The following is a 53,287-nucleotide window of genomic DNA, read 5'->3' on the forward strand; positions in this document are numbered from 1 at the left end:
CGTACCAAACCTCTCTGGTGCCATTCCTGAACTACCGAGTGGAGTTCTGAGCCCGCACGCATCCTTTATCATTCAAGCTGACCCCAAGAACTATAGCTACGATATAGGGTAACCACCAAGGCTCTTGGTTATCAGCGCAGTTATCCACATGATGTGGATAACTGCGCTGATAACCAAGAGCCTTGGTGGTTACTAAAAGGAAAATTGCTTGTAACGATTTGTCTTGCTTGGTGTTCAGCGCTGGTTGTCAGGTAGTTTGACTACTGAATAGCCGGGCCTTAACGGCTTGCTGCAGGGCTAGAGCCTTGGGTACTGCGCTCTTGCTTGCTTGCCTTTGTGTGCGCAGCCCGCTTCACTGTTGTTGGTTCAATGCTAGTTTGAGTGGTTTGGGCAGCTATCCAAGAGCGCATCACGTCTAGCGCCTTAGGCGAAAAGGTAGGTTGCTGCTCTCCATTAACTATGGCCCATTCTTCTGAAAGAGGCTGCAGCCAGTGGTTGACTCCTGCCAGCTTCTGGGTCTTTACGCTCTTGCTGTTACGCAAGCCACGCCGCAGCATAGACAGGTTGCCCGAGGCCTCCACTTGCAAATCAAGCGCACCGTTGAGTGCTAATACTGGGCATTTCACTTTGTGCAATTCACGGGCTGGCTCGAAGTCAATGAAATAACGGGACCAAGGCGACGTGAGTTGAATAGCGCGGGCCCGGGCCATATGGGGGTCGAGGTCGGTATTGCTGTTGCGCAGTGTGCCAGCCACCTTGCCGCGAGCTTGCGCGTCGTTGGGCGTTTGCCGGATTATGTCAATCATCTCCACATGCAAAGCCAACGCAGCTTTTACTTGTGCTGGGGAGGCCCCAATCAGGCGCATGATTTCCAACTGTTGCTGCACCAAAACATGACGCCCAGGCAACCCGTAGCCCGCCAGTGAAACTACAAAGGCTGGCGTTGCAGCATTTGCGTCGGCAGCAGCCAGCAGCGCTACATTGGCTCCTTCTCCATGACCGATAAAGCCTATCTCTTGCGGATTGATCAAGTCACGGGTACGTAAGAAGCTCATGGCAGCTTGCGCATCACTTACCATATCAATGGTAGTGGTGTTGAAATAGCTGCCCTGTGACTTGCCCACTCCCCGGTCATCGAAGCGCAGTACGGCCGTTCCGCGGCGGGTCAAGTAATCAGCAAGAATGCTGAACATGCGGTATTCCTGTTCGCCAGCGTCACGGTCTTGGGGGCCGGAATCAGAAAGCAGGACTACGGCCGGGAAAGGACCCGGTCCGGCTGGTACTGTCAGGGTACCTGAGAGGCGCAGCTTGGCGCTGGGGTTGGTGAAGCTTACCTCGTCTTCGCGGTAGGGTGGAGTCAGGCGAACTTTGCCTGATGCTGTGGCAGCCGAGCTGGCACGCTGCATCTCTAGCGTCCCCGAAAGACCGGGCTGTTTCCAAAAACCCGAAAGTACGGCGCCATCTTTTAGCACCTTGCCCTTAAAGCTACTGCCCGCCTGCTCGATTTGCAGGGTGAGGTCACTACCTTTCAACACTACTTCAACGGGCATCCGGTAGATGCGCTGCTGAGGTACGTCGAGAGCTGCATAGTAAGTGCCGTTTGTGAGGGGCACGATGGTAACGATAAGCTCCAATGTGCCGCCAGGTACTTTTAGAGGCCCCCGCCATTGCCCGTTCAGAGTAGGTGGGGTAGCGGCTACTGAGGAGAAGGCTGCCAGTATAAGCCAGAGGAATATAAGAATGTGTAAACTTTTCTTCATAAAGTTTTATAGAACAGAGCACAGGGGGCTATAGGGGGCTTTTTAAAGCCGAAAATTACCAAAATTACCGCAGTGTACCGTCGATTATTTGCTAGAATAGTTAAATGTTATTTGATAAGTGCAGTATACGCGTTTCGGTGAGTTTGTAAGCTGGTCTGTAGTTCATTGAAACTTAACGCTTACATTAGGAGGCGTAGTAACTTCCGCATTTATGTATGCTTAAGCGAAAATTTCTGCTGTTGAGTGCCGCCTTGCTGCTCATAGTACTTGGCTGGCGGACCTCCTATCAAACGGCTGTACCGCCTATTAACCCGGGGCAGTGGAAAGACGAGCTACGAGCATTTACGCAACAGGATAGGCTGATTAAGCCACCTGCAGCACCGCTGCTGTTTTATGGTAGCTCCTCTATTAGGATGTGGAAAACACTGGCCGCTGATTTCGCGGGTAAACCCGTTTTGAATCGGGGGTTCGGGGGGTCTCGTTTCCCCGATGCCATCTATTTCTTCGATACGCTGGTTGTGCGCTACCAGCCGCGGCAGGTAATCCTATACGAAGGCGACAACGACATTGCAGCTGGTGCCACCCCAGCACAAGTATTCGAGTCGTTTCAGCAGTTCGAGAAACTTATGCGTCAGAAGCTGCCCAATACAGAACTGCTCTTTCTGTCTATCAAGCCTAGCCTGGCCCGGTGGAAGCTAGACCCTGAAATACGCGAGGCGAACACGCTTATCCGGAAGTATATCGAGGCCCATCCGCAGCAACTGCGTTTTGTGGATGTAGGCTCTCCTATGCTGGGTTCTGATAGAAAGCCCCGCCCCGAACTGTATGTGGAGGACGGCCTGCACATGACCCATGCCGGCTACAAAATTTGGACGCGGGTGCTGGCTCCTTATTTGGCGAAATAGCAGAAAAGTAAAAGCCGAGTTAGCAAGCACGAAACGACCACCAAAGGTCCAGTGGCTGCACTCATACTCCTATATACAAGCAGGCATCAGACAGGAGGGAGGCAATGCGTGGGGTTGTGGGGGCAGAGGGCTAGGCGTGTACAGACGGCTTCGGCACGAGTTACCTTTTGTTGGTCGGTGGGGGCAGAGGCTACCCAGGCCACCCAGGCGTGTTGTGCTGACAACGGCAGCTGCTTATAGCTTTCCAGGGCGCCGGCAACCCCAGCCAAACATTCCTCGAAATCATCAGTGGATACGAGCAGAGGGGCATCTTCCTCCGCGTGGAAAAGTACGAGCCTAACTGTATCACCTGCCTGCTTGCCCAACTGGTTGCGAAGGGCGGCATTCACTGGCAAAAACAACCGTCCTTGCCCCATCGACATTAGGTGAAGGTTTTCAAGCGCGAGGTCATCGATGCTCCCACTGACCCGCATTTTGTTGAAGTACGTGTTGGGTGCGGTTACCTGTGTGGGTAGAGGAGCATAAGTCCAGCCGCCTTTGCCAGAAAACTTAGCCAGCGTCACGAGTGCGTTCAGGAGTTGAATAGGCATAATAGGGAGGTGAGCAGCCGTTGTACTGCAGACCAAAAGATAAAGAAGTTAGCAGCAGCTAACCCTATGCCGTACCTTCGCGCAGGCAAACCGCACTGCTTGGAAACCAAACCCCCGGTTGCGGCTGTTACCCCGTCTATGGCCGAAAATTCCGCTTTGCAGATGGCCGCTCCGGCGGCCGACCCGATTGATCAGCTCGATCCGCGCGAGTACATCCTCATAAAGAATGCCCGGGTTCATAATCTGAAGAACCTGAGCGTCGCGCTGCCGCGCAATAAATTTATTGTTGTCACTGGCCTGTCAGGCTCGGGCAAATCATCGTTGGCCTTCGACACGCTGTATGCCGAAGGGCAGCGGATGTACGTGGAAAGCCTGAGCAGCTACGCCCGCCAGTTCCTGGGCCGGATGGACAAACCGGATGTGGATTACATCCGGGGCATTTCGCCGGCTATTGCTATCGAGCAGAAGGTAAGCATCAAGAATAACCGCTCGACCGTTGGCACCAGCACCGAAATCTACGATTACCTGAAGCTGCTGTTTGCCCGTGTAGGCCGCACGTACTCCCCCGTCAGTGGGGAGCAGGTACGCAAAGACAACGTGGCCGATGTAGTGGATTACCTCATGCAGCTGCCCGCCGATACGCGCGTGATGCTGCTGGCACCTCTGTTCCGTTCCGAAGACAATCGGCCGATGAGCAAGGAGCTGGATCTGCTGCTGCAAAAGGGCTACAGCCGGGTGGTGGTCAACAACGAAACCGCCTTCATTGAGGAGCTCATCGCCGAAGGCCAGCCCGAGGTGAAAGGGGAGGTGTTCATTATGATAGACCGCGCCGTTATTCACCCCGGCGACGAGGACTTGACGTTCCGGCTTTCCGACTCGGTGCAAACGGCTTTCTTCGAGGGCCACGGTACGTGCATTGTGAAGCTGGACGACGAAACTCGCACCTTCTCCGACCGGTTCGAGCTGGATGGGTTGGTGTTCGAGGAGCCTAGTGTCAACTTCTTCTCCTTCAACAACCCGTACGGGGCCTGCCAGACCTGCGAGGGATTCGGCTCAGTGCTCGGTATTGATGAGGACTTGGTAATCCCCGACAAGAGCCTGACGGTGTACGAAGGAGCTATTGCGCCCTGGCGTACCGACAAGCAGAGCGAGTGGCTGAAGCCGCTGCTTAAAAATGGGATTCGATTCGATTTTCCGATCCACCGTCCTTACAATGAGCTAAGCGAAGCCGAGCGCACCTTGCTCTGGAAAGGCAACAAGTACTTCGACGGCCTCGACGACTACTTTAAGTGGGTGGCCACCCAAACACACAAAATCCAGTACCGCGTGCTGCAAAGCCGCTACCGGGGTCGCACTACCTGCCCCGATTGCCGAGGCACGCGGCTGCGCAAGGATGCGCAATACGTGAAAATCACGGGTCAAAGCATCACTGACCTAGTGTTGTTGCCCGTGAGCCGGGCGCTGGAGTTTTTCCAGAACATGAACCTGGACGAGCACGACGCCAAAGTAGCGGAGCGGCTAGCCACGGAAATCACCAACCGCTTAGAATACCTGAACCGGGTTGGGTTGGGCTACCTGACGCTAAACCGACTAAGCAGCACGCTGTCGGGTGGGGAAAGCCAGCGGATTTCGTTGGCTACCTCGCTGGGTTCGGCGCTGGTCGGCTCGATGTATATTCTCGATGAGCCCAGCATTGGCTTGCACCCCAAAGACGCCGAGCAACTGATTGGTGTACTGCGTTCCTTGCAGCAACTCGGCAACACCGTTATTGTGGTAGAGCACGAAGAGAAGATGATGGAAGTGGCCGACCAGATTCTCGATATCGGGCCGGAAGCGGGTAGCGGCGGTGGCAACCTGATGTTTCAGGGCACTTACGACGAACTGCTGGAGAACACCAACACCTATACCGGCGACTACCTGAGCGGCCGGCGCGAAGTGTCAGTGCCCACCACGCGCCGCCCCTGGCGCAATGCGCTGGAACTGACAGGCGCGCGTGAAAACAACCTAAAGAATGTGTCGGTGAAGTTTCCGCTGAACGTGATGACAGTGGTGACCGGCGTATCAGGTTCAGGTAAGTCCACGTTGATACGCCGGATTTTGGCGCCGGCACTGCTCAAGCAGTTGGGAGGCGGAGCTGGCGAGGCTACGGGCAAGTTCGACCGCCTTACTGGCGTGAACGGGCAGGTGACCCACGTGGAGTTCGTGGACCAGAACCCCATCGGCAAAAGCAGCCGCTCCAACCCGGTGACCTACGTGAAAGCCTATGACGCTATCCGGAGCCTGTTTGCCGACCAGCCGCTGGCCAAGGCGCGCGGCTTCAAACCTTCGCACTTCTCGTTCAACATCGACGGGGGCCGCTGTGAGGTGTGCCAGGGCGAAGGGCAGGTGAAGATTGAAATGCAGTTTATGGCCGACATCTACCTGACGTGCGAAGCCTGCGAGGGCCGCAAGTTCAAGCAGGATATTCTGGACGTAAAATTCCAGGAGAAGGCCATCAACGAAGTGCTGGAAATGACCATTGAGGACAGCATCACGTTCTTCAAAGGCCAGCCTAAAATAGTGGAGCGTCTGAAGCCACTCGACGACGTGGGCCTGGGCTATATCCGACTAGGACAGTCAGCTAATACCCTCTCGGGTGGGGAAGCCCAGCGCGTAAAGCTCGCCTCGTTCCTAACCAAAGGAGCCACGCTGCAAAACGATAAAATCCTGTTCATCTTCGATGAGCCGAGCACCGGCTTGCACTTCCACGACATCAACAAGCTGATGCTGGCCCTGAATGCACTGGTGGAACAAGGCAACTCGGTGCTTATCATCGAGCACAACATCGACATTATCAAGTGTGCCGATTGGGTGATTGACCTGGGCCCGGAAGGTGGTATCAATGGCGGCCACCTCCTGTTCGAGGGTACACCCGAAGACATGGTGAAGCTCAAGGATAGCAACCATACCGCCCGGTTCCTGGCCGAGAAACTGTAAGGAATGCTACGCCTCCGCTGAGCCTGTTGTCTCGGAAGCTGGTGAAAAAGCAAAAAGGCCCGAACGAGGAATCGTTCGGGCCTTTTTGCATTCGCTGAGAATCTTACTTACAAGCTAATCGGCTACTCTGTTCAGGCGGTAGCTACTGCTGCTACGGGCCGGGCTTTGCGCTTGGTCTTGTTGCGCCGGCCCCACCAAATAACGGTGCCCGTAACGGGTAAGCTAGCGGAAATCAAGCTGCCCAAGAAGGCGACAATCTTACCGCCAAACCCTAAAATCTGGCCGGTATGGAGGTCATAGTTCATGTCGGAGAACTTGGTGCCGGTACTCTTGGTGGCGTGGAAACGAGACTCCAGCAACTGGCCCGAAACAGGGTGGAAAGCATATTCGTCGCGGTGGTAGTAGTGCAGGGCTTTCTGGTAGGTCCAGCAATACGCGGGGGTCTTGCCGGTGCCAGAAGGCCCAATCAGGACCATCTCGTTTGTGGGCGACAGACGGCGCACGTTGCGGTACACAATGTCGGGGAGGGGTTGAACGGCGGCCGGTACAATTTGCAAGGTATCCAGCTTGGTTTTCATGATCTCCTGCGGAGCCGCTTTGCCACCATCCACCACGAACACAATCGACTCCAGCATCCAGGGGTAAATCATGAACAGGCCAGACAAGGCCAGCACCATGCCAATGCTGGCCGCGTAGAAGCCCAGCACGTTGTGCAAATCGTAGTTGACGCGGCGCCAGCGTGCGCCCCACTTAATGGTGAAGCGCTGCTTACGCTCTTGCTTGCGCTTTGGCCACCACAATACCAAGCCAGTGAGCAGCATCACCACAAAAATGGAAATGCTGATGCCAACCACCCAGGTAGCTACCTCTTCGGGCAGCAGCAGGTGCATATGAATCTCCTGGATGATGGTGAAAAAGTGCGTGCGTAGGTTTTGTTCGTGCAGCACCTGGCCCGTGTAGGGGTTTAGGTACACCTGAATAGGCAAGCCGGCCTGGTCTATGAAAAACACGGTGGCCGAGCGGTCGGCAGCAAAGTAAGTCACCCAGGAAGTTTCTGCTTTCACCCCCGGATGGGAAGCCAGCGCGGCGGCCTGCAAGCGTGAGGGCAACACTGGCGCTGTGGCCTGTGCTTCCACTTTGCGCCACGGCTCGGTCAGGTCCCGGATGTCATCCTGAAACGTGAAAATAGCGCCCGTGATGCTCACGATAAACACCACCAGCCCGGACGCTAGTCCGAGCCAGAGGTGCATTTTGCCGACGGCTTGCTTGAAAGTCATAGGAAACGGCGAACAGTGTAGTAAGCAGAACGTCATGCTTCGGCCCGCGCAGCATGACGTTCTCTCAAACAAAATTATCAGAACTTATAGCTCACGCTGCCGATGATGCTGCGCAGTTTCTGGGGGCTCATGGTGGTGTAGCCTACCCAGTACTGCTGGTCGGTGATGTTGTCTACTTTAGCCGACAGGCGGAACTTGGGCTGGTCGTAGAATACGCTGGCGTTGAGCACTGTGTAGCTAGGCAGGGTGAACACGCTGAGGGTCGTGTTCTGCACGCGGTTGTCGCTGGCGTAGTTGCCCCCGAAGCCCACGCCTAAGCCCTTCAGCGTGCCTGTAGGCTGGCGGTAGCTCACCCAGGCGTTGGCTAGGTAAGGCGAGGAAGCGGTGTTCGGCCGCCGGCCGTTTTCAATTTCACTGGAATTTTTCCACTCCGAGTGGTTGTAGGCAAAGCCGGCCACCACGTTCAGGCCTGTTACGGGGTTAGCCGTCAGGTTCAGTTCTACGCCACGGCTCATTTGCGTGCCGTTCTGGGTTTGTGCGTTCGGAATGCCGTCGTTGGCTCCTAGAGTACTTTCTGGTACTGGCGTAGACCGCAACAAGTCCTGCACTTGAATATCGTAGTAGCTCACTGTAGCACTTACCCGGCCGTCGGCTGCGTCAAGCTTCACGCCGCCTTCCCACTGGTTGGCTTGCTCGATTTTCGAGGTCCGAGCCTGGCGGTTCACGTCGATGTACGTACCGTCGGTGGGGTTCTTGAAGCTGTTCTGGTAGTTGGCAAACAGAGCTACCCGGTCTTTCACTGGCTGATATACCAGGCCAAACTTAGGCGACAACGACGTTTGCGAGTACGCCATGTTAGGACTGTAGGAAATACCGCCTTTGTTGTCGAAGTGGTCGAGGCGCAGAGCGGCCAGCACGCTGAGTTTGTCGGTCAGGTTGAGCACGTCCGAAACGAAGGCGCTGTAGGTGTTCGATTTGGTGGTAACCAAATAGTGAGGCGGCGGGGTGGTAGCGTAGAGCGCAGCCAAAGCCGTCCCGTTGAACGTGCGGTAGTTGTAGCCTGGCACGTTCACCACGGGCACTGCATCGAAGCCGCCGCCCAGGAAATTCACGTCCGCATCAACGCGCAGGAAGTCCAGGCCCAGCACCACGCGGTTGCGTAGGCTGCCTAGGTTGAAGTCGCCGTTGAACAACTGCTGTACTTCCCAAATCTGCCGCTTGCTGTTCTGCGTGGATTGGTCGGCGCGCGAGAGGGTTACCGCGTTGGTAGCACTATCAACCGGATTCAGATAGAAGTAGGGGCCCGCACCATCGGAGAAGCTGTGGCTGGACGTCAGGAAGGTAGTAGAAGTGAGGTTAGGCGAAATACGGTACTGCACCTGCCCGAACAGGTTAGTGCTGCGCGAGTCCTGAATCAGGCCCGGCCCCATGTACGACTGGCGGTAGTCCAGCGGCGCTTTGTCGGCCCGGTCGAAGCCCAGCGCCGACGAGGGGAAGTAGAAGAAGATAAGCTGCTTGCCTACGCCTCGGCCCTGGTACACTTCGGCATCAACGTTGACAGTCAATTTATCAGAGGGGCGCCATTGCAGGCTGGGAGCTACGGCCAGGTTCTTGTTGAAGCCGGTGTACCCTGCGTTTTGGAAGTTGTCTTCGTAGGTGTAGGCTGTGTTCAGGCGGAAGGCTAGTTTTTTAGGCTGGTCGGCGGGCGCATTAGGGTTTACTAGGTTCACGTCGGCACTTACGCGGTGGAAGCCGTAGCTGCCAGCGGCCACCGTGGCTTCGCCTCCAAAGGTATCTGAGGGCTTCTTGGTCACGCGGTTCAGCAGGCCACCATACGAGGTCAACGACGAGCCGAATAGGGTAGCCGACGGGCCTTTGATGACTTCCAGCTTCTCTAGGTTCACCGCATCAATGTCGCTAGTTACGTTGCCGGCCACGCCGTTGCGTAGCTGGCTCGACAGCACGAAGCCCCGCGAAGCGTAGAAAGCGCCGCCGTCGCCACCGCGGCCGGTGGCATCCCACATTTTCTGGAGGCCGGGCACGTTGCGCGTGGCGTCGTCCACGGTAAACACCAACTGCTCAGTCAGGAGCTCCTTGCCCACAGTAGCATATACCTGCGGGTTTTCCAGATTCTTAAGCGGCATCTTGCCCACGTATTCCGATTCCTTACGGGCAAACTTGTTGGTTTGAGTGCCTTGCACCACCACTTCCTTCAGTTGTTCGGTGCTGGCTTCCAGCTGAAAATCTTGCGCACTAACCTGACCGGCTGTTACCTGTACCTGCCGTTCCTGGGTGCTAAAGCCTACCAGCCGCACTCCGAGCGTGTAAGTGCCGGGCTGCAAGCCCGCAATGCGGTAGTTGCCGCTGTTGTCGGTGTTGGCTCCCTTGCCTGTTCCCTTGATACCAACTGAAACCCCCACAACGGACTGGCCATCTGAGGCAGTAATATGGCCTTGGATGATGCCTCTCTGTGCTTGCGCAGAAAGAGAAAGCATAGCGGACACTAAAACAAGAAGGAAAGTGAGAGACTGGCGTACTAGACCAGTGGCAAGTGGTTTCATGTGGCGTTGCAATAGTTGGATCGGCTGCAAAGCTCGGGAGTAAATTTGATTATTTAGAATGTTTACAAATAATATTTAGATGTAGTATAAACAATTAACTAGGTCCGGGAGCTTTCTGCGGAGTGCTATTCTTCTCAACTCCCTGCGCAAGAGAGCGTATTGTACCCCAGCAACGCACGTTCAATTATGGCACCTTCATTTACGCATACGCACTCTCATTCTTTCGCTGATTCTGCCCCAAGCCGCTTGTGGCGGTGGCTAGCTGCCATCAGCGTACTCGGCAATATTGCCCTCAACTACTACTCCAATGCCTTTCCGTTCAATGGGCAAAGCATGGGTACGGTGTCGGCAAAATATCCCACGCTGCTAACGCCAGCGGGCTATGCTTTCTCTATCTGGGGGCTGATTTTTCTGGCCCTGACGGTGTATGTAGTCTGGCAGCTCTTGCCGGCGCAACGTACCAGCATACTGCCCGATGCCGTAGCACAGCCGCTCACGCTGGCCAGCGTAGCTACTGCTTCATGGGTAGTGCTGTTTGCGTATGAGCAGCTGCTCCTGAGCTTGTTGGTAATGCTGCTTATTCTGGGCTCCCTTATTATAGCCTATGGCCGCGCCCGGCGGTTGGTGCTAGCCGATGCTGCTCCGCGCTGGACTAGCTTGCCCTTCGCGTTATACCTAGGCTGGATTTCGGTGGCTGCCACCATCAACAGTATTATCGGGCTCCAACGCATCGGATGGCAGCCAGCGCTCAACCTATCCATGCTGCTGGGGCTGCTGCTGCTGGCCGTGGTAGTGGGGCTGGGGCTGCTCATTAGCCGGGAGTTTCGGGAAGTGGCTTTTCCGCTGGTGGTGGCTTGGGCGTTGGTAGCCATCTGGGTAGCCCAGCGCTACGCTTATCCGGAACTGGGCTGGGCCGCTCTGATAGGCGCCGGTATTGTGGCACTAGGAGGCTTGGTACTGGCTTCTGGGCGGGGCCGAGTGGCGGAGATCTAGCGGGGCCTTGCATAAAAAGACCGGTTAGCTTGGCCAGACCAACTAACTTGCGCCCATCTTCTTCCACCTCAATTTGCTCTTCATGCGTAAGAATATCGTTGCCGGCAACTGGAAAATGAACACCACTTACCAAGATGGACTCGCCTTGGTATCGGAAATCACCAACATGGTGCAGGACGAAGTCACGGGCCCCAACGAGGTGCAAGTGGTAATATGCCCACCGTTTCCGTTTCTGGCCGCCATTGGCAAGCAACTCCCCGCAAGCAGCCGCTTCCATTTGGGCGCGCAGAATTGCAGCCAAAAGGAAAGTGGCGCCTACACCGGCGAAGTATCGGCCAAGATGCTTGAATCAGTGGGGTGCGAGTACGTGATTCTGGGTCACTCCGAGCGGCGGCAGTATTTCCGCGAAGACGACGAACTGCTAAGCCAGAAGCTAAAAGCAGTGTTGGCCGCCGGCTTGAAGCCGATTTTCTGCGTAGGCGAGTCGTTGGAGACGCGCGAGGCTGACGACACGTTCACCTTTATCGGCAAGCAACTGCAAGACGGCCTTTTTCACCTCTCCAACGAGGAATTCGAGCAGGTGGTAATAGCCTATGAGCCTATCTGGGCCATCGGGACGGGCAAAACTGCTACCAGCGCGCAGGCGCAGGAAGTCCATGCCTTCATCCGGGAGCAAATTGCCCGTGCCTACGACGCCGAAGCCGCCTCCAACACCTCTATCCTATACGGTGGCTCGGCCAATGCGCAAAACGCCCGCGAATTGTTCAGCCAGCCCGACGTAGATGGTGGCCTTATCGGCGGTGCCTCCCTCAAGTCGCGCGACTTCACCGAGATTATCAAGTCGTTCTAACCCTGTTGTTTCAAGCAGTACGAATTCTTGTTTGTGTTCACGCAACGGACCCAACTATTCTTCGCTTTGCTTGGGACGGTTACGAACCAAAACCGGCCGGATAATTGTCCGGTAGCCAGCACTGTCTCTTCTGATTTTATATGCTCGCTGAACTCCTTGTATCTGGCTTGCTGGCGCTCAACCCGTTTGCAACTCCCGCGCCTCGCGTACCCTTTGTGGCAGCACCACTAACTTCTTTGGAGCCGTGCCGCATCTACGGTACCATCTATTTGGAGCGCGACCCCCGCCGCCGGGGTTTCTGCTTCGGGGTTATATACGAGGAGCCGGAAGAAGGCTTCGCAGACGTAATGGTGTTTGCGGAAGATAACAAGCTGTTTGCCGACAAACCCGGCCTCTGGTATTTCACGGAAGCCCGCGACTTTGCCGACTACGTGCTGTTCGTAAGCAACCAGCGCGGCATGGCTGATTTCAGCGTCCATTACACCAAAGTGCGCTCCTTCGCTGGCTGTCGAAAGCAGTAACATACTCTGTTGCCATTGAAAAGCCCCACTACATCACGTAGTGGGGCTTTTTTGATGCGGTTAGCCTAAAGTAGTGCTAGACTCTACGCCTTAGGATTGTTTTTCCTCAGGGCGTACCAGAAAACGATGATGCAAACAGCCAGTCAAGTAGTGTCCTTGTTGCTGAGTAGCGCAAAGGGTAGTAGGCTTTTGCTACCCGTATCGGTTTGGCTGGCTTTTCCTGCGAACTTTGTGGCCCGGCACGCTGGACTCACTTGCGTTTCCCCTCTGTTTATTGACTATGGATTTTGTAGAAGTGCGCGTAGTCGCGCCGCGCGAATTGGCCGACATACTAGTAGCCGAGTTGGCCGAAGTAGGGTATAATACCTTCGAGGACAACGACGAAGGCTTTTGCGCCTATATCGACGAAGATCAATTTGCTGCCGATGCTGTGGCCGAAATCATGAGCCGCTACGAAGGGCTTGGTGAGGTAGGGTACGAACACCGCGTCATTACGCGCCAAAACTGGAACGCCGAGTGGGAGAAGAACTTCGAGCCCCTGGTAATTGCCGACAAGGTATCGGTGCGGGCGCCTTTCCACGCCGCCCGGCCCGATTTGGAATACGAAATCGTAATCATGCCGCGCATGTCGTTCGGTACGGGCCACCACGACACTACCGCCCTCATGATTACCAACCAGCTTGACATCGACCACCAAAACAAGCGGGTGCTGGACATGGGCTGCGGTACCGGCATCTTGGCCATTATGGCGGTGCATCTCGGGGCCAGCTACGTGCTAGCCGTGGACGTAGAGCCCTGGACCGCTGAAAATGCCGCCGATAATGCGCAGGAAAACAATGTGCAAGACAAGGTAGAGGCCCGGCTCGGTGATATTAGCGCCTTGGAAGGGGAGGAGCCTTTTGATATCATCTTAGCCAACATCAACCGCAACGTGTTGCTGGAAGACATGGCAGCGTATGGGCAGTACCTGAAGCCCAACAGCCCCATCCTGTTTTCTGGGTTCTACGAGGAAGACTTGCCCCTGATTCGGGAGGCAGCCGAACAGCATGGCTTACGGTATGAAAGCCACCGCGTACAGAACCATTGGGTTTCGGCAATATGTAGAAAATAGATTGCCGAGCGGTGGAAAGACGAGCTAGAAGGGTTTGCCGAACTATAGTTGGCAATTTTTCTAGCTCTTATTTTATAAACACAGCGCCAGCCATTCTTCATCGGACAGGCCGTAGTCTATGGGGTTTTCATGCACCAACGACCGGCTGCTCAATTGGGGCAGTACGTTTTGAGGGGCAACCAAATAGTGACTAGCCAGACGGTCGAGGGCGGCTCGGCCGCGGCGCACTATAATAGTACCGCACTCTGGTCGTTCCTGTATAACAGGGTCAACGAGTAACAGCAAGTCGCGCCATTCGGCTACGGTAGCCGAAGACTTTCCTAAGCGTTGCGTGATGTCGTCACGTAGATTTTGTACCACGCGCAGCAGCGCGTTCGGGGCAAGGGCGGATAGCCGGGAAGCAGCGGTATGCATAGCAGTTGGAAAGGTGAGTACTCGTAAAGAATACGAAGTTGACGTTTGGAAAGATACCTTTTCAAAACGCTACCTCCCAGAGGTAGTAAATAAATAATGTGCAGGTAGCTGAGCTTTTTCCTAAAACGGCTTGTTGCCTCGGTTTGCAGAGTGAAATGCTGAACAATTTTGCGGCGTCTGCCAGATTAGTAGGACGGTAGCCGACAGGAATAGTGCAAAACCATAAAAATCAATGCTGTCTGCAACCTAGGTCCAATAGTGTGGCGACTATTACCGAAATTGTAGACGACTAATCAGGTTCCGACGGAATTATCTATGAAGCAAGCTATTCTCCAATGGCTTTGCTTGGTGCTGTTAGGGGTGAGTGCCCCGGTCCTGGCCCAGCAAAATAAGCCCCAACCAACTAAAGCGCAGCCCGCCAATCCGGCTGCGGCTGCGGCTACGGCTGCACCCAAATTCTCGGGCAAACTTGCCTCTGACCCTGCTCAGTTCATGCAGGACGTACAATTGATGATGGCCACCACCAAAAATGCGGCCGCCATCAGTTCCGGTGTTCGGCTGCAACAGCTGTGGGCTAGCAACAAGCTGACGGCAACACAGCAAGGCAAAGTCGTGGCTTTGTCGCAGCAGATGCTGGCGCTGGGTTTCAGGCCGCGGCCTCACTTCGAGTCGATGTTCTCGGGGCTGGTGGCTGGTGCTACAGTGCAAAATATGTCGGATCAGCAGATGGACGGTTTGCTGGATGTGCTGAGCAAAACGGTGCGCAATATTCCTGGTCCGGAAGCCGCTAAGTTCATAACGGTTACCACGCAGTTCCTAGAAAACAAGGTGCTCTACAGCTCCCGCTACAACAAGCTGCGGGTATCGGGTGGTACCTTCTCGTTTGCTTACAACGAGCAGGATATGCCGAGCTTGGCTCCCGCTGCCGCGCCGGTAGTGGCGCCCACCCCCGAGCCGGTTGCTGCTCCTGCAGCAACCAAGCCCGGCGCTAAGCCAGCAGCTAAACCCAAAGCCGCGGCTAAGAAGAAGAGCAGCGACGGCTGGGACACCGCCGACCTTTGGAGCGGCGGCAGCGGCTGGGGCGACAGCAACGATGGTTGGAGCACACCGGTCAAGAAAGCGCCTGCCAAAGCTGCTCCCGCCAACGGTGCTGCTCAACCAGAACCAGAGCCTGCGGCCGTCTACACACCGGCTCCTTACTACGATAGCTATATGGCGCCCCCAACGCGTGGGCCCGTACTTGTGCTCAAGGACGCTGACTTAACTATTTCGGCCAATTCCGATTCCGTCACTATTCGGAAAACTAGCGGCGCCGTAGTGCCTCTTACCAACAAGTTTGTGGGATACGGAGGGCAGTACGTGTGGCAAGTGAATGCCTCACCTGCCACTGCCGACCTGAATAGCTATGATTTCGACCTCAACAAGGCGGAGTTTACGGCTGAGCCTGTAATGCTTACCTATCCGGCTGTGCTGGAAGCTCCCATCAAAGGGGCGTTGGCGTATAAAAGCATAAAGAAGAAGCCAGGCTCTACAGATTCAGGCTATCCGCGCTTTATCTCGCTCACTAATGATGCGCGCATAAAAAACATCGGCGACAATATTCGCTACTACGGAGGCTTTTCGTTGGCAGGCTCCAAGATGTTGTCTGCTTCGCTCGACGGATCGTTGTCGCGCATTTACGTGGACATGGATGGGAAACCTAAGTTTCGCGCTTCCAGCCGCGCCTACGTACTCGGCGATTCGCTGATTACTGCCGAGCGAGCCGCTATTACCATCTTCGAAGACAAGGTGGATTCGCTCACGCATCCTGGCGTAAGACTGAAGTTTTCCAAGAAGCGCCAAATCCTGCAGCTAGCTCGTGAAAACGGCCTCTATAAAACTACGCCTTACTTCGACTCTTATCACCAAATGGAAATCACGTCGGAACTGCTGACGTGGCCCATCAGCACCCCTACCATCGACTTTGCTATTCTCACGGCCAAGAACCAGGTAACCGCAGGCTTTGAAAGCAAAGAGTTTTACACCAATACCCGCTACCAGCAGATCAAAGCCATCAACAAGCTGCATCCCTTGCAGATGATAGTGGGCTACAGCCTCGAGAACAACAACGCGCGCCGCTTCACGGTGCAGGAGGTAGCTACGTTCCGCAAGTTGCAGCCGGCCAACGTGCGGTCGGCCGTTGCGGGCTTGGCCCGCGACGGGTACGTGGACTGGAACCCCCAAACCCAGCAAATTACGCTACGGCCCAAGGCGCTGCACTACGTGAACTCGTCTAGAGGCAAGAAAGACTACGACCACATTGCCATCAAGAGCCTTTCGCCAGCCGGTAAAAACGCCACGCTCAACCTGGCTACCAACGACCTGCTGGTGCGAGGCGTAGACCGATTCAACTTCTCCGACGATTCGGTGACGGTGTTTGTGAAGCCTGACTCCAGCGTCATTCACATTCAGAAGAACCGGACCATTCTGTTCAACGGTACGGTAGTGGCCTCTGCCTTCGTATTCAAAGGCAAAGAGTTCAAGTTCGACTATGATGGGTTCTTTATTGACTTGGCGAAGATTGACTCCATCATTGTAAAAGGCAAAGGCTCGAAAGGGTCGGTGATGAAGGCCAAGGCCACGGACTTTACCCTTACCAACAAGAAGAAGGAATCGTCCGGTAAGCTTTACATCAACCACCCCAACAACAAGTCGGGGCGCAAGAAGCTGGGCGCCTATCCTTCATTCGACGCCAGTACCGGTGCGTACGTGTACTTCGACAAGCCTGAGGTGCTAGGCGGTGCCTACGATACCACGGTTTACTTCGACATTCCGCCGTTCAAACTTGACTCGCTCAACAACAAGAACCGGTCGGCAGTAGGCTTCAAAGGCACGTTCGTGTCGGGCGGTATCATGCCCGACTTCAAAACCAAGCTAGCCTTGCAGGAAGACGGGTCGTTGGGCTTTGTCTATGACTTGCCCAAAGAAGGTGTGCCTGTATACGGTGGCAAAGCCCGGCTCTTCAATAGAGTGAAGATGAGCAACCAGGGTATCCAGGGTGTGGGAGACTTGAAATACCTGACCAGCACGTTGCAAAGCGACCAGTTCGTCTTTTATAGAGACTCGGTCGTGACGGTGGGGAAATCGGGGGTGGTTCAGCCAGGGCCGCTCAACGGGGTTGAGTTTGCGAAAGTGAACTTGCCGGTTGGCTACCAGATGAAATGGGCCGTAAAGTCGGATTCCATGTACCTGAGCAGCCAGCCGAACGGACAGCCACTAAAATTCTACGGCGACCAATACGGCTTCAAAGGTACCGCCACGCTCACGCCCGGTGGCCTCTACGGCGACGGCCGGATGGAAGGACCACAGTCATTTATCCGGTCCACCCAAATGGCGTTCAAGCCAACCAGTTATTCCGGTAAGAAATCGACGTTGAGCATTAAGTCGGCGGAAGTAAACAAGCCTGCCCTGACGGCCAACAACGTGGAATTCGCCTTCGACGTGAAAGGGGCAAATGCTTCGTTCTCGCGTGAGGAAGGAGACAACAAATCCAGTATCGACCTGCCGTATTCCGACTACCGCACCACGCTGTCGGGGGGTAAGTGGGATTTCAAGAAAAAGACCGTACAGCTGAAAGTGGCACCCGGTGCCGACTCCACCCGGTCGTATTTCTATTCCACCAAGCCCGAGCAGAACGGCTTGCGGTTCCGGGCTGCCACCGGGACATACGATTTGGCCCGCTACCGCTTAGTAGCAGGTGGAGTTCCGCACATTGCCGCGGCTGATGCATGGATTGAGCCTGACTCCAACAAGGTGTACGTGCTGGCCAACGCGCAAATGCGCGGTTTCAAGAACGCCAACATCGTGATGGACACGCTGGCCAAATTCCACAGTCTCTACAAGGGCGATGTGCAGGTGGTGTCGCGCAATGCCTTCACGGGTAATGCCCTCTACAGCTACAAAAACGCCGCTGCCGACTCGTTTGCCATCAAGTTTGCCAACTTCCAAGTGGATTCCACGGGCACGGGGCAGGTGGCTGGAAAGGCAGCGAAAGGTGGCAAAAGCTTGCTAAAGAAACGCCCGGCCGATGCGCCACTATCACCAGCAACGGTAGCAGTAGCTAGCATTCAAGCCACCGAGAAGTTCCACTTGGCTCCGCGGATTGCGTACCGGGGTGGTATCAATATGAGTTCCAAGCGGCGAGGCTTCACTTTTGATGGACAGGCTCGGCTGGAGTTCAGCGAGAAGCCTAGCTCAGCAGAGTGGTTTGCGGTGCAGGATAGTATCGACCCGAAAGCGGTGCGTATCAAACTGCTAGAGCCCAAAACCGAGGAAGGTCTGCCGATGATGACCGGCCTGTTTGTCTCGGATGCGACCAGCAAGGTGTATCCGCTGTTTGTGGCTGGCAAACCCACTGCCACGGATATGAACCTGTTCACAACCAACGGCTACCTCACCTTTGACAGCAAGAAGCGCCTGTTCACCATCGCCAACCACGACCTAGCAGACCCCAACATCTACGAGGGTTCGGTGCTGACCTTCAATGATTCGACGGCGGCTATGAAGTTCCGTGGCAAGTTCAACTTCATCAACTCTACCAAGGACTATGGTATCACCGCTTCGGGTGTCGGCACGGCCAAGCCTGATAGCAACATTTACGCGCTGGACGCCTTCATGGCGTTTGACATCAACTTGCCGGAGAAGGCCATAGAGGCCATGGCTACCGACATGACTACCAACACCAAGGGGGCACCCGAGGCGTTGAATGGCTCGCAAGAGGAACTCTACAAACTCGGTGAGTTTATGGGTAGCAAAGGCGTGCAGACCTATGCCGAGCGGCGGGGTAAGTATGAGCCGTTGCAGAAACTCTCGCCCAAGTTCCTGCATACCGTTGTGCTGAACAAGGTGGATCTGCGTTGGAACAACAAGCTGAACGCGTGGTATTCGGTGGGTAAGATTGGCTTGGTGAGCATCGGCAAGAAGGATATCAATGCCCTGATTGATGGGCACATCGAGATTCGCAAGGAGGCTGGTGCCGACTTGGTAGAGCTGTATCTGGAAGCGGAGCCGCAAACGTGGTACTACCTCAAGTACTCTGGGTCGGCGTTGCTGGCAAAGGCGCAGCACGGCTCCTTCGACGAAATTGTGGGTTACAAAGCCAAGGGTGACTACAACACGGCCACGCAATACGGCTTCTACCTCGGCGACGACCAGGAGGTGCAGCAGTTCCTGACCCACTTCCGCAAAGACTACTTGAAGGCTGACCCCAAAAAGAAAATCGTGGTTTCTTCGGCCGTGCCGGGTGACAACAACTTCGAGGTAGATGCCGACGCCAACAAGAAGAAAAAGAAGAAAGGCAACGAGCCAGCTTTCGATGCGGACGGGATGCCAATCGACGACGCTCCTGTTGACGCCAAGAAAAAGAAGAGCAAGAAAGAGCTGGCCGCCGATGCTGCTGATGCTGACGCATTCGGTGGAGATGCTGCGGCTCCAGCTCCGGCCGACACCAAGAAGAAGAAAAAGGAAGAGGCTGCTCCAGTTGCGGAGCCTGCTGAAGACACCAGCAAAAAGAAGAAGGCTGAGCCAGCCGCCGCCGATCCTATTCCTGCCGACGAGCCCCCTGTTGACGCCAAGCAAGCCAAAAAGGAAGAAGAGCGCCAAGCTAAGGAAGCCGAAAAGCTAAAGAAGGAGGAAGGGAAAAAGGCCAAGGAAAACGAGAAGAAAAAGAAAGCCAAAGAGGATGACCCCTTCGGTGATTCTTAAAATTGACAACGCCCCGGTCACTGATCGGGGCGTTTCTTTTATAAGGAAAGCTACGTAGCAACAGAAGTCAGCATATTACTCGTACTTCTATCTTTGGCGTATTGCCCTCCCATCTCTGCCCCGAATGAACCTACCTCTCGTCCTTGGCCTACTTGTGGCCGCCTACTTACTCGGCTCCATTCCTACCGCCCTGTGGGTAGGCCAGCGTTTCTTCGGCCTCGATATTCGGGAGCATGGCTCAGGCAACGCCGGGGCCACCAACACGTTCCGGGTGCTAGGGAAAAAGCCGGGTTCCTTTGTGATGGCAATAGATGTGCTCAAGGGCTGGGCCGCCACGTCTCTTGCACAGGTGATGCTAAACCAAGGGGCTATTCAAGCCGAGCAACTGCTGTATTTCCAGTTAGCGTGCGGCATCCTGGCTATCGTGGGGCACATTTACCCGATATTCGCAGGGTTCAGGGGCGGCAAAGGAGTGGCTACGGTGCTGGGCATGATGCTAGCCATTGCCCCAGCCACGGTCGGCGTCTGCATCCTGGTGTTTCTGGCGGTGCTGGCCGTTTCGCAGTACGTTTCTCTCTCTTCTATGACGGCCGGTGTCACCTTCGCGTTGCTACAGCTGCTGCCTGCCTTTCGCCCGCAAAACTCGTTGTTGCTGTGGTTCGGTTTCATTTTGGCCGCTTTGCTCATCTATACTCACCGCGCCAATATCGGGCGGCTGCGGGCCGGCACTGAAAGCCGCGTGCCGCTGCCTTGGAAACGGAAGTAGAAGCACAGATGAGCTAGCTAAGAGCAGACTGCTGTTTTATAATCTGCTGACGGCTTGTTTCGAATAAGACTACAGTAATGCTTGGAGAACAGTAAGGCTGAAAAGCAGTGTTTATGGAAGCCATACTACCTTTACTCTCGCATTCCCAACTAACCCCATTGCCCGCATGGCTTCTTACCTCGCAAGCAACCAAGAGCGTTTCCTCACCGAACTAATCGACTGGCTTTGTATTCCCTCTGTTTCCGCCGACCCGAAGTTTCAGGCCGATGTGCGGAAAGCCGCCGACTACCTGGCCGACCGCCTGCGGGAAGTAGGCTTGGAAAACGTGGAACTGTGCGAAACTGCCGGCAACCCCATCGTCTACGCCGACAAAATCATTGACCCCAGCCTGCCTACGGTGCTCGTATACGGCCACTACGACGTGCAGCCCGCCGACCCGTATGAGCTGTGGGATTCGCCGCCGTTTGAGCCCGTTATCAAAGACGGCAACATCTACGCCCGGGGTGCCTGCGACGACAAAGGCCAGGTGTACATGCACGTCAAGGCCTTTGAGGTGATGATGCAGGAAGACGGTGGGGTGCCGTGCAACGTGAAGGTGATGTTTGAAGGCGAAGAGGAAATCGGCTCCAACAACCTGGGCATCTTCGTGAAAGCCAACAAGGAGAAACTGGCCGCTGACGTTATACTGATTTCGGATACCGGCATCTTGGCCAACGATACGCCTAGCATCGAAGTGGGCTTGCGTGGCTTGAGCTACCATGAAGTGGAAGTGACTGGCCCGAACCGCGACCTACACTCCGGCCTCTATGGCGGTGCCGTGCCGAACCCCATCAACGTGCTATGCAAGATGATTGCTAGCCTGCACGACGAGAACAATCACATCACCATTCCCGCCTTCTACAACAACGTAGCGGAGCTCAGCGCCGAAGAACGGGCGGAAATGGCCAAAGCTCCGCACTCAGACGAGGAGTTCAAAAAGAGCATTGGCCTCTCCAACATCTACGGCGAAAAAGGCTACTCCACAATGGAGCGCACCAGCATCCGGCCTACGCTCGACGTAAATGGTATTTGGGGCGGTTACACTGGCGAAGGCGCTAAAACCGTTATTGCCTCCAAGGCCTACGCCAAGATTTCCATGCGCTTGGTACCCCACCAGACTTCCGACGAAATAACGGCCCTCTTCCAGCAGCATTTCGAAAGCATTGCGCCTAGTGGCGTGCAAGTGAAAGTAACGCCTCACCACGGTGGCGAGCCCGTTGTAACGCCAACCGACTCGGTGGCTTACAGAGCCGCCGCCGATGCCATGGAAACCACCTTCGGCAAGCGCCCTATTCCTACGCGCGGCGGCGGTTCTATCCCTATCGTGGCTATGTTCAAAACGGAACTCGGCTTGGACACCGTGCTGCTTGGTTTCGGCTTGGATTCCGATGCTATCCACTCGCCCAACGAGCACTATGGCGTATTCAACTTCCTGAAAGGCATTGAAACCATTCCGCATTTCTACCGCAACTATGCGGCGGCCATGCAGAAGTAGTTCTGTGTGTAGTAATGCATCTAAAAAAGCAAAAGGGGTTCCGCCATAGTGGAACCCCTTTTGCTTTTTGCAGTGGTCTAGGAGCTAGCGTGAGTGGTGCCAACTCGGTTTTGGCTGGCACCTGCTTCTCTTTTGCCTATGGCACATACACGTTTGGCAGGGCCCGTGTAGAACAAGAGCTTACTGCTTTTCTAGGCAAGCTCACCGTCGCCTAGGGTCGCGTGGCCAAACTACTTCGGCTTGATGAGGGCACCCAAGTAAAACTGCATCGTGCTGTTTCGGATGCGCGTTTGAACAATGTCTCCGGAAAAGTTGATGTCACGATACAAGTAGATGAGGTCTGCATTGTAACGCCAGCCAACCTGAATGCCGGTTTCGTCTTGGTAGCCGAAGCCGAGGGCAAAGCCATAGAGTTGGCTCTTGAACGGCTGCTTACCCACGTTGTCCAACCCTTCCACATTCGACTTCGCAGAAAGCAACCAACTGTAGCGCGGACCTACTTCCACAAATAGGTCGTCCAAGGTGTACTGAGCCACCACTGGGATATCGAGGTAGGCGAGGTGGTGCATAATGCTTGGCCCGTATATCAAAGAATTATCGCCTTTCAACGAGTATTGAGCCTCAGCTTGCACGCCCACGTGCTTTGTAAACTCAACCTGCACCATACCGCCCGCATGCCCGCCCAGCCGAATAGCACTGTCGTTTACGTCGGCTCCAACGCCATTTGAGACGTTGCCTCCCATCTTTGCGCCTATTTTCACCTGCTGCGCGACACCAACCGAACTAGTTGCGCACAACAATACAGCAAGCAATTGGCTTGTCTTCATCCTAGTTGAATAAATCACGGTAACAAGTTGCTGATTAGTGGAATCTCACTGGCCACCTAGGCCCTTCTTACACCAAGCCGCACCTGTTGGAGCCTAGCCAAGCGAATACCACCAACAGCAGCTGATAATAACAGATCAACTGGAAGAAACCGCATAGCCGCAGGGGACAAATAGTGCCAGTGAATATGCTCAATAACTAGTATTCAACTCAATTATTGTTGTGCACAGAGAAGCCCACGCAGTGGATGTGGCGTGCCTAGCGTCCGTTGAACGAATAGGTAAGGTAGAGCTGAAAAGCACTGTTACGAAGATTGTCTTGGTATGTGATGTTTCCTACTGTGTATGACTTATCTACTTTGGTAATGCCGCCATTGTAGCGTAGCCCAATGCCAATACCACTTTTGCGTTGATAACCTAAGCCAAACAAGTAGCCAAAATCAACAGTGTTATAAGCATCTTTAGAGTCGATACTAGTGTTAGTAGTTTTGTTCTGAGCAGCTAACAAGAACCCAACCTGCGGCCCAGCTTCAAAAAATAAACCATCAGCATTGACATGAAATGCCAGAGGTACATCTAGATAGCTTAAGCGTTGGGTAAAGGCATTCTTAATCTTTGCTCCTTTCTGTGAGTAGATGAGTTCTGGCTGGAATGCGAACAGCTTGGTAAACCCAATATTGGCGAAAGCACCTCCATGAAAGCCAAAAACACTTTCGTAGTTATTTACCTCCTTGCCAGCGAAAGACGAGAGAGTACCACCAGCTTTCAACCCCAGGGATACATCACTTTGTGCCTGAGCCGCGCCTGCTAAACCAAGAAGCAAGGAGAAAGAGAAAAGTAGTTTCTTCATAAATAGTAGTCGGTGAAAAGCCGTGCAATAAAGGCGCGAAGCTATAACGAAAACCCATGACGGTTCTGTATTGCCCACCAAAAAGCCTCTTCCCAATACGGAAAGAGGCTTCAGAAGTGCTCAGGATAGTTATTTATTCGGAATCAGGTAACCAAGCGACAGCTGGAATGCAGAGTGGCGGGCGTTGGCCAAATCACCGTTGAAGTACGAGGCGTTGTCGCTCTTCACAAAGTCGCTGAGGGCACCGGTATAGCGTAGGTTCAAGCTTACGCCGTTGTCGGCTTGGTAGCCAAGGCCGGCCACGTACCCTAGCTCGCTCCGATTAAGGCCGCTCACGTCTTTTTTGTCTTGTACTTGCGTAACCTCCGGCGTACCGTTGGGCTGGCGGGTACGGGTAACTTTGGTTTCGTTGTTGGCACTCAGCAGATACGAGTACTGTGGTCCGGCTTCCACCACAAAGCCACCGGCATTGATCTTCAGCAGCACCGGCACATCCAGGTAATTGTAGTTGACGTTGCCTTCCCGTTTATCGGTGTACCCGATACCCAGAATAGTGTTGGTGTACTCTGTAGGCTTGTTCTCGAAGCCCTTCTGCGAATACAGGATTTCCGGCTGTATCGAGAAGAAGCCGTCGCCGGTAATGTCGGCGTTCAACAGTACACCGCCCAGAAAACCAATTTTGTTGTTGTAAGTGGTTTCGTTCCTGACGTTGCCGGCCAAGTTGGAGTAGTTGGCGCCGGCCCGCAAACCCAGCCGTACGCCCTGTGCCCGCACAACCGAAACAGAAGATAAAGTCAGCAAAGCGGCCAGTGTAAAAAAGGTCTTTTTCATGAGTGCGAAGAGAAAGTGTAGTTAGACTTGATGCACATGAGCGGCCAAAATCTAAAAGTGTGCCAAGCGTGTTGTTGAGCTTGGGAAAGGGCATAAAAAAAGCCTCATCTGCAAACCAGATGAGGCTCTTAAAATTTTAGCTAATTGTTACTTGCTCCCTAGCAGATAGCCCACCGAAGCCTGGAATACCGAGTTGCGGGCGTTCCGTGTATCGTCATCCTGGTAGCCATCCTTCCCAAAATCTGTGAAGGAGCCGTTGTAGCGCAAGCCCAGCACCAAGCCACCATCTGACTGGTAACCTAAACCGGCAGCGTAGCCAATTTCGTTGCGGTTGACGTTGTCGAGGTTGATCGTGTTATTGTATTCAATTACAGTGTTACCATTTGATGTGGACTTGTAATCGTTCTTGGCCTTCAGTAGGTAGCTATACTGTGGTCCAGCTTCGAAATACACGTTGCCTGCCTTAATTTTTAGCAGTACAGGCACGTCGATGTAATTGTACGTAACGCTACCGTCGTCTTTTCTTCTAACGGTTCCAAAAGTGAATTCCTGATCAGCATACGTGTATCCTTTCTGCGAAAACAGCACTTCTGGTTGAACCGAGAGAAAGCCGTCGTCAAGCAGACCTATGTTGAGCATTACTCCACCGTGGAAGCCAATCTTATTTTCAAATCGGTCTTCGTTGACAAGGTCGCCGGAGAGATTGGAAAGGTTGGCGCCTGCTTTCACACCCAACCGGATACCCTGAGCGTGGGCAGCGGGAGCGGCTGCTAAAGCAGCAAAAGCAGTGGCAAGAATGAGGGTTGTCTTTTTCATGACAGTGAGAAAATAAAAGGGGGAAGACAGATGTGCGGGAACCACGCTGTCTTACGTATTCCCATACTGTGCAGTTTATGAGGTGTACAAAAACTTAACAAATAAAAAAGGCCGCTCCCTTAAGAGCGGCCTTTTCGTAAGGTTGTGTTAGTACTACTTGGTAGGAATCAGGTAGCCGAGTTGCAGCGTGAAAGCATTGTTGAATGCTTTGGGCTCGTTGTCGGTGTCTTTCGTGTCAAGCAAAGAGTTGAAACCCCGAGCATAACGCAGGCCTAAGCTGATACCACCTTCGGTCATATAACCAACACCTGCTACACCGCTGATGTCGAACTGCGCCAAGTCAGACTTGTATGAATCGCCACGAGCGACACCTGAATAGTCAAGGAAGCTGCCATCAGCATCCACTTTGTCTTTAGTGTTGTCCGTGTATTTGGTAGTTGTCTGCGATTTGTTTTTTGAACCGAACAAATAGCTTACCTGTGGTCCTAGCTCGAAAAACAATCCGCCAGCGTTGATTTTAGCGAGCAGGGGCACATCTATGTAATGTAGCACACGCTTCTGCTCTTGCTCTACTGACTTGATGTTCGCAGGCAAACCTGATTTCTGTTCTGTTTCAATCTCATAGCCTTTGCGGTTATAAAGCAACTCGGGAGCAAAAGAGAAGAAACCATCGCTGGTCAGCGGAATAGAGAAGCTCAGACCAGCATTGTAGCCTATCTTATAGTCTCCTATTTTGGAGCTGTAGTTTGCGCCGGTGATCTGGGTCACTTCATCACCAGAAACGTTGGAATAAGTACCACCAACTTTAACGCCGAGGCGGAATCCGCCGGCATCCTGAGCTTGGGCGAACGAAATAGAAGCAACAGCTGCTGCTGCAGTAAGAGTGAGAAACTTTTTCATGAAAAAGGGGTGGTGAGGTAGCAAACACAAATCAACAGCACAGCTCTGGGCCAGAGGGCCCCGATGGGCCGCACATCTGGCTTTCTATCGCACAAACTCCTTATTTTGTTACATAAAAACAGAAAAATAATCTTACGTCGAGCTACATCACAGGCTGTTAACACAATGCATATTTTTGTGTTGCCTTCAGTTTGTAGTATGCTATTTTCAAGATATTCAGTTTTTCTTTTCGTTTCATTAAGCTTGTTACGCTGGGTTCCGGCTTGGGCTCAGGCGCCAACTCAAGCGCTACCATCGGGCCCTGTAATTCTGGGTGCTTATGCACAGGGGAGCTTTATTGTGGCCCATACTCCCTCCGTCAAGCATTTGGCTGTATCGCATCCAACGGGAGTGGAGCTAAATATGCAGCGGCAAACCAATGGCTCACAGCCCTGGCATGCTTGGTACCGTTATCCACGTATTGGGCTGGCGCTAGTATACTACAACTACCATAACCCCGTCTTAGACCGCTCGTATGCGGCCACTGTGTATATCAGCAAAAGCCTGTTTCGGAAGCCACAGCAGGAGCTAAATTTCCGCTTGGGTACCGGACTGGCCTACTTCTCCAATCCGTTCGACCTGGATACAAACCATAAAAACAGTATTGTCAGCTCGCGGATTAGTGCCACGCTCCAAATGCGCTTCGACTATGACGTGGCGGTGACGGAGCACCTTGGGGTGCTGCTGGGCCTTGGGCTGAACCATTACTCCAATGGCGCGACCACCAAGCCAAATTTGGGCATCAACTTACCTACTATTTTTCTAGGCTTCAATTACCACCAGCAGCGCCCATTTGTGCCTTTGGTGGCTTCCCCCAGTGGCCTGCCCGCCGACCTAGGACGCAATTTCTTGAACCTGAGCACCAGTCTGGGCTTCAAACAGCTCAACCCCGCTAACAAGCAGAAGTACCTAGTGCAATCCGTTTCGGTGCTGGGAGGGCGGCGAGTGAGCCGCAAGAGCAACTTGCTGATAGGAGCAGAAGGGTTCTATGACCGGAGCTTGGTAGCGCAACTCCGTGATACTGCCCGGACCAGCGAAAAACTGCCTGACGTAAAAAAAGCTGGTGTACTCATAGGGCATGAGTTGCTGTTTGGACAGCTAGCGTTTGTTACGCACCTAGGTTTCTACCTCTACAATCCCTACAAATCCAACGACTTCTATTACGAGCGGCTTGGCTTGAAGTACCACTTCACCAACAACCTATTCGGGGCAATTGACTTGAAAGTACACCGCGGTTCCGCCGACGTGTTGGAGTTCAAAGCGGGTCTCAAATTATAGGTAGTCGAGACCAACATCTGTCTACACCGGAGAAGCACCTCCCGAAAACCTACTTATACAGGGCGCCATCGGCTGATTGCCGTTGAGCTCAATACGTTCTAGGGTAAGCTAGCTGGCTCGCCCTGATAGGGCGTTGGCCACCCCTTGGTTTATCCGTTTCACCAGCCCTGGGCCTTCGTAGATGAACCCGCTGTAAAGCTGCACCAGTGAGGCTCCTGCAGCTAGCTTTTCCTGGGCATCTTCAGGAGAGTGAATGCCACCGACCCCAATGATTGGTAGTGCACCACCAGAATGGCGGTGCAGGTACCGAATCACTTCGGTGGCGCGCTGGCGCAATGGCCGACCGCTAAGACCACCTGCTCCCAAGGCTGCTACGTGAGCCTCGCCCGTACGCAAACCCGCGCGGCTGATGGTTGTGTTAGTCGCTACGAGGCCGCTGAGCTTGGTTTCCCGTGCTATCAGCAGAATATCGTCGAGTTGGGAATCCGTCAGATCGGGCGCAATCTTAAGTAGCAAGGGGCGGGGCACCGGCAGCGACGCGTTGCGTTCCTGCACGGCTTGGAGTAGCTGGATAAGCGGCTCTCGTTCCTGTAATTCACGCAGGTTGGGGGTGTTCGGAGACGACACGTTCACTACGAAGTAATCAACCACTTCGTGCAGCGCTTCCACGCAGGCCACGTAATCGTCGGCCGCTTGGGCGTTGGGAGTGTTCTTGTTCTTCCCGATGTTGCCCCCGATGATAAGGTTTCGGTTGCGGCGCTGGCGCAAGCGGATAGCAGCAGCAACAGCACCACTGTTGTTGAACCCCATACGGTTCACTAGCGCCTCATCTTGCGGTAGCCGGAACAACCGCGGCTGTGGGTTGCCAGGCTGTGGCTGCGGCGTGACGGTGCCTATTTCCACAAAGCCAAACCCCAATGCCGATAGCTCGTCCGTTAGCTCGGCGTTCTTGTCGAAGCCGGCCGCCAACCCTACTGGGTTTCGGAAGCGCAAGCCAAATACCTCCCGTTCCAAATCTGGATGTTGAAAGTCGTAGAGCTGGCGCAGCAATGCAGCCGTACCCGGCAGGCGGTGGGCCCGCTTTAGGTTATCGAAAACCAGATGATGGGCTTGCTCGGCGTCAAGCTTAAAAAACAGCGGTTTGAGAAAAGCTTTGTACATGTCAGGCCCGAATGTATCCAGATTGCAAAGCTCTTACTTATTCTGGAAGTATAGCACCCCAAGAAAGTTATTGCCGCATAGATTTATTTGTATGTATAGGTGGCTGACAGAGAGAACTATGTCTAAGAGTTTGGGAGTGATGTTGAATTAATATGTGCTTGAGATTTGGAGGTTGTAAAAGCGTTTCCTACTTTTGCCATCCCTTCCAGAAAATAGGTATCTGGGACAGGGAAACTGATTCTGTAGCTCAGCTGGTAGAGCAATACACTTTTAATGTATGGGTCCTGGGTTCGAATCCCAGCGGGATCACCAAAACCCTCCTTGCAAGCTGCGAGGAGGGTTTTTTGTTGCTAGTCAGCCGCAACTACGGGTGCTAGCCAGCCCAACCTTCACGGTCTAAGCTCCGATATTGAATGGCCTCAGCTAAATGCTCGATCTGAATATCCTGAGCGCCAGCCAAGTCAGCAATGGTGCGAGCCACTTTCAGAATGCGGTCATAAGCGCGGGCCGAAAGACCGAGCCGTTCCATAGCAGTTTTGAGCAACGCGCGGCCTGCCGGGTTGATCTGGCAGATGTCTTTCACCATCTGGGGCGGCATCATGGCGTTCGAGAAAATGTCAGGAACCTCAGCAAACCGTTTTGTCTGCACCGTCCGGGCTTTTTCCACGCGTTGCTGAATGTCGTGGCTGGTTTCCGACTTGCGCGTCTCCGTCATTTGGTCGAACGTGACGGGCGTTACTTCCACATGCAAGTCAATCCGGTCGAGGAGCGGGCCGCTTACTTTGTTGAGGTAGCGCTGCACTACCCCAGGACCACACACGCATTCCTTCTCGGGATGGTTGTAATAGCCACAAGGGCAGGGGTTCATGCTGGCAATGAGCATGAAGTTGGCAGGAAAGTCGATGCTGACCTTAGCCCGCGAAATAGTAACTCGGCGTTCCTCCAACGGCTGCCGCATTACTTCCAACACCGTCCGCTTGAACTCGGGCAGTTCGTCTAGAAACAGCACGCCGTTGTGCGCCAGCGAGATTTCACCAGGCTGCGGGTTGCTGCCTCCACCTACCAGCGCCACATCCGAAATAGTGTGGTGCGGCGCACGAAACGGCCGGTTGCCCAGTAAGGAAGCATTGCTACCCAACTTCCCTGCCACCGAATGAATTTTGGTGGTTTCCAACGCCTCCAACATATTTAAGGGAGGCAGAATAGTAGGCAGGCGCTTAGCCAACATAGTTTTGCCTGCGCCCGGTGGGCCGATCATGATGACGTTGTGGCCACCTGCAGCAGCTATTTCCAGCGCCCGTTTGATGTTTTCCTGGCCTTGCACATCAGCAAAGTCGGCGGCGTATTGGTTGGCTTCTTGCTGAAAAATGTCTCGGGTGTCCAGCACCGTCGGCTCGATGGCAAGGCGCCCCTCAAAGAAGTCAATAGCCTCCTGCATACTTTCGACGGCAATAATGTCGAGGTTATTGACAATGGCGGCCTCACGGGCGTTTTCCTTGGGTAAGATAAACCCCTTGAAGCCTTCCTTGCGGGCCTGAATGGCAATAGGCAATACGCCTCGAATCGGGCGGAGGGCGCCGTCCAATGCCAACTCTCCCATAATAATGTACTCGGATAGGCGCTCTGTATTGAGTTGCTGTGAACCGTGCAGAATGCCTAACGCAATAGGCAAATCATAGCTGGAACCTTCCTTACGAATATCGGCGGGAGCCATGTTTACTACCACCTTGGTGCGTGGCATGCGGTAGCCCCTACACTTCAGAGCGGCTTCAATCCGCTGTTGGCTTTCCTTGATAGCATTGTCGGGTAGCCCAACTACATAGAAATTGGTGCCCTGCGAAACGACTACTTCGATAGTGATGGTATAAGCATTAACACCTTGTACGGCGGAGCCGAAGGTTTTTGTAAGCATAAAGCAGTAACGTAAATGGAATAGAATTTAACGAAGATACTAGAAATAGTGTGTGAGCTTGTAGTGTATAGGTAGTCATAGCGTATAAACACTACATAAACACCTCGCCCAACGCTAACTGCTTTGAAGTGCAGCTACCATTGGGCGAGGTTCTTAGTGGTTTCGAGGTAGCCATAAAGCAGCAAACCCTGGAACCTGAAGTAGGATACAACCGCTAGAAGGCGGATAGCAAGACAAGCAAATTGCTAGCAGTGCGCCATCTGAACAAGGACAGCAGCATAGCGCACTATACTACGTGCTACCTATACCAGCGGCGCATTGTCGCGGTCGGAGGTGAGCGGGCGGGCGGGTGGTACGGGGGTAGGAGGGGTATAGCCCTCAGGGTGCACCGTGGTACCAGTGCGGGGGGCTCCTATACCGGCGCTGCTAGTGGTGCGTTGCTCTAATTGCTGATCGTATAGGCGGGCTTTGAGTTCGTTGATCTTGCCTTCTCGCGAAGCTACATCACGGCGCAAGAGCACACTGTCTAGGTTTTCAGTGATGAGCTGCAAGGTCAATAATACAGCACCAGCCAGAAACAAGCCAAAGTAGAAGTTGGTAGGATTGCTACCAGCCGTCACCGATATCAGACTGTCGCGCGAACCAGGACTCAAGATGATCAGCAGCGCGAGCAGCAGATATACCATGACGAGAACAGTAACTAAGCGTTTCAGAGCGAGCATAAGATGAAAATGCTAAAGTGAGAGAGCGATGCCCGTCGTACGCAAAAAGGTGGGGGGCGGGTTAAATATAGGCTTTCGCTGATTGTAATTCTCTGGTACGGTCGAGCTTTGCTGCAAGCGCACTCTGTACCGGCCTGCGGTTATGGAGCTGTGGCAGTGGAGCGAACAGAGTCTAGGCGTAGAGTAGTTGTCCGTAGTTTTTGCAGTTCAATAGGAAACAAACCGCTTGTAGGCTGTTGCCGGAGTGAGTCTAACAGATGGCTGGCCGCGGTGGTGTCTTGCCGGTCGAGCAAGCTATTGGCTCGTAACAGCTGGTTGTCGTAGGCGTGGCTGGCCGCTATTTTGCGTTGCAAAGCGGCTTCGGCTACTTGCTGAGGCGTAGGGCCCTGCAACCGCCGATACGTGCGCCACAACCAGTTGCCTGCTTGTATCGCGAAGAGCACAGCAAGCAGCGTGGCTACCCAGCGGCGGGTGTTGTTAGCGGGTTCTGCCATGCACAAACAAGTGTTTAGTGTTGCGCCCCCATAGTGTCGGCCAGTAAAGTGGAATCAGCTACCACTACGGGCCCTGAATTGCCTGCTTGGGAAGCGCGTATTTGTTCTTCCAAATTCTTGGAACGCGCATTCAGTTGTTCCATACGCGTTTTCGCGCTAGGATTCTCGTCGTGGCGCTTGATTTTGTAGCCTATCCGCACACCAAGCACTAGCAATGCCAGCAACCAGAACCAGGGCGCTCGGTACCAAGGAGTTTTAGGAGTTGAGGTCGTAGTTGTCATAGGTACAGCGCAATAGGTTAGCAACAAGAAATACAGACTGCATCTAAATAGGCTGAGGATACAGCTGCATAGCTGGCGTTGTGCTACTACGGTTCAGCAGGGCGCGTGCCTGTACCTTATACCAAAGCCGCGTTGGTTGCTTGAAGCTGGCTTAAACGCTGGTAGAGTCCGCCAGGACGCCGTAAAAGCTCGTCGTGGGTGCCACGCTCGGCAATGCGTCCTTGATGGAGCACAATGATTTCATCGGCGTGCTGCACAGTGCTTAATCGGTGCGCAATAACCAAGGAGGTCCGATGCTGCATCAGGCGTGTTAAGGCTTCCTGCACTAGTTTCTCACTTTCGGTATCCAAGGCCGAGGTAGCTTCGTCGAGGATAAGAATGGGCGGGTTGCGTAGGATGGCTCGGGCAATGCTCAGGCGCTGCCGTTGCCCTCCTGATAACCGGCCGCCCCGGTCACCAATCATGGTCTGATAGCCGTCGGGAGTTGCTAGAATGAACTCGTGCGCATTGGCAATACGAGCGGCCTCTATGACCTGCTCTTCCGTAGCCTCGGTATTGAAGCGAATATTGTTGTAGATGGTATCGTTGAAGAGGATGCTTTCCTGCGTCACGATGCCCATTTGGTTTCGTACCGAATGCACGGTACAGTCGCGCACATCGTGGCCATCCACTAGGATCTGGCCACCCGTAGGGTCGTAGAAACGGGGTAGCAGATCAGCCAAGGTGCTTTTGCCCGAACCGGAAGGCCCAACCAGCGCCACCGTTTTTCCTTTCTCGATGGTCAGATTAATGTCTTGCAATACGGGAGCGTCGCCGTACGCAAACTGCAGGCTCCGTAATTCTATTTGATGCTTGAAAGGGGGCAGCACTTCTGCACCAGGCTTATCCCGAATGGCGGGCTGCGTGTCGATAATGTTCAGTACTCTTTCGCCAGCTACTAAGCCGCGCTGGATATTGCCAAACGACGACGATAATGCTTTGGCTGGTGTGAGCACCTGTGAGAAGAGAATAACGTAACCAATAAAGGTTTCACCATCTAAGCTAGACTGCCCCCCGAGCACCAGAGTGCCGCCGTAATAGAGCAGGCCTACTACCACTAGCACGCCAGCAAATTCCGAGAAGGGGGAAGCCAAGTCACGGGTATTATCAATGGCGCGCGACGTACGAGCATACTGCTCGTTCTGGCTCTCGAACTTGCCTTTGATGTACTCCTGGGCGTTGAAGGCCTTAATGACCCGAATGCCACCCAGCGTCTCGTCAATTACGGAAAGCATGGTGCCGAGCGTGCTTTGGCTTTGCTTAGCTTGGTTGCGCAGGCGCTTAGCCACTCCCGCAATCAGGCCACCAGAAATCGGCAGTAGGATGAGCGCAAAAAGCGTGAGCGGAACCGATATGTAGAACAGAACCGAAAAGTAAGCCACAATCTTGAGCGGCTCTTGAATAACGGCCGTCATGGTATTAACCACTGAAGTTTCCACCTCCTGCACGTCGGATGTGAAGCGCGACATCAAGTCACCTTTTCGCTCGCCCCCAAAAAAGCCTAGTTGCAGCCCAATGATGTGGTGGTATAAGTCGCGGCGCAAATTGCGGATAACGCGGGCCCGCACTGTGGCTAGCAGCCGTAGGCCCAAGTAGCGAAATAGATTACTCAGGAGCACTGATAGCACTACCACCGCGCACACAAACGTGAGGGCGCCCATCTCGCCATACGCGGCCAAGGCATCGGCGAAGTAATAGTTGAAGGTGTCTTTCACCCAACTGATGCCGAAGTGAAAAGCAGGAAGCTGAGTTGGGGCTTTCAGGGCTACTGCATTGGTCTTCTCGAATAGAACAGACAGCAGCGGAATAACTAGCGTAAAATTGGCCAAGCCAAAAACGGTGCCCGATACCGTGTACAGTAAGTACTGTGGCAGAAAATTAGCCAGCGGCCGGGCGTATTGCAGAATGCGCAGGTAGGTCTTCATTGGAAGCGGTAAAGGTAAGGCATTCCAATTGGTCGGTTCAGGTGGTTCCCAAACGAAGCCCGTAGGCTTACTCGGCCTTGAAAACAGCTACTACTTCAATCTGCCCCATAATGTGGCGGTTGAAGTCGGCTAATTCTTCGGCTGGCACCCATAACTCCTCGTGCTCCTGGTTGCCTACATTTTGCACCGGGAACGAAGCCGCGTACTCGGCTTCCACCGCAAAGCGCAGTACATAGCCAACGCCATAGTAAGGCACATTCCAGTCGCGCGCAATCTGGGCGGCATATTGCTCGTTCAGCACCGGATAAAAAATGGGCTGCTCCGGTAAGCGCGGCGGAAACTCCAGCCAACCCGAAGCGGCTATCAAATCCAGTTCCTGCTGATTAACGGGCCGGTACAGCAGCAACGCTTCGGGTTCGTGGCGCATGGGACGAGTGATAATTGCTAATAGATGATTATTAAGCGGTAACTGTATGACTGATAAAGGCTTTCAGCTTTGGGGATAGCAACACTGAATCAGCACTTGACAGGCGCCAATTAAAACTCGTGTAGGCGCTGCGCAATATTCCAGCGCAATGCCACCGAAGGGTACACGGTGTTTTGGGTAGCCAAATCGGTGTAGGACTGGCGGCGCACGATCAGCTTTGCATCCAGCCACAGGTTGTGCCGCGGCTGGTAGGTGGCAGTAAGGTCGGTGTGCACCAAGCGCGTTCGATTGCCTTGGCCGGTGCTATTGCCGTACTCGCTTACGCGAGGATCATAGGGCAGTAGCACGTTGCCGCCGTAGTTGACAATAGAGCCGTCGTCGTTGGTTCGGTCTAGGCCCTGCACGGTGTAAAACAGCTTGCCTACAAGCTGCAAGCGTGGAATAGGCTGGTAGCTCAGGATGCCCAGCAACTCATAAATGTTAGCACCCATCGGGTGAGCGAGGGGCTGCTGGTAGTGCTGGTAATTCGTGTAGCTGTCTTCGTGCTGATACGTGAAGGGGCGGATATAATTGAACTCCACCTGCGCGTCGAGCGTCCGAATACCAGCCACATCCACATACTTGGCGCCCAACTGGAAAGCTTGTTTATTGGCCCACCACCCATCACGGGCACGTATCTCGCTCAGCTTAAACTCGTCCAGCATCAACTGCCCGTAAAGTTGTGCGGTACGTTTGAAATTCCACTTGAAGTCCAGTCCCAACACCGTGTTGTCAGCGGAGCCGACATGCTGCTCAACAGCACGATAGAAGATAAGCGGGTTCAAGTATTCCAGTTCGAAGCCACGGCGTTGGCTGCCGGGTATGTTCTGGCCTGTACTGTCTCTCCTAAAACTGCGGCCCCCTAGGATGGTGCTTTCAAATACGCCCACGTTGAAAGTAGGCGTCACATCGAAGCTAAGATGATGGAGCGCCATGTACTTCTTTCGGTACACTTCATCTATCGGGCTGCCGTTTCCGTCGTAGCTGCGGTCCGCAATCATTTCCGTGAACAGGTTCTGGTAGTTGAGCTTCCAGATGCGCGTGTTCAGCTTCAGAAAGAAATACGGGGCACTATAGTCGGAGAGGATGAGGGAGCGGTAGCCGTTGCCGATGAAGTTTCGGTCGTGGCCCAGCTGGGCGCTGATGTGCTTGGTGGCAGCGTACGTGATGTACCCACGAGCCGTAAAGAAGTCGTACTGGTTGCCGCCTACCGTTTTGAAATCCTTCCAATAGCCTTCGTGGGGCACTATTCTGTCGCGCCGCACCCGGTCCTGCACGTAAAGGGGTACTCCCTGTTGGTTGTCGGCGAGGAACGTGTAGAAGCCCAGCCGCTCGTCAATCGTCCCTTCCACCTGCACACCGCGCGTGTTCACATAGCGCAGCCCATCCGTCTCCGAGTCTTTACCCGCCGAAAGGCCCAGTACGGGGTTCACGCGCAAGGTAAAATCAGGAATACTAAGGCTATAGAGGTCAGATTGGCGCTGATAGAAGTTCTTGAGCAGCGGCCGACGTCCTTGGTTGTAAGCGGCGTTGGCTTGGTTGGTGAAGTTCCAGTTGTCGCGCAATAAGTACTCGGCGTTGAAACGGTCCTGCGCCGACAGATTGGCGCTATCGGCTAGCATCTGGTTGGCCAGCCGCACCACCGCAGAACGGGTGTAGGGGCGGACGGATGTGTGCAGGCTACTACCAACCGAGTCGCTGCCGTACTTAATGGCATACCGGTCGATGAGCCGATACACATCCGAGTCGAGGGATACCGTAACGGGTGCTGTGGGCACGTCGGCCGTTGGGATAGTGGGGGGAGGCACCGGCCCATCAAACTGAAACGACATACTCTGGCCAGCCACTTGGCTAGCTGATAAAGCGCAAAACGCTACAAAAAGAAGATGTTTTTTCATAAAAGCAGGGCGGCCTCCCAAAAACTAGCGCGCAGTTCAACAAACCTACGCACTTGCCGCAAGAGTAGGGCGCAACAACGTGGCTGTTTGCGTATTTGGTGTGCAACGGCCGCAAGAATCCTGCAAGTAAGAGGAAAGCCATTAAGCATGATAAGTGCCTTTCCCTCGGCTTATACAGCAGCAGATTGCTCTAAGGCAGGCTATTGGTAGCAATACCGCCCACACTGTCTTCTGGAGTGGCCTCCCCGACTACCTTTGTGCTGTGCCACTTCGTTTGCTCCGCCATTCTGAACTAGACCTTGCTGCCTGGGATGCCTGCGTGGAGCAGGCGCAGCAGGTGGTGCCTTACGCACAAAGCTGGTGGCTTCAAGCTACTGCTGGCCGCTGGGATGCGCTGGTGGAAATAGAGGCGGGCACTGGCCGGTATCTGTCGGTGGTGCCGCTGCCCGTCAAGTGGCGCCCATGGGGCCGGGAGGTACACCAGCCGCCTTTCACGCAGCAGCTAGGAGTGCTAACCGTTGCGGGAAGCACAGTGGAGAGTGCCATGCAGCACCTACTAGCCCTTCCAACCCGTTACGCCCACTTCTATACCCAACTCAACGACCAAACTGAGTTTCCTGCGGCTGCCTTACCGCTATCATGCCATTTGCGGCATACGTACCACTTGCCTCTAGATCGTTCTTACGCGGTGTTGCGAGCGGGATATTTCACTGATAATCGGCGCCGTTTGCGCCAGAATTCCGAGGCCGCAGTGCCCTTGGTTGTAGCGGCCACGCAGGAAATAGATTCCATGATGAAGCTGTTCCGGCAAACCAAGGGCGCGGCGGCGGGCCTGCGCTGGTATCACTATACGATGCTACGCCAACTGGTAGCCGCCGGGCAACAACGAGGGGAGGCCATGGAACTACTGGAGGTACGGGCGCCCGATACCGGCGAATTGCTAGCTGGCGCTTTTTTCGTGCGGTTTCGTACCAAGCTCGTGTACTTGTTTGCCGCCGCTTCCCCAGCCGGTAAGAAAGCCGGTGCCCCGGTGCTCTTGCTCGACCATGCCATCCAGCGCCACGCCAATACACCGGAACTCGTACTAGATTTCGAGGGCAGTATGATTCCATCTATTGCCCGTTTTTTCGCCAACTTCGGGGCCAAACCCGTAGCCTACGCGGCCCTTTCCTTCACTCAACGCCCCTGGTATCTGCAATGGACTCGCTAACTCCTGCCACCCCCGACCTACCCGCCACCGAGCCTGCGCGCGTGCACGTGGTATGCGCCGAACCCTCGGTTGCCAACCACTTCCTAGCTGAGCTGCGCGATGTGGAAGTGCAGCGCGACTCCCTGCGTTTCCGTCGTAACCTGCAGCGCCTCGGTGAAATAATGGCCTACCGCATTAGCGCGCACCTCAGCTACACCGACAAAACGGTGAAAACCCCTCTGGGGGAGTCCAGCAGCAAGCAACTCCATGACTTTCCAATTCTGGCCACGGTGCTTCGAGCGGGCCTGCCTTTTCACCAAGGCTTCCTAAATTACTTCGACCAGTCGCCTAGCGCGTTCGTGGCCGCTTACCGCATTGAGGGTACGGCCCAAGTGCAAGTGCAGGTAGACTACCTATCGGCGCCGCGGCTCGATGAGCGGGTATTGATTTTGGCTGATCCGATGCTGGCTTCCGGTAAGTCGCTGGTCCAAACATACCGGGCCATGCTGCGCTTCGGCACGCCTCGGCAAGTGCATATTGCCGCCGTTATTGCCAGCCCCGAAGGAGTAGCGCACGTTACCCGCGAAATTCCAGAGGCAACGCTTTGGGTAGCCGCCATCGACGAGAAGCTCAATGCGCAGGCGTATATAGTGCCCGGCCTCGGCGACGCCGGCGACTTATCGTACGGCAGCAAATTATAGGGTGAACGGCACGTGTAGAGCTGCGTATTGAACAGCCTGAAGTGGTATGGTAGCATACGCACAGAATACTTTGTAGCCTACTTGCTGTGCGCAGCAGACACAGTGCTTCTGAGCTGTATCAACTCGGTGTTACTTTTTGGAGTTGAACCAATAAGGTGCTTGTCTTCTTTGTAACTTCGGGTTCGGCTACTGCTCTTCTCCTTTTTACCCGCTGCACACCTCGTGTTAACTCATCTTTTCAAATACGCTTCCGTTTTCTTGCTGGGGATGGTCAAGTTTGTGGCAGCCCCAGTTGCGGGCATTGCCGCCGGGTTGTCGTTTCCTCTCATCTGGGCTCTGTCAGTGGCAGGCATGATGACCACGGTGGTGCTCGTTTCGGGAGTGGGCAAGATGTGGGCACTGCACCTGCGGCGCAAACGTGAAGAAAAAGGCAAACCTCTGTTCAGCCGAAAGAGCCGGCGCATTGTAGGCATTTTCCGCCGCTTCGGCATGGGCGGTATTGCGTTTCTAACGCCTATTCTGTTCAGCCCCATCGGGGGCACCGTCATTGCCACGCAGCTTCATGTTCCTCGCTGGCGCATTCTGTTACACATGCTTTGGAGCGCGGTGCTGTGGGGAGCGGCTTTTACCATGCTAGCCATACGCTTCAGCCACTTGGCTATTTTTCACCATTAAACCACGGATGTAGTGTAGACGAGGGTTTCGGATTATACGGATTTCGCGAACCATACAAAACGAGCAAGGCTTGCCAGATGGCAAGCCTTGCTCGTTTTGTATGTAGCTCCTAAGCCTAACATCTCCTATGCCATCCGTATAATCTGGAAAACCAGGCTACATCCGTGGTTTATTTGCGCTTGCCTTTCGAGCGGGCAATAGCCGCTTTCACTGCTTTTACCGCGGGTTTGGAAGCACTGCCTTTCGAAGGGCGGGCCTTGTTGCCTTTCTGGCTGCGGTTAGGACCTTCCACGTACGTGCGGCCAGTGCGCTTGTCAATCGTAACACCAGGCTTAACGTACTCCTTACGCTCGTGGAAAGCACCCTGGAAGTTCGGGTCTTCGCGGCGGCGGCGCTCGTCTTGCTCTCGGTTCATGCTTTGCTGCTCCTCGAACGGGGTTTCCGCTACTTCCACCTCGGCTGGAAACGGTACCAACGGAATAGGCTGCTTGATAAGCTCCTCGATGCGCGCTATGTGGTGCATTTCCGCTTCGTTGGCGAAAGTGATGGCCGCGCCCGTGTGCTTCGCCCGGCCCGTACGCCCAATCCGGTGCACATAGTCGTCGTAGATCAAAGGCACGTCGAAGTTGATAACGTGGCTTACTTCAGGCACATCAATGCCACGCGCCGCCACATCGGTAGCCACCAGAAAGCGTACTTCGCCCGCCTTAAAGGCTTCCATAGCATTGATGCGTGCATTCTGGCCCTTGTTGCCATGAATGGCGCGTACTTCGCCGGCTATCTTACGGCCCAAAAAATGCGCCACGTTCTCAGCGTGCATCTTGCTGCGCGTGAAAATCATAACTCGGTTGAAAGTGGCCTGGTCGCGGAGCAGGTACCCCAGCAAGTTGATCTTGGTTACGAGGTTGGGAACCTCGTACAGGCTCTGCACCACATTCTGAGCCGAAGTAGCCGATGGGGTTACTTCCACGCGCATCGGAAACTCCAGAAACTCCTCGCTCAGCGAGGTTACCTTGTCCGCCATGGTGGCGGAAAACAGTGCGTTTTGGCGCTTGCTCGGAATAATCTCCAGAATACGACGGATCTGCGGCATAAAGCCCATATCCATCATCTTGTCGGCCTCATCCAAAACCAGCGTTTTCAACTCCTTCAGCACCAAGTCGCCGCGCAGGTAGAGTTCCAGCAAGCGCCCGGGCGTAGCAATCAGGATGTCTACACCTTTGGCAATGGTTTCAATTTGGGTTTTAGGCCCCAGTCCGCCATAAATGGCAAAAATGCGCAGGTCGGTATAGGTGGCGAGACGCTTGAGGTGCGTCTCGATCTGCATGGCCAATTCACGAGTTGGAGCCAAAATCAGGGCCCGCGGATTGGTGCCTTGCGCGTACTTCACTTTCATGAGTAGGGGCAAGCCGAACGCGGCCGTTTTGCCGGTTCCGGTTTGCGCGATGCCTAGCACATCGTGGCCGGAGAGCAACAGCGGAATTGTTTGCACCTGCACGGGCGTCGGCTCCGTGAAGCCCGCCTCAGCCGCGGCCGTGAGTAATTGTTTATTGAGCTTGAAATCGGCGAAGGAGGCCGGTTGCGGCGTATCGGACATGACAAAGAGGGTATTACGAAACGCAAAGGTACGGAACCCCTAACGGCTGCGACACGAAAACTCGTTCCGTTAAGTGGTGCGCGACTACCTACGCGTTAGGCAGATAGGTGCCAAGGCACTAGCTTACGCAACAGATTATGCCACTCACTTGGATGTTGCAACTGTGGAGGTCCGACAAAAAAATCCTCATTAAACTTGCAAATTCAACTCCATGCGCTACTTTTGTGGCTCTATTACCAAACACGGTAGATATAGCTCAGCTGGTTAGAGCGTCGGATTGTGATTCCGAAGGTCGTGGGTTCGAGCCCCATTATTTACCCTCCCTAAAAGCCTCAAGCATTGTGCTTGAGGCTTTTTCTTTTTAGGTTAGCCGTTATTTGTCTGAGGGTTAAGAACCGAAACGGGCTGTTTCCAAACCCTCCGTTCAACAAAATTCAGTGTAGTGCGGAAGGATTTGGATATTTGTGACGTTGCAAGACAAATTCTCTGTTTGAATCATTCTTACCCCTTCTAAATATGAGCTTGGTCGTAATCGGCTCCGTAGCCTTCGATGCCCTAGAAACGCCGTTTGGCAAAACCGATAAGATTATCGGTGGTGCTGCCACATACATCACCCTCTCGGCCAGCTATTCGCTGAAGCCCGTAAAGCTGGTGGCCGTAGTAGGCGACGATTTCCCGCAATCCGATATTCTGTTGCTGGAAGAGCACGGGGTGGATACCGAAGGGTTGCAGATCAAAGAAGGGGAGAAGTCGTTCTTCTGGTCGGGCAAGTATTCCAACGACCTGAACTCGCGCGAGACGCTGGTAACCGAACTCAATGTACTAGCCAACTTCGACCCTGTTCTGCCCGACAGCTACCAGGATTGCAAGTATTTGATGCTGGGCAATCTGGCGCCGCAAGTACAGCGCCTCGTTATTCAGCGCCTAGTTAACCGTCCTAAGCTCATCGTGATGGACACCATGAACTTCTGGATGGATGTGGCACTAGATGAGCTAAAAACGACCATTGAAATGGTGGACGTGCTTAGCATCAACGACGAAGAGGCGCGCCAGCTTTCGGGGCAGCATTCGTTGGTAAAGGCCGCTAAAATCATCATGGGTATGGGTCCCAAGACGGTTATCATCAAGAAAGGAGAGCACGGCGCTTTGCTGTTTTGCAAAAACAAAGTGTTTTTCGCGCCAGCTCTTCCCCTGGAAGAAGTATTTGACCCCACCGGCGCCGGCGACACCTTCGCGGGGGGCTTCATCGGCTACCTCGCCGCCACCGACGATATTAGCTTCGAAAACATGAAACGCGCCGTAGTACACGGCTCGGCCATGGCTTCTTTCTGCGTCGAGAAGTTCGGTACGGAGCGTCTGTTGAATCTAACGGCTGAAGAAGTGGAGGCTAGGGAGCAGAAATTTGCTGATTTGGTGGCGGTTATGCCTGCCACGGCAACCCAAAACGCCTAGCCAAACAGGCGTATACTGAGGCGAACTTCACGAAGAAGCCGGTAAGAACTGCGAGGATATCTCCCGTTCTTACCGGCTTCTTCGTGAAGTCCGCCTTTATTATGTATAACCCTATGCCCGACAAAACGGTAAAAGAAACCATAAGGCAATCATCTCACCTTTAGCTTCTACCGTCATGTCTAAGCATAAAAAAGAAAACCCCGCCTCGAATCAAAAAGTTAACTCGCCTATGGGCCCAGATGCCCTAAACGGTATGCCTGCTTCCATGGATCCTAGCACAGAGGCAGATGCAAGTGGCGTTCAAAACTTGAATCAAAACCATATCACCGAAACCGGCAACCAAATCAAGAACAATACGCCGGGCGGTAATTTCAACGAGGTACGGAGCAGCCGTATCAACAAGCCTCGCAACAGCCCGAACCCTAGCCAGCAAAATCAGAAGTAGCGCTGGCCGCACAAAAAAAGCCCCGGATGAAGTTCATTCGGGGCTTTTTTTGTGCTCTGAATTCAACACGGGCATGCCGAACAGAATCTATGGTACCACCGTCAGGCGAACCACACGCGTATCGACGTCACCATGGTCAAAAAAGTCTTGCTCGAAGAGAATGGTCTTGTTGTCGAGCCAGCGCGGTTGGTTGCATCCCCATTCGGTTTGACGTTCCCACAGCAGCCGAACATTGCCATCCTCCACGGTCCAGAGTTGTAAGCCATTGGGTTCGTAGCGAGCCAGTACATCGGAGTTGCCACACACAAAGTGGCGTCCATCGGGAGAAACGGCCGGCGGACTCCATATGCGGGTACGTCGGCCTGTGCGTTGGTCGACCAACAAATAGTATCCTCCTTCATAAAGCCGCACGGCCACCAGCCATTGTCGGATAGCAGGTATCGACGTGATATACTCGTAGGCCGTGTTGGTTTCGTCTTCCGCTGGGTTATTGACAAGCCGAATTGGTTTAGTCCGTGAGGGCTGCAGCCAGAGTGTGCGGCTCGTGCGTCGTACCAACGGACCCGCCGTGCGCAGGCGCATGCGTTCCTCGGCTTCAAAGTCGAACGATTCTTCTTCTTCGGCTGAAGAAGGCACTACCGGAAGTTTGAGAGGCTTTGGTAGTTTTTCATACACCCCCCGCGATGCATGATGAATAGGAAGCACGCGGCCTGCTACCTGCACCAGCGTATCCAAATGGCCAAGTCGGTAGATGCGCGGCGGCTTAGGTCGTGGCAACGGCGCAACTGGGGCCGTAGTAGATACGCCCGGCTGGCCCCGTTCTGCGGGGCCTCGGAAAGAACAAGCCAATAGGAGTATCGCCAACGGCAGCACTACTATCACCGCACGAAGCCGGAACATGGTATGAACTGAAAAACTGAACGCTCTACTTAAAAATCCTGCTTCAACCAACTCCGAAAGCTAGCCTGTTGCTCGGGAGTTGCCTCGGGTAACTTTTCAATGGTAATCTTCTGCCAGTATCGTTGCTCGGTTTGGCCGCTTAAAAGCACTGTTAGCAACCGGTTCTGGCGGAACACGCTGACTTCGTATTGCTGATCTTCGCGGGTGGAAAGCAGGCTGTGCAAGTTCATATCAACTCGCCGGCCATTTACGGCCACTAGCTCGTCATCAACGGTGAGGGCTGCTGCTGCGGGTGAACCAGGTAAAATATCCGTGACTTCGGTGCGCTCATTCTTGACGGTTGTCCGAAAGCCAAATAGGCCTTCGGAAGCAGAAGTGTTTTCCTGAATTCGAAGCGTACAGCCCACAAAGCTCAACGCTTTGTCGAGAGGTTCTTCCAGAGACGCAACGCCATAGATGAACTTGTCGAAATAAGCCTGCATGTCGCGCCCGGCAACCTCGTTCACAATACGGATGTAGTCTTGCTCGGTATAGCCTACGCCAGTCTGGCCGAACTCTTCCCATAGCCGACGCATCACTTCGTCGAGGCTGCGGGCATGGTTGGAAAGGCGGCGCAAAGTGATGTCAAGCAGTAGAGCTACCAAGGCGCCTTTGTGGTACACCGATACTTTACGGTCGGGCACACCAGCTTTATAGCCGTCTAGCCACAGGTCCATGCTAGCATCGGCTAAAGAGAGGTTGAAGCGGCCATAGTCATCGTAATGCTTGCGCAGTACGGTATTCAGTTCGGCAAAGTATTGAGCTGCAGTACGAACCCCGGCTCGTGCTAATAGATACTCACCGTAGTACGTGGTAATACCTTCCGCAATAAAGCAGGTGCGGAAGTAGTTCTCCTTGGAGTAGTCGTACGGCTGCATTTCCGCTGGCCGAATGCTCTTGATGTTCCAGGCATGAAACAACTCATGGCAACTAACCCCCAACAGCTCCTTGTATAACCCCTCGGTCATCAGCAGCTCCGCTGGCCCAATCGTAATGACAGTGGAATTGAGGTGCTCTACGCCGTGGTAGTACTTGTAGGGCAAAACCTGATTCAGGAAGTGGTAGTCTTGCGCCGGAAATGAGCCAAACAGGGCCAATTGTTCTGCGCTGAATGCCCGAAAGTCAGCCACTAGCCGCGACCAGTCCACGGGGCACTCCCCTTGGATCCAGATGTAAAAGGGGAGGCCTTGCACCTCGTAGTTGCGGTATTGTAGGGTAGGGCTGGCAATAAGGGGTGAATCAGCTAGGTGGTCGAAGCTCTGCGCTTGCAGTGTGTTGGGTCCAGTTTGGGGAAGTCCGCAGGCAAGTTGCCAGCCTTCGGGCAACAGTAGCTGCACCTGGCACGGCTCCTGCTGGCGTCCCTCAATGTATAGGAAGCCCTGCACGGGGTTCAGGTAAAGTTGGGTTTCATCAAGCCATGACCCTCCCGCATCCATTTGGTGTGCGTAGAAGTTGTAATGCACTTGCACCGTCCGGCCTTGGGCGCCACTTACTTCCCACCGGTCTTTGGTGAGCTTACGGGTAGCCAGCAATTCTTGTGAGGATGCGTCGGTTACTTCTACTCGTTGGATTTTTTGAGCGAAGTTCTGTAGCTCGTAGCGTCCGGGCCGCCAGGCAGGCAATTGCAATTCCAACGGCTCTGTAGTGTCTTTCGACACCTCAAAGGTCATTTGCAGCTGCACATAAAAGGTAAGCGGGTTCTCGAACGAAACGTAATAGTGAATCATAGAAACGCGAAGCGGGTAGGCAGAAACCTGGTGTAAAGCTACGGCTATCCGACTGAAAAACGCGGATGAATAGCCGCCTTTGATACGGGAAAACAGCGGTTTCGATTAGGATAAATAGTCGAAAATCGGACAGTTCTCAGAAGTTGCAAACAGAAAAAAGTGACTGTGGCTTTGATGTTTCAAAGTCAAGCTCGTACCTTTGCCGGCCTTACCTGTCACTGAGTCACTACATATACCATGAAACGTACCTTCCAGCCTTCGCAGCGCAAACGCCGCAACAAGCATGGCTTCCGCTCCCGCATGGAAACCGCCAACGGCCGCAACGTGTTGGCCCGCCGCCGTGCCAAGGGCCGCAAGCGTCTAACCGTATCCGACGAAGGCCGTCACAAGCGCTAAGCGCCTGTGAGTAACCTGTTGCCGTCTGGTGTTTCGCCCCTGGGGTCGAAGCCAGAGGATAGGGTTCGTTCCTACTCGTTTTCAAAAGAAGAACACTTATGCCGCAAGAAGCTCATTGACGAGCTTTTCGGCCAGGGTTCTTCTTTTGGTTTATACCCATTGCGTTTGGTATGGCTGCCGGCTGCCGCGCCTACCGCTACGCCTCCACAAGTGCTGGTTAGCGTAAGCAAACGCAGCTTCAAGCGCGCTGTTGACCGAAATAACTTGAAGCGCCTCATGCGCGAAGCTTATCGGCTCAACAAGCACCACCTCACGGAGGCAGTAGATGGCCACCCCATTGGCTTGTTAGCAATTATCTACACCGGCAAAGAAAAAAAGCCTTTCGCGCTGGTTGAAAAAAAATTAATTTCAGGGCTGGAGCGTTTACTTACCGAACCCTTTGTCGCGCCCGCAACAAAGGACCGAAAAAAGCGTCCTTGAACTAGTTGCGGCTTCAGTGACTTCCGCGGCACCATTTCTCTTTGTTCTCTGGTTCCTGCCCCTTATTTAGGAGCCAAAGACGAGGTTCTACCAGCCTTCGTTTATGCGTAAAAAGTCTATTGTGGCCGGTTTCCTTCTGGGAGGAGCCACCCTATTATCCGTTGCCGCCACTTCAGCCGACAACGAGCGGTATTTCGAAATCGCAAAGAACCTCGACATATTCGCAACCCTTTTCAAGGAAGTCAATACGTACTACGTAGATGAGATACCGCCTGCCAAATTGGTAAAGACGGGCATCGACGCTATGTTGAAGTCGCTTGATCCGTATACCAATTATATTCCTGAAGATGATATCGAGGATTTCCGCACGCTCACTACAGGGCAGTATGGTGGTATTGGGGCGGTAGTCATCAAGCGCGGCGGCAAAACAGTGGTGCAAGCCGCCTACGAAGGCTACCCCGCTCAAAAAGCTGGTTTGCTGCCCGGCGACGAAATCATGACAATCAACGGTGTCAACGTTGAAAAAAAGAACAACAGCGACATCAGCAAGCTGCTCAAAGGGCAAGCCAACTCGCTAGTGAAACTGATGGTAACGCGCTACGGCCAAGATGCGCCCGTGGAAATCAACATCACCCGCGACAAAATCCAGGTTGACAATGTGCCTTACTATGGCATGCTTACTACGGATATCGGGTACTTCCAATTAGCAGGCTTCACTGTTGATGCGGGCAAGGAGGTTCGGATGGCTCTCACCAAACTCAAAGAGCAGGGGGCGAAGAAAATAGTATTTGACATTCGCGACAATCCCGGCGGCTTGCTCAACGAGTCTGTCAATATTTCCAACCTGTTTGTAGATAAGGGCCTTGATATCGTAAGCACCAAGGGCAAAGTAACCGAGTGGAATAAAACGTATAAGGCCCTCGATGTGCCTTTTGATACGCAGATTCCGGTAGCCATCATCACGTCCAACCGCTCAGCGTCAGCTTCTGAAATCGTATCGGGTGTGCTGCAAGACTATGACCGGGCTGTAGTAATAGGGGAGCGGACGTTCGGCAAAGGCCTAGTGCAAGCAACGCGGCCCTTGAGTTATAACTCACAACTGAAAGTGACCACCGCGAAGTACTACATTCCAAGCGGCCGTTGCATCCAAGAAATTGACTACGCTCACCGCTCCGAGGATGGTACGCTTGGTAAGGTGCCCGATTCATTGCGCACTGCGTTCAAAACCCAAGCCGGCCGTACTGTGTACGATGGCGGTGGTGTGGCGCCTGATATAGAAGTGATGGACCGCGAAATTGCAGACATCACCCGCGTGTTGCTCCAAAAAAGCTACCTCTTCGACTATGCTACCCGCTACCGCGCTACGCACCCTACTATAGTGCCCGCTCGGCAGTTCAAGATCAATGACGCCGAGTATCAAAAATTCGTGGATTACCTGAAAGGCAAAGACATCAGCTACAGCACCGATGCTGAAAAGTCATTGGCTGACCTCACCAAAAAGGTGAAGGACGAAAAGCACTATGACGACGTAAAAGCTGAATTGGAGGCAATGCGCCGCAAGGTATCCACCAACAAGAGCAACGACTTAACGCGTTTCAAGCCGGAAATAAAGGATCTGTTGGAGCAGGAGATTATATCGCGGTACTACTTCCAGAAAGGCCAGATAGAAGCCACCTTCGATGATGATCCTAACATCTTGATGGCAATGAATGTCCTCAACGATCCTAACCGGTATGCTGCTCTGCTGCGCCCGAGTGGCCGAGCTGCCAGCAGCACCAAGGGCGCCGGTACGTCGAAGTAGAGGCTACGTTTACATAAAACAAGAAAGCCGCTCATATTGGGGCGGCTTTCTTGTTTTATATATGAATGACTTTGTGCTGCGGGCAAAATACTGGCAGGTATTCTTGTGCTTGTTGGCTCCGCGTTTTGCTTCTTGGTTCGTAACCGATAACGATGTTGACACTGCTTTGACATTTAGCAGTGTCTTGATAATGTTGCTTTGGCTAACCCTGCTTGTGAGTGCATTAAGTCGAATGCAATATGACATTCGAGGTTGCAATTACAAGTTCTTGTTGATCAATGTATTCCTGGTTTCAATTGCTTTCGGCTACAGCGCTGTAGCCGATGATCCTGACTTCCAGTTGTCCTCTAGCAGCTTTAAAGCTTCTGGTATAGGCTCCTTAATCATTCTTTACATTTTGTTTGCTTATATGCATGCTCATTGGTTTCCAGCTTCGTTGCTTGTTGCGAAGGAAACCGGGAACCGGCCAGACGTGAGCCAAGTTGTAGTCCCTTTTTTAGCATTATTTTTCTGGCCAATTGGTATTTGGTTTGTTCAGCCTAGGGTGAATAAGCTATGGAACGATAAACAATGGGAAAAGCAAGCAATAACTAGATTAGGTTCTCAGGATACCATAGACGAGAATGACAGTAGTGGGTAACGTAACTTTGCTCCATGCCTAGCCTGATCCTCTCCCTAGAAACCTCTTCCTCTGTTTGCTCCGTAGCCTTGCATCAGCTAGCGGATGGCAATTTAGTAGGCCAGACAGAGCTACGATTGGAGAAGTCGCATTCCTCCCACTTGAGCGTATTGATTAGTCAGTTGCTTGAAAACAGCCAGCATAACTTGCAGGACGTCGCTGCTGTGGCGGTTTCCGACGGACCAGGTTCTTACACAGGACTGCGCATTGGAGCAGCAGCTGCCAAAGGGCTCTGCTATGCGTTGGATATTCCGTTGGTAGCCATAAGTACCTTGCAGGCGTTGGCGCGGCAGGTAGCTGTTAGCACTGCGTATTCCGAAAACACATTGTTTTGCCCCATGCTCGATGCTCGTCGGATGGAAGTGTACGCCGCTGTGTACACTCACGACGGACAGCAGGTAGTAGCCCCCACGCCGTTGCTACTCGATTCCGACACCTTGGCCGAACAATTAGCCCACCATCGGGTGTTATGCTTTGGTAGCGGCGCATCGAAATTCCAACCATTGGTAGCCAACAATTCCAACGCTATGTTTCTGACAGGTATTGAGCCTTCAGCTATAGCCGTGGGGGCGCTGGGACTGGAAGCTTACCAACGCCAGGACTTTCGGGATGTGGCTTACTACGAGCCTTTTTACTTGAAAGAGGTGTACACTACCACACCCAAACCAAAGTAAGTTGTAGTTTCTGTTGGGCAGACCACAGAGGCTTCTTTGGTTGTTCATTTATATTCTCTTCTCTACAGATTCACCAAGCATGACTTGGCATCATTACATAGCATGGAAGACATACTTGTTAACCGCGTAGCGCAAAGCGCCCTCACCTCTCTGAATCTCGAGGAGCTTATTCACCCCGGTGAGCGGGTGGTGTATGATATCAAAGAAAATCTTTTTCATGGCTTGATGCTGCGCGAAAAGGATTTTCGTGAATTCATCAAAAGCCACGATTGGAGCCAATATGATGGCAAGAATGTGGCTATCGTATGCTCCGCTGACGCTATTGTGCCTACTTGGGCCTACATGCTGTTGGCTAGCAAACTTCAAAACCACGCTCACCGCTACGTATTTGGTAATTTTGAAGCACTAGAGCAAGAGTTGTTTCACGAAGCCATTGCTGCTATAAACGCCGAAGACTATCGGGAAGCGAAAGTGGTAGTGAAAGGGTGTGGCGAAAAGCCAGTACCTACGTATGCGTATGTGGCCATCATGCAGAAGTTGCTGCCAGTCACATCCAGCATTATGTATGGCGAACCGTGCAGTACAGTGCCGCTCTACAAGCGTCCTAAAGCAGTTTAGCAGCGCCTGCTTACCTATCCCGTATCCTTTTTTAGCAAGCCTCTCTTGCCTGTTTTAGGCAGGAGAGGCTTGTTGCCTTACTAAGGGTGTTTGGTGTATGATTGAATCCCACGGATACAGTCAGCACAACTTTGCATCTTTAGCCCCTCAATCTGCTTTTCATGCCCCCTACTGCCAGCTATAAAATTAGCCCTATTACTGGTGTTGCCATTGTTGTAGCCAATATGGTAGGGACGGGAGTTTTCACCAGCCTAGGCTTTCAAGTAGTAGATATTCAAAGCGGATTTACGCTGTTAATGCTCTGGGCGGTTGGCGGACTGATTGCCTTGTGTGGGGCCTTAAGCTACGGAGAGCTAGCAGCCGCCATGCCCCGTTCGGGTGGGGAGTACCACTTCCTCTCCCGTATCTATCACCCAGCGGTAGGTTTTCTCTCAGGGTGGGTCTCGGCTACGGTAGGTTTTGCTGCTCCCACAGCACTTGCGGCTATGGCTCTCGGCAAGTACGCCAAAAGCGTATGGCCAGCCTTGCAGCCAGAATGGCTGTCAATAGGAGTGGTGGTGGCTTTCACGGCTGTGCATGCTACAAGTCGGCAGGCAGGCAGCCGACTGCAGGTAGCCGTTACGGCTATCAAAGTTGTAGTGCTGGTTGTCTTCATCGGGGTCGGGTTGCTGGCTGCTTCTCCGCAGTCTATTCCGTTTGCACCCACTGCCAGTAGTTGGCAAGAACTATTGAGCCCAGCTTTTGCGGTTTCGTTGGTATATGTTTCCTACGCCTATTCTGGCTGGAACGCCGCAGTGTACATGACCGGTGAAGTGGATGCACCACAACGTAACCTGCCCCGCATCCTCATCATCGGAACTGCCGCCGTACTCTTATTATACATCGGGTTGAATTTCGTGTTTCTGTACTCCACTCCCCTCAACAAACTGAAGGGACAAGTGGAAGTAGGGTTTGTGGCTGCAACGGAACTCTTCGGCCCGATAGGAGGGAGGCTGATGGGCGGTATTATTTCTGTGCTGCTGTTGTCCACTATCAGTTCTATGATTTTTGCTGGCCCCCGGGTCGTGCAAGTAATGGGCGAAGATTTGCCTACCCTAGGTGGGTTGGCGAAGCTCAGCAAAAACGACATTCCTGTGCGAGCCACGCTGTTTCAAACCGCTTTAACACTGTTTTTCATTGTTACTGCCACGTTCGACCAGGTGCTGCTATATGCAGGCTTTGTGCTGAGCTTGTTCACGTTCCTGACAGTGTTGGGCCTTTTTATATTGCGTCTGCGTCAGCCAGAACTCCCCCGGCCTTACCGAGCGTGGGGTTACCCAGTTACTCCGCTAATCTTCCTGCTGCTGAACGCCTGGACTCTCTGGTTCATCGTTCATGACAAGCCAATGGAATCACTGTATGGGTTGCTGACCGTGCTGGTGGGCTTGGGGGTGTACTTTATAAGCCGGCGTCAAGAAGTGGCGTAGCGAAAACTGTTGCTCGGGCATCTCCTTGTGAAAGGAACGCACAAAGCATAAGAGCAGCGCTGTAGTGAAATGCTTTATCCAAGCAGGAATGAAGGCAATTAGGGCTCTCACCTCTCTTCTTGATCTGATATCTCAATTCGGCCTCAGTCACTATTAAGTATTTTCGCCTCTCATCAACGTCTTTTCCAATGCGCTTCCCGGTTTGTAGCCTCGTTCTGTCGGCCGCTTTTCTAGTATTCACGGCTTGTACTGAACAAAAAAAACCTGAAACCAAAGAGTACCAAGCCACAGCACCTTCTGAGCCGTCTGATACGGTTGCGGCTGCTCCACCCGCTCCAGCGCGCCCTGATACAGCGTATGCGCAAGATGTAGCTGCTTATCTTGCTGGCCAGACTGTGAGCGGTAAAAGCACGTTGAAGCCGCTCACGGCGCAGCCCGCCTGGCAAGCTTTTGCAGCCGAAGCCAACAAAAGCTGGACAACGTATCATACCACACGCACCAGCAAGATTGAAGAGTGGGCTGCCACCGAACTTGATTCTGTTCGTGCCAGCAGCCCTACCGTCTTTTATCCGTTTAGCGGCCCCGACTTGCTGAACGTTGTGACCATGTTCCCGGATAGCAAAACGTATGTGCTGCTAGGCTTAGAACCAGTAGGCTCGATACCACAACGTAGCACGCTCGAAGACCCTAATTTATTCCCGGCAGTAAAAGCATCACTTTGGTCGGTGCTCAACTTCAGCTTCTTTCGCACCAATGACATGGCCGTGGAACTGAAGTCAGCTGCAGCAGCGAGCAAGCAAGTCAAAGCGCAGCCCGGCGACACGCTAGTAAAGGCCAGAAAGGTCCCAAAGTTAGATGGAGTGTTGCCCCTGATTTTACTTTTCGCAGCCCGTACCGACCACCAAGTGCAGACAGTGCGCTATGTCCAGCTTGATAAACAAGGACAACTCATCGATGCCGACAGTGCTGTTGTGCAGAAGCCAAGCCCCAAAGTTGTTCCTGGTGTCGAAATAACTATGGTTAGCAAAGCAGGAAAAGAGCAGCGAGTGTATTACTTCTCAGCTGATATAAGCGACTGGAAAATGGGTTCTACCAATGATGCCGTTATCCAATACGCCCAAAGTCTTGGGGAACTGACCACCTATGTGAAGTCTGCCACCTACCTCATGCACAAGCCCTACTTCAGCAAAGTGCGCAACCTTATCTTGGAACGTAGTAACTATATTTTACAAGATGACTCGGGTATTGCTCTGAAGTATTTCCGCCCGGCCGATTGGCAGCTAACATACTATGGCACGTACAAGCGCCCTATCAATCTATTTGCTAAACACTATCAACCAGCTATGGCCACAGCCTACGCCGATACAGCTAATCGTTCACGCCCATTGCCATTCGGAACTGGCTATAACTGGCGTCAGAATGATTCCAATCTTCTGCTGGCACGTCGTCAAAAGCCATTGAGCTTGTAGGTGCGCTATCATTTTGTACCCACATATGAGCCGTACCCCATGGTTGCGGCTCTTTGTGTTAAGTAGTGTTTCACACTTCAAGCAGCAAGTGAGAGCATTAAGGAACTTTGCTGCAGTATGCCTTTGATACTGTCAGCATAACCTAGGTTCAGGTGGAGTTATCTTTCCTGTCTTTATTCGCCTGTACATGCCTCGCCAATTTCTACTTGCGCTTTTAATAGCACCTCTGCTAGTGCTAGTGATGTGGCCTACGTTGCCTAACAAAGCGCAAACGCTTGCGCCCCCTAAGCAAACTCTACAACAAACCAGACGCGTAGCCAACAGTCCTCTCCTCGATAGCCTGCTGCGCTCTGACAGCCGTTTGGCAACTGTCGTAAACCATGCTGCCAACTATGAACTACAGATTATCTACACTCAAATCATGCGAGATACGCTGGGACGGCCACATTTCACGCAGCATGACTTTCGGCTCGATGCCAGGCAGTATTTCAATCCGGCTAGCTTAGTCAAGCTTCCTGTTGCCGCTTTGGCACTAGAGAAACT

46 protein-coding genes and 2 tRNA genes (2 of these 48 only partly in view) are annotated in these 53,287 nt (G+C 53.6%); 27 read left to right on the top strand and 21 right to left on the bottom strand.

Annotation, left to right across the window (positions count from 1 at the left end):
* A protein-coding gene (locus tag MTX78_RS02630) for a TonB-dependent receptor (protein ID WP_243799660.1) crosses the window boundary here: on the top strand, positions 1 to 50 show its 3' portion. Its footprint begins 2,314 nt before the window's first position; only the last 50 of its 2,364 coding nucleotides appear in the window; its start codon lies beyond the left edge, outside the window; the stop codon is at positions 48 to 50.
* A 228-nt stretch (positions 51 to 278) separates the two neighbouring features.
* Here the strand turns inward: MTX78_RS02630 and MTX78_RS02635 are convergent, their stop codons facing one another.
* Positions 279 to 1,760, bottom strand: coding sequence for an alpha/beta hydrolase family protein (locus tag MTX78_RS02635; protein WP_243799661.1), 1,482 nt, complete (start codon positions 1,758 to 1,760; stop codon positions 279 to 281).
* A 215-nt stretch (positions 1,761 to 1,975) separates the two neighbouring features.
* On the opposite strand from MTX78_RS02635, the gene MTX78_RS02640 reads away from it, so the two are divergent.
* The gene (locus tag MTX78_RS02640; RefSeq protein WP_243799663.1) at positions 1,976 to 2,665 is read left to right on the top strand and encodes an SGNH/GDSL hydrolase family protein; all 690 of its coding nucleotides are present in this window, start codon (positions 1,976 to 1,978) and stop codon (positions 2,663 to 2,665) included.
* A gap of 86 nt (positions 2,666 to 2,751) precedes the next feature.
* Here MTX78_RS02640 and MTX78_RS02645 read toward each other — a convergent pair whose 3' ends face one another.
* A complete protein-coding gene (locus MTX78_RS02645; protein ID WP_243799664.1) occupies positions 2,752 to 3,255 on the bottom strand; it encodes a YdeI/OmpD-associated family protein in 504 nt (167 codons plus the stop codon).
* A gap of 138 nt (positions 3,256 to 3,393) precedes the next feature.
* On the opposite strand from MTX78_RS02645, the gene uvrA reads away from it, so the two are divergent.
* A complete protein-coding gene (uvrA, locus tag MTX78_RS02650) occupies positions 3,394 to 6,231 on the top strand; it encodes an excinuclease ABC subunit UvrA (protein ID WP_243799666.1) in 2,838 nt (945 codons plus the stop codon).
* Positions 6,232 to 6,362: 131 nt separating this feature from the next.
* Here uvrA and MTX78_RS02655 read toward each other — a convergent pair whose 3' ends face one another.
* A complete protein-coding gene (locus tag MTX78_RS02655) occupies positions 6,363 to 7,508 on the bottom strand; it encodes a PepSY-associated TM helix domain-containing protein (protein ID WP_243799668.1) in 1,146 nt (381 codons plus the stop codon).
* 77 nt (positions 7,509 to 7,585) lie between these two features.
* Positions 7,586 to 10,003: a TonB-dependent receptor gene (locus tag MTX78_RS02660; RefSeq protein WP_243799670.1), complete on the bottom strand. Its 2,418-nt coding sequence runs from the start codon at positions 10,001 to 10,003 to the stop codon at positions 7,586 to 7,588.
* Positions 10,004 to 10,255: 252 nt separating this feature from the next.
* Between MTX78_RS02660 and MTX78_RS02665 the strand changes: the two genes are divergently transcribed.
* The 4 genes from MTX78_RS02665 (at position 10,256) to prmA (ending at position 13,544) form a co-directional block, all read left to right on the top strand.
* On the top strand, positions 10,256 to 11,062 hold the full coding sequence (locus MTX78_RS02665; protein ID WP_243799672.1) for a hypothetical protein: 807 nt from the start codon (positions 10,256 to 10,258) through the stop codon (positions 11,060 to 11,062).
* Positions 11,063 to 11,144: 82 nt separating this feature from the next.
* The gene (gene tpiA / locus MTX78_RS02670; protein ID WP_243799674.1) at positions 11,145 to 11,912 is read left to right on the top strand and encodes a triose-phosphate isomerase; all 768 of its coding nucleotides are present in this window, start codon (positions 11,145 to 11,147) and stop codon (positions 11,910 to 11,912) included.
* A gap of 140 nt (positions 11,913 to 12,052) precedes the next feature.
* Positions 12,053 to 12,433 carry a DUF6150 family protein gene (locus tag MTX78_RS02675; protein WP_243799675.1) on the top strand — a complete coding sequence of 127 codons (381 nt, stop codon included), beginning with the start codon at positions 12,053 to 12,055 and terminating at the stop codon, positions 12,431 to 12,433.
* Positions 12,434 to 12,713: 280 nt separating this feature from the next.
* A complete protein-coding gene (prmA, locus tag MTX78_RS02680; protein ID WP_243799677.1) occupies positions 12,714 to 13,544 on the top strand; it encodes a 50S ribosomal protein L11 methyltransferase in 831 nt (276 codons plus the stop codon).
* Between the two features lie 72 nt (positions 13,545 to 13,616).
* On the opposite strand, the gene MTX78_RS02685 is transcribed toward prmA, so the two are convergent.
* Positions 13,617 to 13,958, bottom strand: a complete 342-nt coding sequence (locus MTX78_RS02685; RefSeq protein WP_243799679.1) for a hypothetical protein — start codon at positions 13,956 to 13,958, stop codon at positions 13,617 to 13,619.
* Positions 13,959 to 14,273: 315 nt separating this feature from the next.
* On the opposite strand from MTX78_RS02685, the gene MTX78_RS02690 reads away from it, so the two are divergent.
* The 3 genes from MTX78_RS02690 to MTX78_RS02700 all read left to right on the top strand — a co-directional run bounded on the left by MTX78_RS02690 (position 14,274) and on the right by MTX78_RS02700 (position 22,000).
* The gene (locus MTX78_RS02690; protein ID WP_243799681.1) at positions 14,274 to 19,700 is read left to right on the top strand and encodes a hypothetical protein; all 5,427 of its coding nucleotides are present in this window, start codon (positions 14,274 to 14,276) and stop codon (positions 19,698 to 19,700) included.
* 124 nt (positions 19,701 to 19,824) lie between these two features.
* Positions 19,825 to 20,466 (top strand): glycerol-3-phosphate 1-O-acyltransferase PlsY, encoded by a 642-nt coding sequence (gene plsY / locus MTX78_RS02695; RefSeq protein ID WP_243799682.1) that lies wholly within the window; start codon positions 19,825 to 19,827, stop codon positions 20,464 to 20,466.
* A gap of 166 nt (positions 20,467 to 20,632) precedes the next feature.
* Positions 20,633 to 22,000 (top strand): dipeptidase, encoded by a 1,368-nt coding sequence (locus MTX78_RS02700; protein WP_243799684.1) that lies wholly within the window; start codon positions 20,633 to 20,635, stop codon positions 21,998 to 22,000.
* Between the two features lie 230 nt (positions 22,001 to 22,230).
* Here MTX78_RS02700 and MTX78_RS02705 read toward each other — a convergent pair whose 3' ends face one another.
* The 5 genes from MTX78_RS02705 to MTX78_RS02725 all read right to left on the bottom strand — a co-directional run bounded on the left by MTX78_RS02705 (position 22,231) and on the right by MTX78_RS02725 (position 26,221).
* On the bottom strand, positions 22,231 to 22,827 hold the full coding sequence (locus tag MTX78_RS02705) for a porin family protein (protein ID WP_243799685.1): 597 nt from the start codon (positions 22,825 to 22,827) through the stop codon (positions 22,231 to 22,233).
* A gap of 256 nt (positions 22,828 to 23,083) precedes the next feature.
* Entirely contained in the window at positions 23,084 to 23,674 is a 591-nt protein-coding gene (locus tag MTX78_RS02710; protein ID WP_243799687.1) for a porin family protein, read from the bottom strand.
* A 129-nt stretch (positions 23,675 to 23,803) separates the two neighbouring features.
* Positions 23,804 to 24,505 carry a porin family protein gene (locus MTX78_RS02715; RefSeq protein ID WP_243799689.1) on the bottom strand — a complete coding sequence of 234 codons (702 nt, stop codon included), beginning with the start codon at positions 24,503 to 24,505 and terminating at the stop codon, positions 23,804 to 23,806.
* Between the two features lie 147 nt (positions 24,506 to 24,652).
* Entirely contained in the window at positions 24,653 to 25,321 is a 669-nt protein-coding gene (locus MTX78_RS02720; protein WP_243799691.1) for a porin family protein, read from the bottom strand.
* Positions 25,322 to 25,474: 153 nt separating this feature from the next.
* Positions 25,475 to 26,221, bottom strand: coding sequence for a porin family protein (locus MTX78_RS02725; RefSeq protein WP_243799693.1), 747 nt, complete (start codon positions 26,219 to 26,221; stop codon positions 25,475 to 25,477).
* Between the two features lie 366 nt (positions 26,222 to 26,587).
* Between MTX78_RS02725 and MTX78_RS02730 the strand changes: the two genes are divergently transcribed.
* On the top strand, positions 26,588 to 27,538 hold the full coding sequence (locus MTX78_RS02730) for an acyloxyacyl hydrolase (protein ID WP_243799695.1): 951 nt from the start codon (positions 26,588 to 26,590) through the stop codon (positions 27,536 to 27,538).
* 108 nt (positions 27,539 to 27,646) lie between these two features.
* Here MTX78_RS02730 and MTX78_RS02735 read toward each other — a convergent pair whose 3' ends face one another.
* Entirely contained in the window at positions 27,647 to 28,699 is a 1,053-nt protein-coding gene (locus MTX78_RS02735; protein ID WP_243799697.1) for a quinone-dependent dihydroorotate dehydrogenase, read from the bottom strand.
* Positions 28,700 to 28,935: 236 nt separating this feature from the next.
* Between MTX78_RS02735 and MTX78_RS02740 the strand changes: the two genes are divergently transcribed.
* Positions 28,936 to 29,011: transfer RNA gene (locus tag MTX78_RS02740), tRNA-Lys, on the top strand.
* 61 nt (positions 29,012 to 29,072) lie between these two features.
* Here the strand turns inward: MTX78_RS02740 and MTX78_RS02745 are convergent.
* The 7 genes from MTX78_RS02745 to MTX78_RS02775 form a co-directional block, all read right to left on the bottom strand.
* Positions 29,073 to 30,611, bottom strand: a complete 1,539-nt coding sequence (locus tag MTX78_RS02745; RefSeq protein WP_243799699.1) for a YifB family Mg chelatase-like AAA ATPase — start codon at positions 30,609 to 30,611, stop codon at positions 29,073 to 29,075.
* A 302-nt stretch (positions 30,612 to 30,913) separates the two neighbouring features.
* Positions 30,914 to 31,333: a hypothetical protein gene (locus MTX78_RS02750; RefSeq protein WP_243799701.1), complete on the bottom strand. Its 420-nt coding sequence runs from the start codon at positions 31,331 to 31,333 to the stop codon at positions 30,914 to 30,916.
* 140 nt (positions 31,334 to 31,473) lie between these two features.
* Positions 31,474 to 31,827 (bottom strand): hypothetical protein, encoded by a 354-nt coding sequence (locus tag MTX78_RS02755; protein ID WP_243799703.1) that lies wholly within the window; start codon positions 31,825 to 31,827, stop codon positions 31,474 to 31,476.
* Positions 31,828 to 31,841: 14 nt separating this feature from the next.
* Entirely contained in the window at positions 31,842 to 32,108 is a 267-nt protein-coding gene (locus MTX78_RS02760) for a hypothetical protein (RefSeq protein ID WP_243799705.1), read from the bottom strand.
* A gap of 116 nt (positions 32,109 to 32,224) precedes the next feature.
* Positions 32,225 to 34,072, bottom strand: a complete 1,848-nt coding sequence (locus MTX78_RS02765; RefSeq protein ID WP_243799707.1) for an ABC transporter ATP-binding protein — start codon at positions 34,070 to 34,072, stop codon at positions 32,225 to 32,227.
* Positions 34,073 to 34,139: 67 nt separating this feature from the next.
* Positions 34,140 to 34,499 carry a hypothetical protein gene (locus tag MTX78_RS02770; protein WP_243799709.1) on the bottom strand — a complete coding sequence of 120 codons (360 nt, stop codon included), beginning with the start codon at positions 34,497 to 34,499 and terminating at the stop codon, positions 34,140 to 34,142.
* Positions 34,500 to 34,609: 110 nt separating this feature from the next.
* The gene (locus tag MTX78_RS02775; RefSeq protein ID WP_243799711.1) at positions 34,610 to 36,436 is read right to left on the bottom strand and encodes a hypothetical protein; all 1,827 of its coding nucleotides are present in this window, start codon (positions 36,434 to 36,436) and stop codon (positions 34,610 to 34,612) included.
* A gap of 262 nt (positions 36,437 to 36,698) precedes the next feature.
* Here MTX78_RS02775 and MTX78_RS02780 point away from each other — a divergent pair, with 262 nt between their 5' ends.
* The 3 genes from MTX78_RS02780 to MTX78_RS02790 all read left to right on the top strand — a co-directional run bounded on the left by MTX78_RS02780 (position 36,699) and on the right by MTX78_RS02790 (position 39,001).
* Positions 36,699 to 37,646 (top strand): GNAT family N-acetyltransferase, encoded by a 948-nt coding sequence (locus MTX78_RS02780; protein WP_243799713.1) that lies wholly within the window; start codon positions 36,699 to 36,701, stop codon positions 37,644 to 37,646.
* The gene (upp, locus tag MTX78_RS02785; RefSeq protein ID WP_243799715.1) at positions 37,634 to 38,326 is read left to right on the top strand and encodes a uracil phosphoribosyltransferase; all 693 of its coding nucleotides are present in this window, start codon (positions 37,634 to 37,636) and stop codon (positions 38,324 to 38,326) included. The genes MTX78_RS02780 and upp overlap by 13 nt, the downstream gene beginning before the upstream one ends.
* 267 nt (positions 38,327 to 38,593) lie before the next feature.
* The gene (locus tag MTX78_RS02790) at positions 38,594 to 39,001 is read left to right on the top strand and encodes a hypothetical protein (protein WP_243799717.1); all 408 of its coding nucleotides are present in this window, start codon (positions 38,594 to 38,596) and stop codon (positions 38,999 to 39,001) included.
* Positions 39,002 to 39,170: 169 nt separating this feature from the next.
* Here MTX78_RS02790 and MTX78_RS02795 read toward each other — a convergent pair whose 3' ends face one another.
* Positions 39,171 to 40,598, bottom strand: coding sequence for a DEAD/DEAH box helicase (locus tag MTX78_RS02795; protein WP_243799719.1), 1,428 nt, complete (start codon positions 40,596 to 40,598; stop codon positions 39,171 to 39,173).
* Positions 40,599 to 40,843: 245 nt separating this feature from the next.
* Between MTX78_RS02795 and MTX78_RS02800 the strand changes: the two genes are divergently transcribed.
* The 3 genes from MTX78_RS02800 (at position 40,844) to MTX78_RS02810 (ending at position 42,495) form a co-directional block, all read left to right on the top strand.
* Positions 40,844 to 40,917 (top strand) — tRNA-His (locus tag MTX78_RS02800).
* Between the two features lie 197 nt (positions 40,918 to 41,114).
* On the top strand, positions 41,115 to 42,050 hold the full coding sequence (locus MTX78_RS02805; RefSeq protein ID WP_243799721.1) for a PfkB family carbohydrate kinase: 936 nt from the start codon (positions 41,115 to 41,117) through the stop codon (positions 42,048 to 42,050).
* A gap of 175 nt (positions 42,051 to 42,225) precedes the next feature.
* Entirely contained in the window at positions 42,226 to 42,495 is a 270-nt protein-coding gene (locus MTX78_RS02810) for a hypothetical protein (RefSeq protein WP_243799722.1), read from the top strand.
* Positions 42,496 to 42,582: 87 nt separating this feature from the next.
* Here MTX78_RS02810 and MTX78_RS02815 read toward each other — a convergent pair whose 3' ends face one another.
* Both MTX78_RS02815 and MTX78_RS02820 read right to left on the bottom strand, forming a co-directional pair.
* Positions 42,583 to 43,395 carry a hypothetical protein gene (locus MTX78_RS02815; protein WP_243799724.1) on the bottom strand — a complete coding sequence of 271 codons (813 nt, stop codon included), beginning with the start codon at positions 43,393 to 43,395 and terminating at the stop codon, positions 42,583 to 42,585.
* Positions 43,396 to 43,424: 29 nt separating this feature from the next.
* Positions 43,425 to 45,161: a M61 family metallopeptidase gene (locus tag MTX78_RS02820; protein ID WP_243799726.1), complete on the bottom strand. Its 1,737-nt coding sequence runs from the start codon at positions 45,159 to 45,161 to the stop codon at positions 43,425 to 43,427.
* A 237-nt stretch (positions 45,162 to 45,398) separates the two neighbouring features.
* On the opposite strand from MTX78_RS02820, the gene rpmH reads away from it, so the two are divergent.
* From rpmH to MTX78_RS02865, 9 genes are all read left to right on the top strand, one after another.
* A complete protein-coding gene (gene rpmH, locus MTX78_RS02825; protein WP_086596110.1) occupies positions 45,399 to 45,557 on the top strand; it encodes a 50S ribosomal protein L34 in 159 nt (52 codons plus the stop codon).
* Positions 45,558 to 45,563: 6 nt separating this feature from the next.
* Positions 45,564 to 46,037 carry a ribonuclease P protein component gene (gene rnpA, locus MTX78_RS02830; protein WP_243799728.1) on the top strand — a complete coding sequence of 158 codons (474 nt, stop codon included), beginning with the start codon at positions 45,564 to 45,566 and terminating at the stop codon, positions 46,035 to 46,037.
* A gap of 103 nt (positions 46,038 to 46,140) precedes the next feature.
* The gene (locus tag MTX78_RS02835) at positions 46,141 to 47,838 is read left to right on the top strand and encodes a S41 family peptidase (RefSeq protein WP_243799730.1); all 1,698 of its coding nucleotides are present in this window, start codon (positions 46,141 to 46,143) and stop codon (positions 47,836 to 47,838) included.
* Between the two features lie 61 nt (positions 47,839 to 47,899).
* Entirely contained in the window at positions 47,900 to 48,478 is a 579-nt protein-coding gene (locus MTX78_RS02840; RefSeq protein ID WP_243799732.1) for a hypothetical protein, read from the top strand.
* Positions 48,479 to 48,492: 14 nt separating this feature from the next.
* Positions 48,493 to 49,191 (top strand): tRNA (adenosine(37)-N6)-threonylcarbamoyltransferase complex dimerization subunit type 1 TsaB, encoded by a 699-nt coding sequence (tsaB, locus tag MTX78_RS02845; protein WP_243799734.1) that lies wholly within the window; start codon positions 48,493 to 48,495, stop codon positions 49,189 to 49,191.
* Positions 49,192 to 49,293: 102 nt separating this feature from the next.
* Positions 49,294 to 49,809 carry a DUF2480 family protein gene (locus MTX78_RS02850; protein ID WP_243799735.1) on the top strand — a complete coding sequence of 172 codons (516 nt, stop codon included), beginning with the start codon at positions 49,294 to 49,296 and terminating at the stop codon, positions 49,807 to 49,809.
* Between the two features lie 161 nt (positions 49,810 to 49,970).
* Positions 49,971 to 51,275, top strand: a complete 1,305-nt coding sequence (locus MTX78_RS02855; protein WP_243799737.1) for an APC family permease — start codon at positions 49,971 to 49,973, stop codon at positions 51,273 to 51,275.
* 188 nt (positions 51,276 to 51,463) lie between these two features.
* Positions 51,464 to 52,744 (top strand): hypothetical protein, encoded by a 1,281-nt coding sequence (locus tag MTX78_RS02860; RefSeq protein WP_243799738.1) that lies wholly within the window; start codon positions 51,464 to 51,466, stop codon positions 52,742 to 52,744.
* 241 nt (positions 52,745 to 52,985) lie between these two features.
* On the top strand, positions 52,986 to 53,287 hold the start of the coding sequence (locus tag MTX78_RS02865) for a serine hydrolase (protein WP_243799740.1). 961 nt of this gene lie beyond the right edge of the window; only the first 302 of its 1,263 coding nucleotides appear in the window; it begins with the start codon at positions 52,986 to 52,988; its stop codon lies off the right edge, out of view.

This window comes from Hymenobacter tibetensis, from assembly GCF_022827545.1.
Taxonomy (GTDB): domain Bacteria; phylum Bacteroidota; class Bacteroidia; order Cytophagales; family Hymenobacteraceae; genus Hymenobacter; species Hymenobacter tibetensis.

What these genes read in the sequence shown, in the direction of transcription:
- MTX78_RS02635 (WP_243799661.1), bottom strand. Translation starts at nt 1,760, where the DNA reads ATGAAGAAAAGTTTACACATTCTTATATTCCTCTGGCTTATACTGGCA.
- MTX78_RS02640 (WP_243799663.1), top strand. Translation starts at nt 1,976, where the DNA reads ATGCTTAAGCGAAAATTTCTGCTGTTGAGTGCCGCCTTGCTGCTCATA.
- MTX78_RS02645 (WP_243799664.1), bottom strand. Translation starts at nt 3,255, where the DNA reads ATGCCTATTCAACTCCTGAACGCACTCGTGACGCTGGCTAAGTTTTCT.
- uvrA (WP_243799666.1), top strand. Translation starts at nt 3,394, where the DNA reads ATGGCCGAAAATTCCGCTTTGCAGATGGCCGCTCCGGCGGCCGACCCG.
- MTX78_RS02655 (WP_243799668.1), bottom strand. Translation starts at nt 7,508, where the DNA reads ATGACTTTCAAGCAAGCCGTCGGCAAAATGCACCTCTGGCTCGGACTA.
- MTX78_RS02660 (WP_243799670.1), bottom strand. Translation starts at nt 10,003, where the DNA reads ATGCTTTCTCTTTCTGCGCAAGCACAGAGAGGCATCATCCAAGGCCAT.
- MTX78_RS02665 (WP_243799672.1), top strand. Translation starts at nt 10,256, where the DNA reads ATGGCACCTTCATTTACGCATACGCACTCTCATTCTTTCGCTGATTCT.
- tpiA (WP_243799674.1), top strand. Translation starts at nt 11,145, where the DNA reads ATGCGTAAGAATATCGTTGCCGGCAACTGGAAAATGAACACCACTTAC.
- MTX78_RS02675 (WP_243799675.1), top strand. Translation starts at nt 12,053, where the DNA reads ATGCTCGCTGAACTCCTTGTATCTGGCTTGCTGGCGCTCAACCCGTTT.
- prmA (WP_243799677.1), top strand. Translation starts at nt 12,714, where the DNA reads ATGGATTTTGTAGAAGTGCGCGTAGTCGCGCCGCGCGAATTGGCCGAC.
- MTX78_RS02685 (WP_243799679.1), bottom strand. Translation starts at nt 13,958, where the DNA reads ATGCATACCGCTGCTTCCCGGCTATCCGCCCTTGCCCCGAACGCGCTG.
- MTX78_RS02690 (WP_243799681.1), top strand. Translation starts at nt 14,274, where the DNA reads ATGAAGCAAGCTATTCTCCAATGGCTTTGCTTGGTGCTGTTAGGGGTG.
- plsY (WP_243799682.1), top strand. Translation starts at nt 19,825, where the DNA reads ATGAACCTACCTCTCGTCCTTGGCCTACTTGTGGCCGCCTACTTACTC.
- MTX78_RS02700 (WP_243799684.1), top strand. Translation starts at nt 20,633, where the DNA reads ATGGCTTCTTACCTCGCAAGCAACCAAGAGCGTTTCCTCACCGAACTA.
- MTX78_RS02705 (WP_243799685.1), bottom strand. Translation starts at nt 22,827, where the DNA reads ATGAAGACAAGCCAATTGCTTGCTGTATTGTTGTGCGCAACTAGTTCG.
- MTX78_RS02710 (WP_243799687.1), bottom strand. Translation starts at nt 23,674, where the DNA reads ATGAAGAAACTACTTTTCTCTTTCTCCTTGCTTCTTGGTTTAGCAGGC.
- MTX78_RS02715 (WP_243799689.1), bottom strand. Translation starts at nt 24,505, where the DNA reads ATGAAAAAGACCTTTTTTACACTGGCCGCTTTGCTGACTTTATCTTCT.
- MTX78_RS02720 (WP_243799691.1), bottom strand. Translation starts at nt 25,321, where the DNA reads ATGAAAAAGACAACCCTCATTCTTGCCACTGCTTTTGCTGCTTTAGCA.
- MTX78_RS02725 (WP_243799693.1), bottom strand. Translation starts at nt 26,221, where the DNA reads ATGAAAAAGTTTCTCACTCTTACTGCAGCAGCAGCTGTTGCTTCTATT.
- MTX78_RS02735 (WP_243799697.1), bottom strand. Translation starts at nt 28,699, where the DNA reads ATGTACAAAGCTTTTCTCAAACCGCTGTTTTTTAAGCTTGACGCCGAG.
- MTX78_RS02745 (WP_243799699.1), bottom strand. Translation starts at nt 30,611, where the DNA reads ATGCTTACAAAAACCTTCGGCTCCGCCGTACAAGGTGTTAATGCTTAT.
- MTX78_RS02750 (WP_243799701.1), bottom strand. Translation starts at nt 31,333, where the DNA reads ATGCTCGCTCTGAAACGCTTAGTTACTGTTCTCGTCATGGTATATCTG.
- MTX78_RS02755 (WP_243799703.1), bottom strand. Translation starts at nt 31,827, where the DNA reads ATGGCAGAACCCGCTAACAACACCCGCCGCTGGGTAGCCACGCTGCTT.
- MTX78_RS02760 (WP_243799705.1), bottom strand. Translation starts at nt 32,108, where the DNA reads ATGACAACTACGACCTCAACTCCTAAAACTCCTTGGTACCGAGCGCCC.
- MTX78_RS02765 (WP_243799707.1), bottom strand. Translation starts at nt 34,072, where the DNA reads ATGAAGACCTACCTGCGCATTCTGCAATACGCCCGGCCGCTGGCTAAT.
- MTX78_RS02770 (WP_243799709.1), bottom strand. Translation starts at nt 34,499, where the DNA reads ATGCGCCACGAACCCGAAGCGTTGCTGCTGTACCGGCCCGTTAATCAG.
- MTX78_RS02775 (WP_243799711.1), bottom strand. Translation starts at nt 36,436, where the DNA reads ATGAAAAAACATCTTCTTTTTGTAGCGTTTTGCGCTTTATCAGCTAGC.
- upp (WP_243799715.1), top strand. Translation starts at nt 37,634, where the DNA reads ATGGACTCGCTAACTCCTGCCACCCCCGACCTACCCGCCACCGAGCCT.
- MTX78_RS02790 (WP_243799717.1), top strand. Translation starts at nt 38,594, where the DNA reads ATGGTCAAGTTTGTGGCAGCCCCAGTTGCGGGCATTGCCGCCGGGTTG.
- MTX78_RS02795 (WP_243799719.1), bottom strand. Translation starts at nt 40,598, where the DNA reads ATGTCCGATACGCCGCAACCGGCCTCCTTCGCCGATTTCAAGCTCAAT.
- MTX78_RS02805 (WP_243799721.1), top strand. Translation starts at nt 41,115, where the DNA reads ATGAGCTTGGTCGTAATCGGCTCCGTAGCCTTCGATGCCCTAGAAACG.
- MTX78_RS02810 (WP_243799722.1), top strand. Translation starts at nt 42,226, where the DNA reads ATGTCTAAGCATAAAAAAGAAAACCCCGCCTCGAATCAAAAAGTTAAC.
- MTX78_RS02815 (WP_243799724.1), bottom strand. Translation starts at nt 43,395, where the DNA reads ATGTTCCGGCTTCGTGCGGTGATAGTAGTGCTGCCGTTGGCGATACTC.
- MTX78_RS02820 (WP_243799726.1), bottom strand. Translation starts at nt 45,161, where the DNA reads ATGATTCACTATTACGTTTCGTTCGAGAACCCGCTTACCTTTTATGTG.
- rpmH (WP_086596110.1), top strand. Translation starts at nt 45,399, where the DNA reads ATGAAACGTACCTTCCAGCCTTCGCAGCGCAAACGCCGCAACAAGCAT.
- MTX78_RS02835 (WP_243799730.1), top strand. Translation starts at nt 46,141, where the DNA reads ATGCGTAAAAAGTCTATTGTGGCCGGTTTCCTTCTGGGAGGAGCCACC.
- MTX78_RS02840 (WP_243799732.1), top strand. Translation starts at nt 47,900, where the DNA reads ATGAATGACTTTGTGCTGCGGGCAAAATACTGGCAGGTATTCTTGTGC.
- tsaB (WP_243799734.1), top strand. Translation starts at nt 48,493, where the DNA reads ATGCCTAGCCTGATCCTCTCCCTAGAAACCTCTTCCTCTGTTTGCTCC.
- MTX78_RS02850 (WP_243799735.1), top strand. Translation starts at nt 49,294, where the DNA reads ATGGAAGACATACTTGTTAACCGCGTAGCGCAAAGCGCCCTCACCTCT.
- MTX78_RS02855 (WP_243799737.1), top strand. Translation starts at nt 49,971, where the DNA reads ATGCCCCCTACTGCCAGCTATAAAATTAGCCCTATTACTGGTGTTGCC.
- MTX78_RS02860 (WP_243799738.1), top strand. Translation starts at nt 51,464, where the DNA reads ATGCGCTTCCCGGTTTGTAGCCTCGTTCTGTCGGCCGCTTTTCTAGTA.